Source organism: Streptomyces hyaluromycini (genome assembly GCF_002217755.1).
GTDB classification, from domain to species: Bacteria; Actinomycetota; Actinomycetes; order Streptomycetales; family Streptomycetaceae; genus Streptomyces; species Streptomyces hyaluromycini.
Genome location: NZ_BCFL01000025.1, coordinates 113027 through 169361 on the forward strand (window position 1 = coordinate 113027; position 56335 = coordinate 169361).

Annotated in this window: 47 protein-coding genes and 2 pseudogenes (1 of these 49 only partly in view); 24 read left to right on the forward strand and 25 right to left on the reverse strand. The window is 71.5% G+C overall.

Annotated features, from left to right (window positions below; translation table 11 throughout):
• Nucleotides 1-519: the 5' portion of a phosphoribosyltransferase gene (locus SSP29_RS32985; RefSeq protein ID WP_089104538.1), read on the reverse strand. 123 nt of this gene lie to the left of the window's left edge; the window shows 519 of its 642 coding nt (coding positions 1-519); it begins with the start codon at nt 517-519; its stop codon lies off the left edge, out of view.
• Between the two features lie 231 nt (nt 520-750).
• Nucleotides 751-1389 (reverse strand): TetR/AcrR family transcriptional regulator, encoded by a 639-nt coding sequence (locus SSP29_RS32990; RefSeq protein WP_150135369.1) that lies wholly within the window; start codon nt 1387-1389, stop codon nt 751-753.
• A 186-nt stretch (nt 1390-1575) separates the two neighbouring features.
• Between SSP29_RS32990 and SSP29_RS32995 the strand changes: the two genes are divergently transcribed.
• From SSP29_RS32995 to SSP29_RS33010, 4 genes are all read left to right on the forward strand, one after another.
• On the forward strand, nt 1576-2229 hold the full coding sequence (locus SSP29_RS32995; protein WP_089104539.1) for a nuclear transport factor 2 family protein: 654 nt from the start codon (nt 1576-1578) through the stop codon (nt 2227-2229).
• Between the two features lie 43 nt (nt 2230-2272).
• Nucleotides 2273-3187 carry an aldo/keto reductase gene (locus tag SSP29_RS33000; protein ID WP_089104540.1) on the forward strand — a complete coding sequence of 305 codons (915 nt, stop codon included), beginning with the start codon at nt 2273-2275 and terminating at the stop codon, nt 3185-3187.
• Nucleotides 3188-3273: 86 nt separating this feature from the next.
• Nucleotides 3274-4104 (forward strand): polysaccharide deacetylase family protein, encoded by an 831-nt coding sequence (locus SSP29_RS33005; RefSeq protein ID WP_089104541.1) that lies wholly within the window; start codon nt 3274-3276, stop codon nt 4102-4104.
• A gap of 315 nt (nt 4105-4419) precedes the next feature.
• Entirely contained in the window at nt 4420-6201 is a 1782-nt protein-coding gene (locus tag SSP29_RS33010) for an esterase (RefSeq protein WP_150135371.1), read from the forward strand.
• 294 nt (nt 6202-6495) lie between these two features.
• Here SSP29_RS33010 and SSP29_RS33015 read toward each other — a convergent pair whose 3' ends face one another.
• Together SSP29_RS33015 and SSP29_RS33020 are read right to left on the reverse strand one after the other, a co-directional pair.
• Entirely contained in the window at nt 6496-7734 is a 1239-nt protein-coding gene (locus SSP29_RS33015; RefSeq protein ID WP_089104542.1) for a cytochrome P450, read from the reverse strand.
• Between the two features lie 90 nt (nt 7735-7824).
• Complete coding sequence (locus SSP29_RS33020) at nt 7825-8847, reverse strand: DUF2278 family protein (RefSeq protein WP_089104543.1); 1023 nt, start codon at nt 8845-8847, stop codon at nt 7825-7827.
• Between the two features lie 156 nt (nt 8848-9003).
• Here SSP29_RS33020 and SSP29_RS56855 point away from each other — a divergent pair, with 156 nt between their 5' ends.
• Nucleotides 9004-9444 carry an SRPBCC family protein gene (locus tag SSP29_RS56855; RefSeq protein WP_089104544.1) on the forward strand — a complete coding sequence of 147 codons (441 nt, stop codon included), beginning with the start codon at nt 9004-9006 and terminating at the stop codon, nt 9442-9444.
• 91 nt (nt 9445-9535) lie between these two features.
• On the forward strand, nt 9536-10210 hold the full coding sequence (locus SSP29_RS33030) for a Crp/Fnr family transcriptional regulator (protein WP_089104761.1): 675 nt from the start codon (nt 9536-9538) through the stop codon (nt 10208-10210).
• Between the two features lie 216 nt (nt 10211-10426).
• On the opposite strand, the gene SSP29_RS33035 is transcribed toward SSP29_RS33030, so the two are convergent.
• From SSP29_RS33035 to SSP29_RS33055, 5 genes are all read right to left on the reverse strand, one after another.
• Nucleotides 10427-11584: an XdhC family protein gene (locus SSP29_RS33035; RefSeq protein WP_089104545.1), complete on the reverse strand. Its 1158-nt coding sequence runs from the start codon at nt 11582-11584 to the stop codon at nt 10427-10429.
• Between the two features lie 122 nt (nt 11585-11706).
• The gene (locus tag SSP29_RS33040) at nt 11707-13167 is read right to left on the reverse strand and encodes an NCS2 family permease (protein ID WP_089104546.1); all 1461 of its coding nucleotides are present in this window, start codon (nt 13165-13167) and stop codon (nt 11707-11709) included.
• A gap of 177 nt (nt 13168-13344) precedes the next feature.
• Nucleotides 13345-15741, reverse strand: a complete 2397-nt coding sequence (locus SSP29_RS33045; RefSeq protein ID WP_089104547.1) for a xanthine dehydrogenase family protein molybdopterin-binding subunit — start codon at nt 15739-15741, stop codon at nt 13345-13347.
• A 5-nt stretch (nt 15742-15746) separates the two neighbouring features.
• The gene (locus SSP29_RS33050; protein WP_089104548.1) at nt 15747-16331 is read right to left on the reverse strand and encodes a (2Fe-2S)-binding protein; all 585 of its coding nucleotides are present in this window, start codon (nt 16329-16331) and stop codon (nt 15747-15749) included.
• Entirely contained in the window at nt 16331-17221 is an 891-nt protein-coding gene (locus SSP29_RS33055; RefSeq protein WP_089104549.1) for an FAD binding domain-containing protein, read from the reverse strand. The genes SSP29_RS33050 and SSP29_RS33055 overlap by 1 nt, the downstream gene beginning before the upstream one ends.
• Before the next feature lie 374 nt (nt 17222-17595).
• Between SSP29_RS33055 and SSP29_RS33065 the strand changes: the two genes are divergently transcribed.
• From SSP29_RS33065 to SSP29_RS33075, 3 genes are all read left to right on the forward strand, one after another.
• Nucleotides 17596-19296, forward strand: a complete 1701-nt coding sequence (locus tag SSP29_RS33065) for a PucR family transcriptional regulator (protein ID WP_089104550.1) — start codon at nt 17596-17598, stop codon at nt 19294-19296.
• A gap of 168 nt (nt 19297-19464) precedes the next feature.
• On the forward strand, nt 19465-20232 hold the full coding sequence (locus SSP29_RS33070) for a hypothetical protein (protein ID WP_150135375.1): 768 nt from the start codon (nt 19465-19467) through the stop codon (nt 20230-20232).
• A 74-nt stretch (nt 20233-20306) separates the two neighbouring features.
• A complete protein-coding gene (locus tag SSP29_RS33075; protein ID WP_089104552.1) occupies nt 20307-20807 on the forward strand; it encodes a DUF2231 domain-containing protein in 501 nt (166 codons plus the stop codon).
• A gap of 286 nt (nt 20808-21093) precedes the next feature.
• On the opposite strand, the gene SSP29_RS33080 is transcribed toward SSP29_RS33075, so the two are convergent.
• The gene (locus SSP29_RS33080; protein ID WP_089104553.1) at nt 21094-21861 is read right to left on the reverse strand and encodes a GntR family transcriptional regulator; all 768 of its coding nucleotides are present in this window, start codon (nt 21859-21861) and stop codon (nt 21094-21096) included.
• Between the two features lie 163 nt (nt 21862-22024).
• Between SSP29_RS33080 and SSP29_RS33085 the strand changes: the two genes are divergently transcribed.
• Nucleotides 22025-22849: a (2Fe-2S)-binding protein gene (locus SSP29_RS33085; RefSeq protein ID WP_089104554.1), complete on the forward strand. Its 825-nt coding sequence runs from the start codon at nt 22025-22027 to the stop codon at nt 22847-22849.
• A 328-nt stretch (nt 22850-23177) separates the two neighbouring features.
• On the forward strand, nt 23178-24212 hold the full coding sequence (locus SSP29_RS33090; protein WP_089104555.1) for a DUF2637 domain-containing protein: 1035 nt from the start codon (nt 23178-23180) through the stop codon (nt 24210-24212).
• A 96-nt stretch (nt 24213-24308) separates the two neighbouring features.
• Here the strand turns inward: SSP29_RS33090 and SSP29_RS33095 are convergent, their stop codons facing one another.
• The 3 genes from SSP29_RS33095 to SSP29_RS33105 all read right to left on the reverse strand — a co-directional run bounded on the left by SSP29_RS33095 (nt 24309) and on the right by SSP29_RS33105 (nt 26307).
• A complete protein-coding gene (locus SSP29_RS33095; RefSeq protein WP_089104556.1) occupies nt 24309-24758 on the reverse strand; it encodes an ATP-binding protein in 450 nt (149 codons plus the stop codon).
• A gap of 306 nt (nt 24759-25064) precedes the next feature.
• Complete coding sequence (locus tag SSP29_RS33100; protein ID WP_089104557.1) at nt 25065-25526, reverse strand: hypothetical protein; 462 nt, start codon at nt 25524-25526, stop codon at nt 25065-25067.
• 160 nt (nt 25527-25686) lie between these two features.
• Entirely contained in the window at nt 25687-26307 is a 621-nt protein-coding gene (locus SSP29_RS33105; protein WP_089104558.1) for a hypothetical protein, read from the reverse strand.
• Nucleotides 26308-26485: 178 nt separating this feature from the next.
• Between SSP29_RS33105 and SSP29_RS33110 the strand changes: the two genes are divergently transcribed.
• Nucleotides 26486-27940 (forward strand): helix-turn-helix domain-containing protein, encoded by a 1455-nt coding sequence (locus SSP29_RS33110; RefSeq protein ID WP_089104559.1) that lies wholly within the window; start codon nt 26486-26488, stop codon nt 27938-27940.
• 1 nt (nt 27941) lies between these two features.
• Here SSP29_RS33110 and SSP29_RS33115 read toward each other — a convergent pair whose 3' ends face one another.
• Together SSP29_RS33115 and SSP29_RS33120 are read right to left on the reverse strand one after the other, a co-directional pair.
• Nucleotides 27942-29684: a pyruvate dehydrogenase gene (locus SSP29_RS33115; RefSeq protein WP_089104560.1), complete on the reverse strand. Its 1743-nt coding sequence runs from the start codon at nt 29682-29684 to the stop codon at nt 27942-27944.
• 78 nt (nt 29685-29762) lie between these two features.
• Nucleotides 29763-31304 (reverse strand): protein phosphatase 2C domain-containing protein, encoded by a 1542-nt coding sequence (locus SSP29_RS33120; RefSeq protein WP_089104561.1) that lies wholly within the window; start codon nt 31302-31304, stop codon nt 29763-29765.
• 568 nt (nt 31305-31872) lie between these two features.
• Between SSP29_RS33120 and SSP29_RS33125 the strand changes: the two genes are divergently transcribed.
• A complete protein-coding gene (locus SSP29_RS33125; protein WP_089104562.1) occupies nt 31873-32853 on the forward strand; it encodes a helix-turn-helix transcriptional regulator in 981 nt (326 codons plus the stop codon).
• 44 nt (nt 32854-32897) lie between these two features.
• On the forward strand, nt 32898-33386 hold the full coding sequence (locus SSP29_RS33130) for a DUF456 domain-containing protein (RefSeq protein ID WP_089104563.1): 489 nt from the start codon (nt 32898-32900) through the stop codon (nt 33384-33386).
• A 4-nt stretch (nt 33387-33390) separates the two neighbouring features.
• Here SSP29_RS33130 and SSP29_RS33135 read toward each other — a convergent pair whose 3' ends face one another.
• The 4 genes from SSP29_RS33135 to rsgA form a co-directional block, all read right to left on the reverse strand.
• Nucleotides 33391-34572 (reverse strand): SGNH/GDSL hydrolase family protein, encoded by a 1182-nt coding sequence (locus SSP29_RS33135; protein ID WP_089104564.1) that lies wholly within the window; start codon nt 34570-34572, stop codon nt 33391-33393.
• 334 nt (nt 34573-34906) lie between these two features.
• Nucleotides 34907-35395: a methylated-DNA--[protein]-cysteine S-methyltransferase gene (locus SSP29_RS33140; protein WP_089104565.1), complete on the reverse strand. Its 489-nt coding sequence runs from the start codon at nt 35393-35395 to the stop codon at nt 34907-34909.
• Complete coding sequence (locus SSP29_RS33145) at nt 35395-36816, reverse strand: DNA-3-methyladenine glycosylase 2 family protein (protein WP_174856033.1); 1422 nt, start codon at nt 36814-36816, stop codon at nt 35395-35397. Before SSP29_RS33145 ends, SSP29_RS33140 begins: the two co-directional genes overlap by 1 nt.
• Nucleotides 36817-36929: 113 nt before the next feature.
• On the reverse strand, nt 36930-38045 hold the full coding sequence (gene rsgA / locus SSP29_RS33150; RefSeq protein WP_089104567.1) for a ribosome small subunit-dependent GTPase A: 1116 nt from the start codon (nt 38043-38045) through the stop codon (nt 36930-36932).
• Between the two features lie 782 nt (nt 38046-38827).
• Between rsgA and SSP29_RS33155 the strand changes: the two genes are divergently transcribed.
• Nucleotides 38828-39385 carry a hypothetical protein gene (locus SSP29_RS33155; RefSeq protein ID WP_145968978.1) on the forward strand — a complete coding sequence of 186 codons (558 nt, stop codon included), beginning with the start codon at nt 38828-38830 and terminating at the stop codon, nt 39383-39385.
• Nucleotides 39386-39556: 171 nt separating this feature from the next.
• Here SSP29_RS33155 and SSP29_RS33160 read toward each other — a convergent pair whose 3' ends face one another.
• The gene (locus SSP29_RS33160; protein WP_089104569.1) at nt 39557-42658 is read right to left on the reverse strand and encodes an ATP-binding protein; all 3102 of its coding nucleotides are present in this window, start codon (nt 42656-42658) and stop codon (nt 39557-39559) included.
• 262 nt (nt 42659-42920) lie between these two features.
• On the opposite strand from SSP29_RS33160, the pseudogene SSP29_RS56865 reads away from it, so the two are divergent.
• A pseudogene (locus SSP29_RS56865) lies at nt 42921-43055 on the forward strand (ribosome small subunit-dependent GTPase A); the annotation flags it as partial.
• Here the strand turns inward: SSP29_RS56865 and SSP29_RS60195 are convergent.
• From SSP29_RS60195 to SSP29_RS61350, 4 genes and pseudogenes are all read right to left on the reverse strand, one after another.
• Nucleotides 43006-43332, reverse strand: a pseudogene (locus tag SSP29_RS60195) (ribosome small subunit-dependent GTPase A); the annotation flags it as partial. The pseudogenes SSP29_RS56865 and SSP29_RS60195 sit on opposite strands and share 50 nt — an antisense overlap.
• Nucleotides 43333-43634: 302 nt before the next feature.
• On the reverse strand, nt 43635-44885 hold the full coding sequence (fmdA, locus tag SSP29_RS33170; RefSeq protein ID WP_089104570.1) for a formamidase: 1251 nt from the start codon (nt 44883-44885) through the stop codon (nt 43635-43637).
• Nucleotides 44886-44909: 24 nt separating this feature from the next.
• Nucleotides 44910-45548: an AmiS/UreI family transporter gene (locus SSP29_RS33175; RefSeq protein WP_089104571.1), complete on the reverse strand. Its 639-nt coding sequence runs from the start codon at nt 45546-45548 to the stop codon at nt 44910-44912.
• 187 nt (nt 45549-45735) lie between these two features.
• Nucleotides 45736-46008 (reverse strand): FmdB family zinc ribbon protein, encoded by a 273-nt coding sequence (locus SSP29_RS61350; protein WP_089104572.1) that lies wholly within the window; start codon nt 46006-46008, stop codon nt 45736-45738.
• Nucleotides 46009-46296: 288 nt separating this feature from the next.
• On the opposite strand from SSP29_RS61350, the gene SSP29_RS33185 reads away from it, so the two are divergent.
• The 5 genes from SSP29_RS33185 to SSP29_RS33205 all read left to right on the forward strand — a co-directional run bounded on the left by SSP29_RS33185 (nt 46297) and on the right by SSP29_RS33205 (nt 51936).
• Complete coding sequence (locus tag SSP29_RS33185) at nt 46297-47460, forward strand: NAD-dependent formate dehydrogenase (RefSeq protein ID WP_089104573.1); 1164 nt, start codon at nt 46297-46299, stop codon at nt 47458-47460.
• Nucleotides 47461-47688: 228 nt separating this feature from the next.
• Entirely contained in the window at nt 47689-48111 is a 423-nt protein-coding gene (locus SSP29_RS33190; protein ID WP_089104574.1) for a hypothetical protein, read from the forward strand.
• A 297-nt stretch (nt 48112-48408) separates the two neighbouring features.
• Entirely contained in the window at nt 48409-49728 is a 1320-nt protein-coding gene (locus SSP29_RS33195) for an acyltransferase family protein (protein ID WP_089104575.1), read from the forward strand.
• Nucleotides 49729-49868: 140 nt separating this feature from the next.
• On the forward strand, nt 49869-50072 hold the full coding sequence (locus SSP29_RS56875) for a cold-shock protein (protein WP_023544341.1): 204 nt from the start codon (nt 49869-49871) through the stop codon (nt 50070-50072).
• An 88-nt stretch (nt 50073-50160) separates the two neighbouring features.
• A complete protein-coding gene (locus SSP29_RS33205; protein ID WP_089104576.1) occupies nt 50161-51936 on the forward strand; it encodes a DEAD/DEAH box helicase in 1776 nt (591 codons plus the stop codon).
• A gap of 191 nt (nt 51937-52127) precedes the next feature.
• Here SSP29_RS33205 and SSP29_RS33210 read toward each other — a convergent pair whose 3' ends face one another.
• The gene (locus tag SSP29_RS33210) at nt 52128-53138 is read right to left on the reverse strand and encodes a LacI family DNA-binding transcriptional regulator (RefSeq protein ID WP_150135384.1); all 1011 of its coding nucleotides are present in this window, start codon (nt 53136-53138) and stop codon (nt 52128-52130) included.
• Between the two features lie 201 nt (nt 53139-53339).
• Between SSP29_RS33210 and SSP29_RS33215 the strand changes: the two genes are divergently transcribed.
• From SSP29_RS33215 to SSP29_RS33225, 3 genes are all read left to right on the forward strand, one after another.
• Nucleotides 53340-54134, forward strand: a complete 795-nt coding sequence (locus SSP29_RS33215) for an ATP-binding cassette domain-containing protein (RefSeq protein WP_089104577.1) — start codon at nt 53340-53342, stop codon at nt 54132-54134.
• The gene (locus tag SSP29_RS33220; protein WP_150135385.1) at nt 54131-55165 is read left to right on the forward strand and encodes an ABC transporter permease; all 1035 of its coding nucleotides are present in this window, start codon (nt 54131-54133) and stop codon (nt 55163-55165) included. Before SSP29_RS33215 ends, SSP29_RS33220 begins: the two co-directional genes overlap by 4 nt.
• Before the next feature lie 80 nt (nt 55166-55245).
• The gene (locus SSP29_RS33225) at nt 55246-56250 is read left to right on the forward strand and encodes an ABC transporter substrate-binding protein (RefSeq protein WP_089104578.1); all 1005 of its coding nucleotides are present in this window, start codon (nt 55246-55248) and stop codon (nt 56248-56250) included.
• The last annotated feature ends 85 nt before the right edge of the window (nt 56251-56335 follow it).

Genomic DNA, 56335 nt, shown 5'->3' on the forward strand with positions numbered 1-56335 from the left:
GGCGAGCGCGTCCAGGGAGTCGGGCGCGCCGACCGGGACGGCCAGCACGGTCCGCGCGGGGCCGCGGCCCCGGATGTGACGCAGCGCGGCGCGGGCGGTGGAGCCGGTGGCGAGGCCGTCGTCGACGACGAGCACGGTACGGCCGCGCAGTTCGGGCGGCGGACGGCCCTGCCGGTAGCGGCGCTCGCGGCGGCGCAGTTCCTGCCGCTCCCGCTCGACCACGGGGGCGAGGGCGTCCTCGCTCAGGTCCAGGCGGGCCAGGGTCGCCGGGTCGAGAAGCGGAGGGTCGTCCCCGGCGATCGCACCGACGCCGAACTCCTCGTGGTACGGGGCGCCGATCTTGCGTACGACGAGCACGTCGAGCGGGGCCGGAAGCTCCCGCGCCACCTCCGCGGCCACGGCCACCCCGCCCCGGGGCAGCGCCAGCACGATCGGGTCGGGCAGGGCGCCCTCGTCGCGCAACCTGCCCAGTGCGGCGGCGAGTTCACGGCCGGCGTGCGCGCGGTCCCGGTAGCGCATGGGGCGTCCTCTCCGGCCGGGGTCGGTCCCCCTCCTCCATGGTCACACCAGGTGTGGCGGCGGGTGCCGTCGGAGGTGTGACCGTGCGGTCCGGTCGGCGCCGGTTGCCGGACGAGGTGCACGGCAGGGGGTGAATCCGCCGGAGCGAGCCGAGCCGCGCACGACCGCCGTCCCCTGCCTGGTCTGCTGCCCGATCTGCGGGATTCCGGTGGCCGGTGGCCGGCGGCCCGGTCAGCCGTCGGCCGGGGCGTCCCCGCGGAACGCACCGGTCACCACGGGGACCAGCTGCCGTTCGATCTGCCCGGCGGACAGGGCGGCCAGCTCGGTGCCGATGGGTGCCAGGGCGAGCCAGTTCAGCAGGCCGGCCGCGCAGCGCGTACGGAAGATCAGCTCCTCCTCGCCGACTCCGGGAAGGTTCACGGTCAGCACCCGGAGGGCCTCCCGGCGACTCCGGTCGAACTTGCCGGCCAGCCGGTCCCATCCCTCGGGCGGATCGATGCCGACGCGCGCCACGGTCCGCATCATGGCCAGGTCCTGCCCACCGGCCGCCAGCGCGCGCATCATCGGCCGGGCGAACGCCACCGCCACGTCCTGGAGCGTCGCATCGGAACCAAGCGCGTCGAGTTCCAGGAGCTGCGCGTCCAGATACCGTTCCAGCGCGAGCTCTATCGCCGAGTCGCACAGCGCCTTCAGCGACCCGAAGTGATAACTCACCGCGGCGACGTTGGCTCCGGCGCGATCCGTGATCTCGCGGAGTGTCACGCCCTCCTGGCCTCGCTGCGAGAGCAACTCCAGGGCGGCCGTCTGCAGGCTGTCCCGGGTGCGCTGACCGGCCTCCCGGCGCAGATCCGTCTTTTTCGCCCCTACCACGAAGCGGAGTCAAGCATCCGCTTGACTTCACTGTCAAACAGCCGCCCCGCCACGCAATTCAAACAGCCGCTTGACAGCCCGCACCGCCCGTTCATAAGCTCAAGCGAGCGTTTGATTAACTAAGAGCGCGAGAGAAGCCGCGGCGCCGGATCCCGGATCCCGCGAGCGAACCTGGAGGAAAACGACATGAAGCTGCTCAGCCGGAAGTCGCTCACCATCACGGCCGCGATAGCGGTCCTGGGCGGTCTTTCCATCGCCGCCGCGCCGTCACAGGCCGCGAGCCCCGCCCACCGGAACACGGCGGCCCACAGCAGTACGGCGGCCCACGGGGGCCTCACCGATCAGGACCTGGCGAAGCTGCCGCTCACGGACCGCCATCTGACCCGGCACGAGCGGGAGAACCTCGCCGTCGTCCTGCGCGACTACCACGTGGCGGAGGGCAACAGCCTGGACGTCGACACGTTCGTCAACAGCTTCGCGGAGGACGGCGTCTTCAACGACATGGTCCCCGGCGTGGCCTACCGGGGCGAGGCACTCGGCAACGTGCTGCCCTACATGGCCAACCTCTTCCCCGACGTCCACCGTGAGCTCAAGCGCATCACCGTGAACGGCGACGTGATCAGCATCGAGCTGTCGATCCAGGGCACGTTCGAGGGACCGCTGCAGTCGCCGGCGGGCACCGTCAAGCCGAACGGCGCGAAGGTCGACGTACCGACCGCCGACTTCTGGTACCTGAAGGACGGCAAGGTCGAGCAGTTCAACTGCTTCGTCGGCTACTCGACCATGTACAAGCAGATGGGCGTCGACTTCGACTGGGCCTCGGCCGTCGACAAGCACTGAGCCGCACTTAAGGAGCAGGAAGCCGTCCGGCAAGGAGATTTCGATGACCCATACGCCTGATCACGAGCTGACCACCGGGGTGAAGGTTCCCCTCGTCGGTTTCGGGACCTATCTCATTCCGGACGCTGAGGCCGCGTCCGCCGTCGAGAGCGCCCTGGCCGCGGGGTCCCGGCACATCGACACGGCCGAGGTGTACGAGAACGAGCGCGGCGTCGGCGAAGGACTGCGGCGCGGCATGCGGCAGGAAGGGCTCGAACGCGGCGACGTGTTCGTGACGACCAAGCTGTGGCCGCTGGCAGAGGAACGCAGCAAGACGGGCGAAGAGACCCTGCGGTCCCTCGACGAGAGCCTCGACCGGCTCGGCCTGGAGCAGGTCGACCTGTATCTGGTCCACGCCACGTTCGGGCGTGAGCAGCGTCTGGAACAGTGGCAGGCACTGGTCGAGGCCCACAAGAGCGGCAAGGCACGCGCGATCGGCGTCTCGAACTTCAACGCCGCCCACATCGACGAGCTGATCGAGGCGGGACTTCCCGTTCCGCACGCCGACCAGATCGAACTGCACCCCTGGTCGCAGAAGCCCCGGCTGGTCGCCCACCTGCGTCAGAAGGGCATCACACCCATCGCCTACAGCAGCCTGGTTCCGCTGTCGACCTGGCGCACCGCGCCGGGCCACCTGAGCGGAAAGACGCAGGAGATGCGCACCGAAGGCGAGCGCTCGGATTCCCCCTTCAAGAAGCTGGCGGAAAAGTACGGCGTGACCGAGGCGCAGTTCCTTCTGGGCTGGGGCGTGCAGAACGGCTATCCGGTGCTTCCCAAGACCACCGACCCGGTCCGCATGCGCGAGAACCTGGACGTTTTCTCGTTCCGCATCGATGACGCCGACATGGACCGTGTGCGCGACATGGACCGCGGAGCGGGGATCGCCTGGGGGGAAGTGGACCCCACCACGCACGGCTGACCAGCCCTGGAGCCCCCCGCGCCACCCGGAACCGATCACCAAAAAATTCGTACACACATTCTATACACTGTATGTATAGTCCCGGCATGCCACTTTGGAGCAAGCTTCCGAGCAAGAAGAGGGAAAGCCGGCCCTCCTGGTTCCGGCCCACCGGAACCAGGTCCGGCCGTCTCCGTCTCCCGGCACTCACCGCGGCGGCCGTCTCGCTGGCCCTGACCCTGGCGGGGTGCGCCCAGGTCGACACGACCTCGCCGGCCGACGCGCGCAACCACGCCGCCACGACGAGCCAGGCCCGGTTCGGGACCGTCGACTGCCGCGAGGCCAAGTGCATCGCGCTCACCTTCGACGCGGGGCCCAGCGAGAACTCGGCCCGGCTGCTCGACATCCTCAAGGAGAAGCACGTCCCGGCGACCTTCTTCCTGCTGGGCAAGCGGCACATAGAGAAGTACCCGAAGCTGGTGAAGCGGATGGCGGCGGAGGGGCACGAGGTCGCCAGCCACACCTGGGACCACAAGATCCTCACGCGGATACCGGACCGGCAGATACGCGAGGAGCTCACCCGCACCGACGACGCGATCGAGCACCTCACCGGACGGAAGCCCACGCTGATGCGCCCGCCGCAGGGCCGCACCGACGCGAACGTGCACCGCATCTGCCGGGAGCTGGGCCTGTCCGAGGTGCTGTGGAGCGTGACCGCGAAGGACTACATGACCACCGACTCGGCACTGATCGAGAAGCGGGTCCTGGACCAGGCCTCCCGGGACGGGATCATCCTGCTGCACGACCTCTACAAGGGCACCGTGCCCGCCGTACCCGGCATCATCGACGCCCTCAAGGCGCGCGGGTACGTGTTCGTGACCGTCCCCCAGCTGCTCGCCCCCGGCAAGGCCGAACCGGGGAAGGTGTACCGGCCCTAGGGCCTGTCTGACAATTCCCGTCTGCCTCGCGACGCCATGCACGCACTCTCGCCGCACCGGGCGCAGACCCAAGTACGTCCAGTACGAGGGCCTACGCCCGGCACACCGAGAGCACGCACCTGACGCCGCGAGGCCACCCTCCGGGCGACGACGGGAATGGTCAGACAGGCCCTAGAACCCCCGGCGAGCCTTCTAACAAAATTATCATCGAAATTGTCAACACTCCTGGGCCTCCTTGCCTACAGTCGGGGACTCGTACGAGCCGCACAGCCCGACCTGCCCGCGATGCCGCCAGAGCGGCGCGCAGGTACGGCTGTGACCACGAACCCGCTGCACAAGGAGGTCTACCGGGTGGACGTCAACCGCAGAACCGTAATCCGGGGCGCCGCGGCCATGGCCGCGTTCGGAATCGCCGAGGGCGCGGCAGGCACGGCTTTCGCCGGCACATCGTCGTCGGACAGCTCGTCGAGCACGTCCTCGGCGTACTCGCTGGAGTTCGACTCCACCGCCTGGTCGTACGACGCGACGAACGACGTGTACTACCAGATCGGGAAGGTGTACGTCGCCAGCCCGGCCGCGACGGACTACGAGAACCTGTCGATCTACGTGCCGGGCGCCTATCTGACGGCCACCGCGAACAGCGACGGGACCACGTACACCGCGACGCTCAACCCGAAGGGCACCGTCGGCGCGTACTCGGGACGCACGGCGCCGATCGTGATCCCGGTCAACACCCCCGGGTACGCCGGGCAGAAGCCGGCCACGTCCTACAGCTACAGCAGCGTGTCGCAGTACCTCGCGGCCGGGCACATCTACGTGTGGCCGGGCCTGCGCGGCCGGGACAGCTCGACCGGCACCCGCTCCGACGCGGCCCCCTGGGGCGTGACCGACCTCAAGGCCGCGGTCCGCTTCCTGCGGTACAACCGGGGCGTCCTGCCCGGCAGCACGGACGACATCGTCCTGTTCGGCATGAGCGGCGGCGGCGCCCAGGACACCGTGGCGGGCGCGTCCGGTGACAGCCCCCTGTTCCACCCGTACCTGCGCACGATCGGCGCGGCGATGGAGGACGCCCAGGGCCGGCCCCTCAGCGACGCGGTCGCCGGTGTCATGGCCTGGTGCCCGATCACCAGCCTGCACGAGGCCAACCTGTCCTACGAGTGGAACATGGGCCAGTTCGCCTCGGCCGGCACGCGCGCGTCCGGGACCTGGACCAGCGCCTACTCGGCGGACCTCGCGAAGGCCTGGCCCAAGTACGTCAACCGCCTGGGGCTGCGCGACGAGCAGGGCAGGCGCCTGCGGCTGACCGAGTCCGACAGCGGCACCTACCTGGCCGGCAGCTACTACGACCACCTGGTCGAGGTGATCACCACCTCGCTGAACAACTTCCTGTCCGACAACACCTTCCCGTACACCATCACCACGATGGGCGGCCCGCCCGGATCGGGCCAGACGGGGTCCTCGACCACGTACGAGACGGTCGACGACTACATCGCCTACCTCAACACCGCCAGTACGTGGGTCACTTACGACGCCACGGCCAACACCGTCACGGTCTCCGGCCTCGAAGGCTTCGTCAACAGCCAGAAGACCGCGAGCAAGCCGGTCGGCGCGTTCGACGGGTACTCCCGCGGGCAGACCGAGAACGGCGTCTTCGCGATGGGGCTCGACGCCCCCTCGCACTTCGCGCCGCTCACTCGTGACGTCGTCAAGGCGAACGAGACGACGTACGCCACGTACTCCGACTGGAACTCCGACTACGGCTCCTCGGCGTACGACAGCGACTTCGCCAAGAAGGACAGCGTCGGCAAGGACATGGCCTGGCGGGCCGACGCGTACAACCCGCTGTACTTCCTCTCACCCGCCTTCGACGGCTACCGCCGCTCGCGGCCGGCGCGCCACTGGCGCATCCGCACCGGCATCATGCAGGGTGACACGGCCAACACGACCGAGATCAACATCGCGCTGGCCCTGCAGAACTACGGCATCCGCGACGTCGACTTCGCCACCGTGTGGGCCCAGGGACACACCCAGGCCGAGCGCACCGGCGACTCGACGACGAACTTCCTCAGCTGGGTGGAGTCCGTCACCAAGAAGTGACCACGGTCCGCACAGCCCGGGCGTCCGACCGACGAACCTCGATCGGACGCCCGGCACCGGAGCGGAGGCGCTCCCGGCACCGCCCTCGACTCCGCCTGGACCCGGACCCCGAACAGCTCCTAGGGCCTGTCTGACCATTCCCGTCGTCGCCCGGAGGGCGGCCTCGCGGCGTCAGGTGCGTGCTCTCGGCGTGCCGGGCGTAGGCCCTCGTACTGGACGTACCTGGGTCTGCGCCCGGTGCGGCGAGAGTGCGTGCATGGCGTCGCGAGGCAGACGGGAATTGTCAGACAGGCCCTAGGACACCGCCCAGGTGAGGTGCAGCTCCTCCGGTGAGCGGTGGATCATCGTCGGCCGCATGGTGACCGGACGGCCCTCCGCGAGCCGCAGGTCCGGGAGCCGGCGGGTCAACTCCTCCAGCGTGATGCGGAGTTGTTCGCGGGCAAGCTGGGCGCCCACGCAGGCGTGCGCGCCGAAGCCGAAGGCGAGATGGCGGGCGGGGGCGTCCCGGGTGATGTCGAACGCGTCGGGGCGGGGGTGCCGCGAGGCGTCGCGGTTCGCCGCGCCGAAGGCGACGAACAGCTCGGCCTCGGCGGGGAGTTCGGTGCCGGCGAGGGCGACCGGGCAGGTGGTGACCCGGCGGAAGCCCTGGAGCGCGGTGTCGTAGCGGGCCGCCTCCTCGACGGCCGCCGGGATCAGGTCGGGCCGGGCGCACAGCAGTTCCCACTGGTCCCGGTGGCTCAGCAGGTGCAGGACGGTGGTGCCGATGAGCGCGGTCGTGGTCAGGTGCCCGGCGATCAGCAGGTTCTGGAGGTGGGCGACGGCCTCGTGCCGTTGCGCCAGGGAGAGCTGCCCGTGGCCGGGCTCGGCCACGGAGGCGACGATCTCCGTGGCCAGGTCCTCGCGGGGGTGCGTGTAGCGGTCGCGGGCGCAGCGGTCGAGGACGTGCTGCATGGCGACCACGTCCTCGGCGGCGGCGATCTGCTCGTCCTCCGGCAGCGGCCGGAACAGCAGTTCCTCGGCGCGGTACCCGCCGTGCACGACGAGGGGCACGTCGGCGGGGTCGAGTCCGACGATCCGGCCGATGACCTCGCCGGGCAGCCGCATGGCGTAGGCCGCCATCAGCTCCGCCCGGCCGTCCTTGGCGAAGGCGTCGACGAGGGCGGCGGCGCGTTCACGGGCGTAGGGCACGGCCGCCGCGATCCGGGCGGGCGACAGCGCGCGCAGCAGCGGTGCCCGCAGCCGCTGGTGCCGTTCGCCGTCCGAGACGACCACCACCGGCCCGCCGCCGAAGCCGCCGCCCAGCACCGCGAGCGCGGCGGGCGACGGCATGACGTCCGGCCGTAACGCGTTCACCGACGAGAACTCCTCGGTACGGAGCAGCACTTCCCGTACGTCGGCGTCCCGGGCGACCAGCCAGGCGTCCAGCTCGGGCACGCGGACCAGACCCTCGGCCGCCTGTGCCCGCGCGTAGAGCGGATAGGGCTCGCGCATCAACTCGTCGAGTCTGCCTTGCGGTTCGTGTTCGTGTGCCATGAGAGGCCCCCCGGGACGACGACGGCGGTACGGGTCGCGCTCATGGTGCCGTACCGCCGTGCGGCCGCGACAGGGCCGTGCGCGGCCCGGTCAGAAGACGACCCACCATCCTTCGCGGGTCGCCTGCTGGGCCGTGTACGACACCCCGTCGGCCTTGAGCCCGGCGGCGTCGAGGAGGCTGATCTCGCCGCCGTGGTTGCCGAGTTGGGCGCCGTCGGACAGCGGTACGGCCAGGGCGGCGCCGGCGGCGAGGGGGCCGGCCGGTACCGGGGAGGCCTGGCCGATGCGGTCGAGGAGGCGCCAGCCGGTGAGGTCGACCGGGGCGGACGAGGCGTTGAGGAGGGTGACGGTCTCCGCCTCCGGGGCGGGGCCGACCGGGTTGACCAGCGCGGCGACGATCCGGACCGGCCGGTCGCCGGGGGCGGGGCGGGAGGTGTCGACGCCGGGGAGGGCGTGGCCGGTGGCGTCGTCGGTGTGCCAGGCCTGGCTCTGGAAGGCGAGGAAGATCCCGACCCAGCGCTCCGCGGCCTGGCCGTCGCCCGGGAAGCGGATCAGCAGTCCGCCGTCCTGCCAGACCCCGTCGTCGCTGGTGAAGCGGCCGCTGTTGCCCTGGTTCATATGGATGTCGTGGACGCCGTTGCCGGGCAGGAAGCCGAACACCTTGTCCTTGACGGAGGGTTCGGGGCCGAAGCGCTCGCCGAAGACGTACAGCCGGGCGTCCGGGTCGCCGACCGCCCGCCGTACGTAATGGTCCAGGAGGTCGGCCAGGTCGTTGTCGGGGCCGCTCGCGTCCGCGGGCAGGGTGCGCAGGTGGGCCGGGTCGAACAGGTTGCCGCGCACGAAGTCGAGGTTCGGTCCGCCGGGCCCGGGCGGCAGGGTGTTCCAGCCGCTCGTCAGACCGTCCAGGCGGGCCGTGATCGGGTGCTTCAGGTCGTCGTCGACGAGGTAGAGCAGGTCGGCGGGCTTCTGCTGCGAGAGGACGTTGACCGCGGCCCGGTAGTGGACGCCGGCGTCGTCCGTGAGGTGGATCTGGTAGTGCGGGGTGTCGGCGGCGCCTTCGCGCCGGGTGTCGACAGCCCGCGTGATCAGTACGCCATAGGTCTTCAACGGCATGATGACCAACTCCCCGTGAAGGCAGGCGGTTTGCCCGCCATGGCAGGAATCGTACGGGGCCCGGACCGGCTGTGGCCCGGGTTGGACGATTCTGTACGTCCTGTGAACACTCCGTGTGCGACCCGCGAACGGTGGCCGGTTCCCTACGATCGTGCCGTGGTCAACTTCCTCCTCCAACGCACGGCTCCGCTGCCGATCGACGAGGCGTGGCGCCGGCTCACGGAGTGGTCCCGGCATGCCGACGTGGTCCCGCTGACCCGGATCACCGTGCTCACCGATCCCCCGACCCACGAGGGCACGGTCTTCGTGGCGCGTTCCGGTCTCGGACCGCTGTCCTTCGAGGATCCCATGGAGGTGACCGTCTGGCATCCGCCGGAGGACGGCGGCTCCGGCCGGTGCCGCCTGGTCAAGCACGGCCGGGTGGTGCTCGGCTGGGCCGAACTGGAGGTGCACCCCGGCCCCGGCGGCCGCACCCGGGTGGTCTGGCACGAGGAACTGCGGATCCGGGGGCTGCCGTCGCTCTTCGACCCGCTGGTGCGCCGGATGTCCCGGGCCGTGTTCGGACGGGCGGTCAACTCGCTGCTCCGGCGGCCCTGACCGCGGTGCCGTGCGGACCGCCGGCCCCTTGGCAGAGCCCGGCCGCAGGATGGACAGTGGCCGTCCGGTGCCGAACGGTCACCGTGGTTCGATGCGGCCGGGAGGCTCGAAGGTGGCGTTCTTCTCGCCCGGGGAAGCGAAGCTGTTACGGGAGGCCGGGCATCCGCGCGGGTGGACCCGCGGCGAGGTGCTGATGCGGGAGGGCGAGGAGGCCCACTCCGTCGTCCTGCTCACCGACGGCCTGGTCAAGGTGACGGTCGACTCGGCCAACGGCTACACCAGCCTGCTCGCCCTGCGCGGCCCCGGTGAGCTCCTCGGCGAGTTCTCCTGCATAGACGGCCGGCCCCGGGGCGCGACGGTCACCGCGATGCGCCGCAGCGAGGGCGCGGTGGTCGCCGCGGAGGCCTTCCTGCGGCTCCTGGAGCGCGACCCGGGCCTGTGCCTGTCGGTGCTGCGCAGTGTCGTGGGCCGATTACGGGACTCCGACGGGCTGCGCGCCGAACAGGGCGCCCGCACCACTCGCGCCCGGGTCGCCGGGCTGCTGGTGAAGCTCGCCGTGCAGTACGGCTCGGCCGCCCCGGAGACCCTGCCTGGTGCCGTCGCCGTACAGGTCAACCAGCGTGAACTGGCCGCCGCCACCGGGGCGTCCAGGGAGTCGGTGGTGCGCTGCCTGCGGGCCATGCAGCAGGAGGGCCTGGTGGCCACCCGCCGGGGGCGGACCGTCGTACTCGACCTGGCGGGGCTGCGGCGCTGGGCCGAGGAGTGAACCGGCGCGCCTGCGGCCCGCACGCAACCCGCGTGCAACTCACGTGCAACTCGCGTGCATGAGAACGGAACTCCCGGCGCCGAATGCGTCATTTGACGCTGTACGGCGGCTGTGAAGGCGCTTCCATCGTCCCCTGGCGCCCGGACCGGTACGGCGATCGGGGGAACGGACCGGGCGCTCCGGGGGAGCACACCGGGACGGCCGCCACAGGGGGAGCTAGGCCACCGACCCGATCCGCCGCGCCGGGGCCTGCGAAGACGTCACGTCGTGGTGGATCGGGGTGTGCGCCCCGGTCAGGGAGACCCCGCTGCCGCCCCTGCGGTTCGCGACGATCTCGGCCGCGATCGACAGCGCGGTCTCCTCGGGCGTACGGGCGCCGAGGTCGAGGCCGATGGGCGACCTGAGGCGGGCCAGCTCCAGTTCGGTGACGTCGACCTCGCGCAGGCGCTCGTTTCGGTCCAGGTGGGTGCGGCGGGAGCCCATCGCGCCGACGTAGGCCACCGGGAGGCGCAGGGCGAGCCGGAGCAGCGGGACGTCGAACTTGGCGTCGTGGGTGAGGACGCACAGGACGGTACGGCCGTCGACCTGGGTGCGCTCCAGGTACCGGTGCGGCCACTCGACGACGATCTCGTCGGCCTCCGGGAAGCGGTTCCTGGTCGCGAAGACGGGGCGCGCGTCGCACACCGTGACGTGGTAGCCGAGGAACTTGCCGACCCGGACCAGCGCGGACGCGAAGTCGATCGCACCGAAGACGATCATCCGGGGCGGCGGTACGGACGACTCGACCAGCACCATGAGCGGTGCTCCGCACCGAGAGCCCTGCTCTCCGATCTCCAGGGTGCCGGTGCGGCCCGCGTCCAGGAAGGCGGCCGCCTCGGCGGCGACCGTGCGGTCCAGCTCCGGATGGGCGCCGAAGCCGCCCTCGTGGGAGCCGTCGGCGTCCACCAGGAGGGCGCGGCCCAGGAGCTCCGGCGGCCCGGTGACGATCCGCGCGACCGCCGCCGCGTCCCCGCGCACGGCAGCGGCCAGCGCGGCCGCGGCCACCGGCCGGACGGGGTCGTCCGCCCGCACCGGTGTGACGAGGATGTCGATGACGCCGCCACAGGTCAGACCGACGGCGAAGGCGTCGTCGTCGCTGTACCCGAAGCGCTCCAGGACGGTCTCCCCGTCCTCCAGCGCCTGCCGGCACAGCTCGTACACGGCACCCTCCACACAACCGCCGGAGACCGAGCCCACGGCCGTGCCCTCGGCGTCCACCGCGAGAGCGGCCCCGGGCTGCCGCGGCGCACTGCCACCGACCGCCACCACCGTGGCCACGGCGAAGTCCCGCCCGTCGGCGACCCACCGACTCAGCTCCTCGGCGATGTCCAGCATGTCCGGATCTCCTTAACGAGGTTGGGGCAGGCGCCCCGTAGGGGGCGCGGGGAACTGCGCGACCAGCCACAACGGACCGGCAGCCGACCACCGGCCCATCACGGCTCTCCCAGCGGAGCGTCCTAGTGGACGCCCAGCCAGCTCTCAATGGGATTGAGGGCGAAATAGACCAGGAAGATCCCTGTCAGGCCCCACATGAATGCCCCGATCTCCCGTGCCCTGCCCTGAGCTGCCTTGATGGCGGTGTAGGAGATGACGCCCGCGGCCACGCCGGTGGTGATGGTGTAGGTGAAGGGCATCAGGACGACCGTCAGGAACACCGGAATGGCGGTGGCCCGGTCGGCCCAGTCCACGTGCCGGGCGTTCATCAGCATCATCGCGCCGATGACCACCAGGGCGGCCGAGGCGACCTCCTGCGGCACGATCGCGGTGAGCGGGGTGAAGAACAGGCAGGCCGCGAAGAACAGGCCGGTGACGACGGAGGCGAGACCGGTACGGGCGCCCTCGCCGACCCCCGTGGCCGACTCGATGAACACGGTCTGGCCGGAGCCACCGGCCACTCCCCCGATCGCGCCGCCCGCGCCGTCGATGAACAGCGCCTTGGACAGGCCCGGCATCCGGCCCTTGTCGTCGGCGAGCTTCGCCTCGGTGCCGACGCCGATGATGGTGGCCATCGCGTCGAAGAACCCGGCGAGCACGAGGGTGAAGACGATCATCGCCACCGTCATCGCGCCGACCTTGCCCCAGCCGCCGAACGCGACGTGCCCGAAGAGCGAGAAGTCCGGCATGGAGACCGCGGAGCCGTGCAGTTCGGGCGCGGCGCCGCTGGCCCACTGTTTCGGGTCGATGACCCCGAGGCCGTTCAGTACGGCCGCCACGACCGTGCCGCTGATGATCCCGATCAGGATCGCGCCGGGGACGTTCCGGGCCTGCAGCATGAAGATCAGCAGCAGGGTGCCGGCGAAGAGCAGCACCGGCCAGCCGGCCAGTTCGCCCGCGGGGCCGAGGGTGACCGGGGTGGCCTTGCCCTGGTGCACGAAGCCGGACTTGTAGAAGCCGATCAGGGCGATGAACAGGCCGATGCCCATGGTGATGCCGTGCTTGAGCGCGAGCGGGATCGCGTTCATGATCATCTCGCGTAGGCCGGTGACGACCAGGAGCATGATGACGACGCCGTACATCACGCACATGCCCATCGCCTGGGGCCAGGTCATCTGCGGGGCGACCTGCGAGGACAGCACACCGGAGACGGAGAGGCCGGCGGCGAGCGCGAGGGGCACCTTGCCTGCGAAGCCCATCAGCAGCGTGGTGAAGGCCGCCGCGAACGCCGTCGCGGTGATCAGCGCCTTCTGGCCGAGGGTGTCCCCGGCCGCGTCCTTGCCGGACAGGATCAGGGGGTTGAGCAGGAGGATGTACGCCATCGCCATGAAGGTGGTGACGCCGCCGCGCACTTCACGCGCGACGCTCGATCCTCGCTGGGAAATGTGAAAGTACCGGTCGAGCCAGGACCGTCCGGCCGGGACGCGGGTGCCTTCTCCCGCGTCTTCGGCCGTCGCCCTGGGCTCCAGTGACTGCTGGGTCATGGTGCCGTCTCCCAAGGTTCACAGGGGCCCCCGCAGCCGCCGTTGCGCAGACGCCTCCGGCGGTACGGGATTTGGGAAGTGCATGACCCGGGGGACGGCCCGGAGGTGCACGCTTGTGGGTTCGGCGCCGGGGAGTTGAGCAACTGCCCGGCGCCGGGGTGCCGTTGTCGGGCGGTGTTACGCGTTGCCCGTCAGGTGTTCCGGGCGTACCGGCGTCCTGTTGAGCTCCAGGCCCGTCGCGTTGCGGATCGCCGCGAGGACCGCCGGAGTCGACGACAACGTCGGTGCTTCGCCGACGCCACGCAGCCCGTACGGGGCGTGGTCGTCGGCGAGTTCGAGGACGTCGACCGGGATGGTCGGCGTGTCGAGGATGGTCGGGATCAGGTAGTCCGTGAAGGACGGGTTCCTGACCTTCGCGGTCTTCGGGTCGACGATGATCTCCTCCATCACCGCGATGCCCAGGCCCTGGGTCGTACCGCCCTGGATCTGGCCCACGACGGAGAGCGGGTTGAGCGCCTTGCCGACGTCCTGGGCGCAGGCCAGTTCGATCACCTTGACCAGGCCCAGTTCGGTGTCGACCTCGACGACCGCGCGGTGGGCGGCGAAGCTGTACTGGACGTGGCCGTTGCCCTGCCCGGTGTGCAGGTCGAACGGCACGGTCGCGCGGTGCCGCCACTCCGCCTCGATCTCCACGGCCTCGTCGCCGAGGACGTCGACCAGGTCGGCGAGCACCTCGCCGCCGTCGGTGACGACCTTGCCGCCCTCCAGGAGCAGCTCGGCAGTGGCCCAAGCGGGGTGGTACGTGCCGAACTTGCGGCGGCCCAGGTCCAGGACCTGCTCACGGACCAGCTCGCAGGAGTTCTTCACGGCGCCGCCGGTGACGTACGTCTGCCGGGAGGCCGAGGTCGAACCGGCCGAGCCCACCTGGGTGTTGGCGGGGTGCATGGTCACCTGCGCCACGCCGAGCTCGGTGCGCGCGATCTGCGCGTGGACGGTCACACCGCCCTGCCCGACCTCCGCCATCGCGGTGTGCACGACGGCGACCGGCTCGCCGCCGACGACCTCCATCCGCACGCGCGCGGTCGAGTAGTCGTCGAAGCCCTCGGAGAAGCCGACGTTCTTGATGCCGACCGCGTAGCCGATACCGCGTACGACGCCTTCGCCGTGCGTGGTGTTGGACAGACCGCCGGGCAGCTGCCGTACGTCCGCCCCCTCGCTGCTCTCCCACTGGCGCTCGGGCGGCAGCGGCATCGCGCTGACCCGGCGCAGGAGTTCGGCGACGGGGGCCGGCGAGTCCACCGGCTGGCCGGTCGGCATGATGGTGCCCTGCTCCATGGCGTTCAGCTTCCTGAACTCCACCGGGTCCATGCCCAGTTGCTTCGCCACCTTGTCCATCTGGGCCTCGTAGGCGAAGCACGCCTGGACCGCGCCGAAGCCGCGCATCGCGCCGCAGGGCGGGTTGTTGGTGTAGAGGGCGATGGCCTCGATGTCGACGTCGTCGACGACGTAGGGCCCGATGCCGAGCGAGGAGGCGTTGCCGACGACGGCCGGGGAGGCGGAGGCGTAGGCACCGCCGTCGAGCACGATCCGGCACTTGACGTGCGTCAGCTTGCCTTCGCGCGTTGCCCCGTGCTCGTAGTAGAGGCGCGCCGGGTGGCGGTGGACGTGACCGAAGAAGGACTCGAACCGGTTGTAGACGATCTTCACCGGCTTGCCGGTGCGCAGCGCCAGCAGGCAGGCGTGGATCTGCATCGACAGGTCCTCGCGGCCGCCGAACGCGCCGCCGACGCCGGACAGCGTCATCCGCACCTTGTCCTCGGGCAGGCCGAGCACCGGGGCGATCTGGCGCAGGTCGGAGTGGAGCCACTGGGTGGCGATGTAGAGGTGGACGCCGCCGTCCTCCTCGGGCACCGCGAGGCCGGACTCGGGGCCGAGGAAGGCCTGGTCCTGCATGCCGAAGTAGTACTCGCCCTTGACGATGACGTCGGCCCTCTTGGCGGCCTCGTCGGCGTTGCCGCGGACGATCGGCTGGCGGTGCACGATGTTGGGGTGCGGGACGTGACCGATGTGGTGGTCGTCGCGGTTCTCGTGGACCAGCACGGCACCGGGCGCGGTCGCGGAGGCCTCGTCGGTGATGACGGGCAGCTCGCGGTACTCGACCTTGATCTTCGCGGCCGCGCGGCGGGCGGTCTCCGGGTGGTCGGCGGCGACGATCGCGACCGGCTCGCCGTGGTGGCGTACCTTGCCGTGCGCGAGGACCGGGGTGTCCTGGATCTCCAGGCCGTAGTTCTTCACCTCGGTGGGCAGGTCGTCGTACGTCATGACGGCGTAGACGCCGGGCTGGGCGAGGGCCTCGCCGGTGTCGATCGAGACGATCTCGGCGTGCGCGACCGGCGAGCGGAGGATCTGGCCCCAGAGCATGTCCTCGTGCCACATGTCGGACGAGTACGCGAACTCGCCGGTGACCTTGAGGGTGCCGTCCGGGCGGAGCGTGGACTCGCCGATGCCGCCCCTGGTCTGGGAGCCCTGGGTGACCTTGGTGGGAGTGCCGAGAGGGGCGCTGTTGGTGGGCATGTCGCTCAGACCGCCTCTCCCTGCCGGGCGGCCGCGAGACGGACCGCGTCCATGATCTTCTCGTAGCCGGTGCAGCGGCACAGGTTGCCCGAGAGCGCCTCGCGGATGTCCGCGTCGGTCGGGTTGGGGTTGTGCTCCAGCATCTCGTCGGCGGCGACCAGCAGCCCCGGGGTGCAGAAGCCGCACTGGACGGCGCCGGCGTCGATGAAGGCCTGCTGGATGGGGGAGAGTTCGGTGCCCTCTCCGGTGTGGGAGTCGGAGGGGGGCTTGGGCTGCCAGTTCTTTGAAGTGTCACGCGTGACATGTGACATACCACAGGCATCCGTCCCGCAGGCCCGCTGCCTCGCATACTCCGCCAGCCCCTCCACGGTGACGACCTCCCGGCCCTCCACCTGCCCCGCCGCGACCAGACACGAGCACACGGGCACGCCGTCCAGCCGGACGGTGCACGACCCGCACTCCCCCTGCTCGCAGGCGTTCTTGGAACCGGGCAGGCCCAGGCGCTCCCTCAGCACGTACAGCAGGGACTCGCCTTCCCACACATCGTCGGCTTCCTGCGGACGTCCGTTGACGGTGAAGTTGACGCGCATCAGGCGACACTCCCCTTCTGCAAAGTAGTGCCGCGGTACGACTCCCAGGTCCAGGTGAGCGTCCGGCGGGCCATCACGCCGACCGCGTGGCGGCGGTAGCTCGCGGTGCCCCGGACGTCGTCGATCGGGTTGCAGGCGGCGGCGCACAGGTCCGCGAACTGCTTGGCGACCGACGGGGTGATGATCTTTCCGTTGTCCCAGAAGCCGCCCTCGTCGAGCGCCGCGTTCAGGAAGTCCTCGGCGACCTTGGCGCGCACCGGCGTCGGGGCGGCCGAACCGATCCCCGTACGGACCGTCCGCGTCTCCGGGTGCAGGGCGAGCCCGAAGGCGCACACGGCGATCACCATCGCGTTGCGCGTGCCGACCTTCGAGTACTGCTGCGGGCCGTCGGCCTTCTGCACATGCACCGCGCGGATCAGCTCGTCGGGCGCGAGGGCGTTGCGCTTCACGCCGGTGTAGAAGTCGTCGATGGGGATGAGCCGGGTGCCGCGCACCGACTCGGCCTCGACCTCGGCGCCCGCCGCGAGCAGTGCGGGGTGGGCGTCGCCGGCCGGGGAGGCGGTGCCGAGGTTGCCGCCGACGCCGCCGCGGTTGCGGATCTGCGGGGAGGCGACGGTGTGCGAGGCGAGGGCCAGGCCCGGCAGTTCGGCGCGCAGGTTCTCCATGATCCGGGTGTACGGCACGGAGGCGCCGAGCCGTACGCTCTCCTCGCCGGTCTCCCATTCGTAGAGATCACCGATGCGGTTGAGGTCGAGGAGGTATTCGGGCCGGCGGTGGTCGAAGTTGATCTCGACCATCACATCGGTGCCGCCCGCGATCGGCACTGCGGTGGGGTGCTCGGCCTTCGCGGCGAGCGCCTCCTCCCAGCTGGCGGGGCGAAGGAAGTCCATGACCGGCTCTCTTCTCCGTCTCGTGAGTCTCGTGAGTCGTGCGGATTGAGCCAATCCGTGTGCGGCGGGCCCGGCTCGTTCATGTCCTGTTAACGCGGAATGACGCCAGTACACCGCCCCTTACTCCAGCGGGGTCAGTCACTGAAACCATGAAGGAGTTGGCTGGCCAGCACGGGCATCTTGTAGATTCGTATGAACAGGGGTCATCAGTAACCTCCTGGTTTTCCTGTGGAAACGCAGGAAACGCCCTGGCAGCCATCGGTTGCGGCCCGGCGACCCTTGGTGACGGCCCGCGGACCTTCCCGTCCGGGCGCCTCACCCGTGACCCTTCATGATTCATCGTAGATTTCGAGACACAGAACGGCGGCGACGAGATGCGGCTGCGCGCACTGCTGGACACCGATGCGCTGGGCCTGCGGCTGCTCGGCGGCGAGAACGAGCTGGACCGTACCGTGCGCGGGGTCATGACCACCGACCTGCGCGACCCCAGCCGCTACCTCTCCGGCGGTGAGCTGGTGCTGACGGGCCTGGCCTGGCGCCGGGACGCGGCGGACTCCGAGCCGTTCGTACGACTCCTGGTGCAGGCCGGGGTGGTGGCGCTGGCGGCCGGTGAGGCGGAGCTGGGCGCCGTCCCGGAGGACCTGGTCGTGGCCTGCGCCCGGCACCGCCTCCCGCTCTTCGCGGTCCACGAGTCGGTGGCCTTCGCGACGATCACCGAGCATGTCGTACGGCAGGTCAGCGGCGAGCGGGCCGGGGACCTGGCGGCCGTCGTGGACCGGCACCGGCGGATGATGACCTCGGGCCCGGCGGGCGGCGGCCCGGACGTGGTCCTGGACCTGCTCGGCTCCGACCTCGACCTGCGCGCCTGGGTGCTGTCCCCGGCCGGCCGCCTGATCGCGGGCTCCAAGGTGTCGGGGCCCGCGCTGCCCGCCGACACCTGCGCCGCGCTGGCCGCCGAGCACCTGGCCGCCACCCGCACCGGCCGCCGCGGCCCGCACCGCACCCTGCTCGACGGCACGACCTACTCGCTCTTCCCGATCCGGTCCTGGGGGCACCTCCCAGCGGTAGCTGGGGGAGGCCGCTCCCCGCAGGGCGCCCGGGACGTCCGCGAGACCGTGCTCTCGGACTGGCTGCTCGCGGTCGAGGCGGACGCGGGCGACTGGCCCGAGGAGCGGCTCGACCTGCTCCAGGGCGTCACCCAGCTGATCGCCGTCGAGCGCGACCGCCGTGACGCGGCCCGCACGGTGCGGCGCAGGCTCGCGCAGGAGGTCCTCGAACTGGTCCAGACCGGCGCGGCCCCGGCCGAGATCGCCGCCCGGCTGCGGGTGGCCGCCCCGGTCCTGCTGCCCGGCCTCGGCGCGGCCCCGCACTGGCAGGTGGTCGTCGCCCGCGTCGAGTGGGACGGCGGCGAGGTGGAGGGCGGCCCGGTGGCCCAGTCCCTGCTGGAGGAGATCCTGGTCGACCCGCTGGCGACCGGCCCGGAGCCCTCCGACCGGATAGCGGTGGCCCACACCGGCGACGAGGCGATCGCCCTCGTCCCGCTGCCCGCCGTCGTCGCCGAGCACGACGGCTCCGAGTCCGGCATCCACGCCGACGCCCTCCTGGAGGCCGTACGGGCCCCGCTGGCGGCGGGTCTCGACGACGACGGCCGGGTCACCCTCGGTGTCAGCGCGGCCGTGCACTCCGCGGAGGGGCTGCGCGGCGCCCTGGAGGAGGCCCGGCACGCCCGCCGGGTGGCGGCGGCCCGCCCGGGCCGGGTCTGCGCGGCCGGCCACCAGGAGCTGGCCTCGCACGTCCTTCTCCTCCCCTTCGTCCCCGACGACGTCCGGCGTGCCTTCACCGCCCGGCTGCTGGACCCGCTGCGGGACTACGACCGCCGCCACCGCGCCGAACTGATCCCCACCCTTGAGGCGTTCCTCGACTGCGACGGCTCCTGGACCCGCTGCGCCACCCGTCTCCACCTGCACGTCAACACGCTGCGCTATCGCGTGGGGAGGATCGAGCAGTTGACGGGCCGGGACCTGTCCCGGCTGGAGGACAAGCTCGATTTCTTCTTGGCATTGCGGATGAGCTGAGGTCACGCGGGCGTGCGACCGGCTCGCGCCAAGTGCCGCCGCCGTCCCACGACTTTGTGAAATTATTCACCCACCCTCTTGGCCCCGCGCGGCGATCGGTGCTGGAATGCGGCCACCACTTCACTGCTCGACGGCGCGCTAGGGGAGGGCAACGTGGCGTACTCCGCCATGTCTGGGAACGGAACGACCGCTGGTGACGATCCGCTCCAGACCGCGGTATGGCGGCTGCGCTCGCGGGCCTGCTGGGCCGACGCGGCGGCCCTGCTGCCGTCGGACACCCCGGCGTACTCCCTGCAGCGGGCGGGGCTGATGGTCGAGCGGTGCCTGTACACCGAGCGGGGCTGGGAAGAGGCGGAGGACGCGCTGCGGACGGCGGAGGCGGTGGCCCGGACCGACGAGGAGCGGGGGGCGGCCGCCTGCGAGCGCGGCCAACTCGCCTACGCGGCCACGCTGCACGGCGTCCGCGACCGGGCGGACGAGGCGCGGGCCGCGCTCGGCAGGGCGGCGGCGCTGATCCCTCCGGGGACGTCGGGGCGGGCGCTGCTCGACTTCCGCCGGGGTCTGCTGGCGGAGAACCTCACCCGTTCCCCGCAGGCCGCCCGCGCCGCCTACCGCCGCGCCCACGCCGCCGCCACCGCCCACGCCGATCCGCTCCTCCTCTCCTTCACCTGGCGCCACCTGGCCGGACTGGCGCTGCGGGACGGGGAGTTGGCGGAGGCACGGCACGGGTTCGCGGAGTCGCTGCGGATCAGGGAGGAGCTGGGCTACCTGGTGGGCACGGCCCCGGCCCTCGCCTCCCTGGCCGACACGGAGTCCGAGCCGGAGGCATCACGCCTGCGCGAGGAGGCGGGCCGCCTGTTCCGCCTCCTGGGCGGCGTCCCGACCTGGCTGGCGCGGCAGCTGACACCGCCCGCTCCGGGAGCGGCGACCGCCTGAGGATCGGCTCAGAGGAAACTGAGAGTTTGCTGTGCCAGGCTGGCGCGCCCCGACCCTCTCAGGAGCGCTTCGCCATGAGCACCGTCAACGGGCTGCCGGCCCATGTCCTGCTGGTCCACCTCGTCGTCGTCCTGGTCCCGTTGACGGCACTCGCCCTGGTGGCGGCCGCACTGTGGCCGCGGGTCGCCCGGCGGCTGGGGGTGCTGCTGCCCGCGCTCGCCCTGGTCGCCCTGGTCAGCGTGCCGCTGACGACCCAGGCCGGCGAGTGGCTGGAGCGGCACGTGACCGAGGACACCCTGGTCCGCCGGCACACCGAACTGGGCGACGGGCTGCTGCCGTGGGCCCTGGGTCTGTTCGTACTGGCCGCGGTGGTGTGGTGGGCGACGCGGCGCAGCAGCGAGGAGCAGGCTCCCGGCAAGGACGCCCGCTGGTCGGCCCTCCCGGTGCGGATCGTCGTGGGCGTGCTGTCGGTGGCCGTGGCGGCCGGCGCGGTCGTCGACGTCTACCGCATAGGCGACTCGGGCGCGAAGGCGGCGTGGCACGACGCGTACCAGAAGACGGCCCAAGGCAACTGAGGGGGCTGAGGCCCCGGGGGGGGTGGGGACGCTTACCGGCGCTTGCCGGGTGCCGCCCGCGCCCACCCGTGCCGCCCTGGGGGCACCTCCCAGGCCCTTAAGGCACTGGGGGAGGCACGACTGCCCGCGGCTGGGAGCGATCGCGGGCGCCCGCGGCTGGGGAGAAGCGGCGGCTGTAGCGCCCCTTCAGGGGCGCGGGGAACTGCGCGACAAGCCACGACGCACCCGCACCCGGGCGACGGTCGTGCTCCCAACGGCGAGCCGCCGCCGCAAACACCCTCTCCTGTCAGCCCGCGGCGGCGAAATGCCCGGCCACCAGCCTCCGCACGGAGTCCAGCTCCCCCGAGATCAACGCCTCCAGCAGCGCCGCATGCTCGGCCGCATCTGCCATCAGCTCGGCCCGCGCCCCGCGCAGCGGAACCGCACGGCGGTGCAGGTCCTCGGCGATCTGTACCAGCTGCTCGTTGCCCGCGAGGGCCAGCACCGCCCGGTGGAACGCCCGGTCGGCCTCCGCGTACGTCACCCGGCACCCCGTCGCCGCCGCCCGCACCGACTCCTCGGCGAGCGGCCGCAACGCGGCCCACCGCTCGGCCGGCACGCTGCGCGCCAGCCGCAGCATCACCGGTGCCTCGATCAGCGCCCGCACCTCGGCCAGTTCCGCGAGCTCGCGAGCACCCCGCTCCACGACCCGGAACCCGCGGTTGGGCACGACCTCGACCGCGCCCTCCAGCGCCAGCTGCTGCATCGCCTCGCGCACCGGCGTCGCGGAGACCCCGAACCGCTCCCCCAGCGCCGGCGCCGAGTACACCTCGCCGGGCGCCAGCTCCCCGCCGACCAGCGCCGTACGCAACGCGTCGAGGATCTGCCCGCGCACGGACGCCCGCTGCACGGCGGGCCTCGGCTGCGGGATCGGCCGCTCGCTGTGCGTGTGCTCGCCCCGCGCGGCCGGCGGACCGGCGGGATGACCGGGCGCCTCCCGCGCCGACTCCTCGGACCGCGACTGCGCGGGCACCCTGGCCGTCTCGGCGGGAGCCGCGTGCGCGCGCTGGTCCACGGGTCCTCCTCCGGCTCGTCGGCACTTGGGTCATTAACGGCGGGTTGTTACTTGTCCGTCAAGCACCTTAGGCGCACAAGGCGCTGGTTCAAATTTCCGAACGGATGGGTAAGGTAAGGCTTACTTATCTAACAGTCGGCCCTCACTCGATCGGCGGTAGTCCATGATCTCCCCCGTCTCCGCCTCCTACGCCCGCCTCACCGAGGTCTGCCCGGACCTGGCGGTCACGGAGCTGGGGCCGGGCGACGCGGCACCCCGGGGCGGCGACTGGGTCGGCGCCGCCGAGCTGGCGGCGGGCGGTCCCGGTCTGGACGCCTTCCTGGCCTGGGACGAGGACCAGATCCTGCGCGACGAGGGAAAGCCGGCCCGCCCCGACGTGGTCGCGACCTTCGGCCTGCACCGCTACGGCTGGGCCGCCTGCCTCCTGATCACCCTCCCCTGGTTCCTGGACCGCCGGGTCCCCCGCCTCCCCGCGACCGAGGTGTCGTACGACCGCAGGGCGGGCCGGATGGCCGTGCGCGTCGCCTCCTTCGCCTGCCTCTCGGGCGACCCGGCGGCGGCGCTGCCCGGCGCGGTCGTCGTGGCCGGCGAGGAGGCGCTGCGGGCCGAGGTGCGGGCGGCCGTCGCCGAGCACCTGGAACCGGTCCTCGGCGGCTTCGGGCCGCGGATGCGGCGGCGCGGGCGCGCCCTGTGGGGCATGGCGACCGACGAGGTCGTCGAGGGGCTCTGGTACATCGCCGGACTGCTCGGGGACGAGGCGCGGGCCGTACGCGAACTCGAACAGCTCCTCCCGGGCGCGACCAAGCCGTACGTGGGCTCGGCCGCCTTCCGGGTGCTGTCCGGCCCGTCCGGGGAGCCGCTGCCCACCCGGGACCGCGCGAGCTGCTGCATGTACTACACGCTGCGCCCCGAGGACACCTGCGCCACCTGCCCGCGGACCTGCGACGACGACCGGATCGCCAAACTCGCGGCGGCCACGGCGGCCTGAGCCGCCCTCAGCCCGTCCGCGGCACCCGCCCCGGCACACGGCACCCTTCGGCATCCACTAAGATCACCGGTGGCAGGGGCGCCGCTGCGGGGACAGGGAATTCACAACTTCCTCACTTGCCGCAGGAACTTTCCGAGGAACCACCCGTATGGGTAGTCTTACTCGAACTCAGCTCCCGCCCCTCACGCGGCAGTTCGAGCAGAATGCCGCCCTGGGGCATCCCCTTGCGCTTCCTTGGCGGCCTCTTGCCCCGAAACCCCCTGAGGGCCAGTGGGGTTGGGCCACTATGGCGGGCGATACGCCCTATCCCAATGCAAGGGACCCCTAGATGAGACTGACCGACATATCGCTGAACTGGCTGCTTCCCGGCGCCGTACTGCTCCTGGGCATGCTGGTCGCGGTGGCGGTGCTTGCGCGCTCCAAGCGGTCCGGCGGGGAGCACGCGAAGGACGACTCGTGGGAGCGCAGCGAGGAGCGCCGTCGGCGCAAGGAAGCCGTGTACGGCACCGTTTCCTACGCGCTCCTGTTCGCCTCCGCGTCGGTCGCGGCGGCCCTCTCGTTCCGCGGGCTGGTCGGCTTCGGCCAGCAGAACCTCGGCCTCTCCGACGGCTGGGAGTACCTCGTGCCGTTCGGTCTGGACGGCGCGGCGATGTTCTCCTCCGTCCTCGCGGTGCGCGAGGCGAGCCACGGTGACGCGGCCCTCGGCTCCCGCATACTCGTGTGGACGTTCGCGGGCGCCGCGGCCTGGTTCAACTGGGTGCACGCGCCCAGGGGCGTCGACCACGCGGGCGCTCCCCAGTTCTTCGCCGGCATGTCGCTGTCCGCGGCCGTCCTCTTCGACCGCGCGCTGAAGCAGACCCGCAAGGCCGCCCTGCGTGAGCAGGGTCTGGTGCCGCGCCCGCTGCCGCAGATCCGTATCGTCCGCTGGCTGCGTGCCCCCCGCGAGACCTACAAGGCCTGGTCGCTGATGCTCCTTGAGGGCGTGCGCAGCCTGGACGAGGCGGTCGACGAGGTGCGCGAGGACAAGCGGCAGAAGGAGACGAACCGGCTGCGCCGCCGCGAGCAGGACCGTCTGGAGCGGGCCCAGCTCAAGGCCATAAGCCGGGGCCACCGCGGCTTCGTCGGACGCGGCCGGCAGGACGAGGTGCAGCACCAGGTGGAGCGCGCCTCCCAGCCCACTGCGGAGCCTGCCATATCGGCGCCGGAGCAGCTGCCCGTACGCCAGCGGCCCTCCCTTCAGCCCGTCCGCAAAGGGTCTGACCCGATCACGGTCGACCTGACCGCGGAGGACGACACAATGGCGCTGCCGCGCCTCGACTCCCTGGAGCGCAAGCTCAAGGACCTTGAGCAGCAGTTCGGCTGATCACCTGCTGCCGTACGGCACCTCGGGACGGGGGCGTGACCTTGAAGGTCACGCCCCCGTCCCGTTGGTCCCGTCGGGTATACGGCCCCGGCCCCGCTAGGCGGCCTCCGCGTCCAGTTCGAACCACACCGACTTCCCGACCTCGTGCGCCTGGACACCCCACGCGTCCGCGAGGGAGTCGACCAGCACCAGGCCCCGGCCGTGTGTGCCGTCGCCGGTGCCCGGGGTGCACACCCGCGGCCTGCGGGCCACGAAGTCCCGTACTTCCACGCGTAGTTGGCTCGGTTCCACGACCGCCGTCAGCACCGCCTCGCGGTCGGTGTGGACGAGCGCGTTGGTGACGAGTTCGCTGGTGAGCAGTTCCGCTATCTCGGAGCGGCCGGGACGCCCCCAGTGCCGCAGCAGTTCCCGCAGTTCCCTGCGTGCCTCGGGCACCGCCCGCAGGTCCGACCGCCCCAGCCGGCGCCTGAGCTGCGAGGGGTGCCCCCGCTCCGTCGTGTCGGTCTCTTCCCCCGCCGTCTGCGCCGAGGAGGCCCCGATGGCCACGGGACCGCCCCCTCGTGCCTGACTGTTCATGACCCCCGCCCGCACGCTGTTGCCGGATCCCCTCCTGATCGAACACGTTCACGGGATCCATGCCCGCTCGGGCACGGGCCAGTCATGTCACGTCGATGACGACCGGGTGTTCGGCCAAGTCCCGGGTCCGCTCCGGCCCGTACGTCACCGCCCGGACCGTCCCGTACGCGCCAAGGGTGCAGCGGACCCGGCGTGATTCAGCCCCGCACACAACCCCCCGAGCTGTTTCACGCGGTCCGCGGCACCGGCGAACCTGGCCGAAAGCCGACCTTCCGGCTACTTGCCCCCGAGGCCGGTGGTGCCGATGTGAATGATCTTGTGGGTGGAGCGGGTCATGTCGACGACCAGCTTCGTGGTGGTGTTGCGGCTCCAGGTGAGGGTGACGACGGCCTCCGTGTACTTGGCCGTGCCCTTGTCCGTGACCTTCCACTTGAGCGGGGTGTTCTGGGCCCGCAGCACCCCGTCCGCGTGCTCCCGGTCCTCCCAGGCCGCCAGCTTCTTCAGGTAGGTCGGGTCGATGTAGTAGGCGCGCAGCGCGGTGGACAGGTTCCCGCTGCCGTCCGGGTCGCTCTCGGCGTCGATGTAGGCGCCGTAGAAGTCGGCGATGCGGGTGATGTTGTCGGCCGGGTTGCCGGCGACGCTGCGCGGAGCGCCGGCCGAGGCCTGGGCGGTGACGCCGAGCCCGAGGGCCACGGCGAGGACGCCGGCGGTGAGGACGGCGCGGGTCTTGCTGCTCATGTCTGATTCCCCGTTTTCCGAGTCTTGTGTCTTGCTGTCCTGTGTCTTGCTGTCCTGTGTCTTGCTGTCCTGTGTCTTGCTGTCCTGTGTCTTGCTGTCCTGTGTCAGGGGCCGCCCTCCCCTCCCCCGAGGGAGAGGGCGGCCCCGGTCCTCGCGTGGGTCAGTGGAGCTTGTTCACGGCCGTGGTGGTGGTCTTCTTGAAGGCCTTCACGGGCGCGTCCGCGAAGTCGCCCAGCTGCCCCCAGTCCACGACGGTGACGGTGCGGCCCTCCCGGCCGATGGAGACGAGCCGGATGTCACTGGCGCCCCAGGACGTCACGGTGTGCAGGGCGTAGACATGGGCGCCGTCCCCCACCGGCAGGGTGCCGTGGTCCTGGAACGTGGCCTGCGTCGCCGGATCGTCCATCTCGATCCGGTCCGCGCAGGACACGATGTCCTCGTCGAGCTTCGCGAACCGGCCCTTCGCCACCCTGACGCTGGGCAGCTCGGCACTGATCTGACGGGCACTCGTGTCGAGATCGGTCCGGAACTCCCGGTACCAGGAGTCCTGGCCGCCGCCGAGCGCGACGCCCACGCAGGTGTCCTGCCTGACCTCGTCCGGTATGCCTGCGGTGACTTTGCCGGCCGTCCAGGACGAGCCGGCCCGCGGTGGCAGGTCGGCCGCGGTGAGGAAGCCGGGCGCCTTGGGTGCGGCCGCCGCGGGAGCGGCGAGCGCGGTGCCGGCGACGAGTGCGGCGCCGGCGAGTGCGGTGAGCGCGCCTGCTCGGGTGCGCTTGGGCATGACTGATCCCCCGTGAGTTCGGTGCATGGGTGCGGGATGCCGCCGACGGCGCCGGTTGGTCGGTCCGGCCCTGGTCGGTGCGACACCAAAAGCATCGGCCGTCGCCTCGCCGGACGGCAACGGCCACCGGCCGTTTCGCCGGCCTGGAACCATCCCAGCCCTTCTGACGTGCAGGTATATGAGTGCCTGGGATACGGACGAGCGGGGGAAGGTGCCCGTGCGCGACGACGTCGAGGAGTTCGCGGCGCTGCTGCGGCAGTTGAAGGACCGTACGGACCGGAGTTACGGCTCCCTGGCCCGTCGCCTGAACATGAACACCTCCACCCTGCATCGTTACTGCGCGGGCGAGGCGGTGCCGCTGGACTTCGCTCCGGTGGAACGCCTGGCCGCGTTCTGCGGGGCGGCACCGCAGGAACGGCTCGATCTCCACGAGCGCTGGCTGCGCGCGGTGGCAGCACGCCAGCGACCGCGCGCCACGGAGAACGCGGGGCTCACGGAGACCTCCGGACCTACAGAGACCTCCGGACTCACGGAGACCTCCGGACTCACAGAGGACCCCGGACCCACGGAGACCTCCGGACTCACAAAGGACCCCGGACCCACGGAGGACTCCGAACCCCCAACGGCCTCCGTACCCGCGGAGACGGCGCCGCAGATCCCGCGAGCCGTCGGCGCGGAACCGTTGACAGGATCGGCCCCCGTCGCCCGCCCCTGGTACCGGCGGCGGCACACGCTGGTCACGTCGGCGGTGGTCACCGCCCTGCTGGCGACGCTGGGCACCCTGGCCGCCCTCCCTGACGACCGGCCGGCCGGTGGCAGCGCGGCCCGGGGCACCGGCTCCTCCGCCACGACCGCCGCCGGCGACGCCGAGCGCCACGGCACCGGCGCCACCGGTCCGGCGCCGAACCCCACCTCGGCCACCCCGTCGCCCTCGGCCTCGTCGGACGGCTCCAAGACCTCCTCCCCCGCCGGCCGGAGCACGCCCGGCACCCCGGCCCCCACCGGCGTCCCCCTCACCTGGACGGCCGACTCGCAGCTCTGGGAACTGGGCTGCGACCACGACTACGTCATCGACAAGCAGCCGGCCCAGGTCCCGCCGCCGCCCGCCCCGCAGGACGCCGGCACCTGGGCGGCCACCCAGAGCGCGGTGCACGGCGGCAACACGATCGTGGACGTCTCCGTGCAGGGCCGTTCGTCCACCGCCGTCGTCCTGGAGGCCCTGCGGGTGCGCGTCGTCGGCCGTACGGCTCCCGCGCCCGGCATCGCCTACTCCATGGCCGACGGCTGCGGCGGCGGGCTCACCCCGCGCTACTTCGACGTGAACCTGGACAAGGACCGCCCCATCGCCCGCCCGGTGGCCGGTGAGGGCCCCGACGGGAAGACCGTCTCGACCATGCACCTGCCCTACCGGGTCTCCGCCACGGACCCCGAGGTGCTGCGCGTCAAGACGAGCACCGTCGGCTGCGACTGCCGCTGGTACCTCGAACTCGACTGGTCGTCACAGGGCCGCAGCGGCACGGTCCGGATCGACGACCACGGCCGGCCGTTCCGCACCAGCTCCATCAAGGGCCTGCCGCACTACTGGTACGGCTTCGTGGACGGCGTCCGCCAGTGGGTGCCGACCACCGGCTGACTCACGGCCGCGGCACGTTGCGCAGGTTGGAGCGGGCCATCTGGACCATCCGGCCCACGCCGCCGTCGAGGACCATCTTGGACGCGGAGAGCGCGAAGCCGGTGACCATCTGGGCCTTGATCTTCGGCGGGATGGAGAGCGCGTTGGGGTCGGTGACCACGTCGACCAGGGCCGGGCCCTTGTGGGTGAAGGCGTCCTTGAGCGCACCGGCGAGCTGCCTGGGCTTCTCGACCCGCATGCCGTAGGCGCCGCAGGCCCGGGCGACGGCGGCGAAGTCGGGGTTGGTGTTGGCGGTGCCGTACGCGGGCAGGCCCGCGACCAGCATCTCCAGTTCGACCATGCTGAGCACGGAGTTGTTGAAGAGAACGACCTTCACCGGCAGGTCGTACTGGACGAGGGTGAGGAAGTCGCCCATGAGCATGGCGAATCCGCCGTCCCCGGACATCGACACGACCTGCCGCCGCCGGTCGGTGAACTGGGCGCCGATCGCCATCGGCAGCGCGTTGGCCATCGAGCCGTGCGAGAAGGAACCGATGACCCGGCGGCGGCCGTTGGGCGAGATGTAGCGGGCCGCCCACACGTTGCACATGCCGGTGTCGACGGTGAACACCGCGTCGTCGGCGGCGAGTTCGTCGAGGACCGAGGCCACGTACTCCGGATGGATCGGTACGTGCTTCTCGACCTTCCTCGTGTACGCCTTCACCACCCCCTCCAGCGCGTCCGCGTGCTTCTTGAGCATCCGGTCGAGGAACCGCCGGTTCTCCTTGGCCCGCACCCGCGGCACCAGACAGCGCAGCGTCTCGCGCACGTCGCCCCACACCGCGAGGTCGAGGCGGGAGCGGCGGCCCAGCACCTCGGGGCGGACGTCGACCTGCACGATCTGCACGTCGTCGGGGAGGAAGGCGTTGTACGGGAAGTCGGTGCCGAGCAGGATCAGCAGGTCGCACTCGTGGGTGGCCTCGTAGGCGGCGCCGTAGCCGAGCAGCCCGCTCATGCCGACGTCGTACGGGTTGTCGTACTGGATCCACTCCTTGCCGCGCAGGGCGTGGCCCACCGGGGACTTGATCTTCTCGGCCAGCTCCATGACCTCCGCGTGGGCGCCCGCCGTGCCGCTGCCGCAGAACAGGGTCACCTTGTCCGCCGCGTCGATCATCGCGACCAGCTTGTCGAGTTCGGCGTCGCCGGGGCGGACGGTGGGCCGGGAGGTGACGATGGCCGCCGAGGCGGACTGCTCCGGGGCGGGCTGGTCGGCGATGTCACCGGGCAGGCTCACCACGCTCACTCCGCTGCGGCCGACCGCGTGCTGGATGGCGGTCTGGAGCAGCCGGGGCATCTGCTGCGGGTTGGAGATCAGCTCGCTGTAGTGGCTGCACTCCTGGAAGAGCCGGTCGGGGTGGGTCTCCTGGAAGTAGCCGAGGCCGATCTCGCTGGAGGGGATGTGCGAGGCGAGGGCGAGGACCGGGGCCATCGAGCGGTGGGCGTCGTAGAGGCCGTTGATGAGGTGCAGGTTGCCCGGGCCGCAGGAGCCGGCGCAGGCCGCCAGCGTGCCGGTGATCTGGGCCTCGGCGCCGGCCGCGAAGGCGGCGGTCTCCTCGTGGCGGACGTGGATCCAGTCGATGGCGGAGTTGCGGCGTACGGCGTCCACGACCGGGTTGAGGCTGTCGCCGACGACGCCGTAGAGGCGGCGCACCCCGGCGCGGACGAGGATGTCGACGAACTGTTCGGCGACGTTCTGCTTGGCCATGGCGGTCGGGCACCCTTCGGCTCCGCGGATCTCCGGCTCCCCCCGCAATGCCCTTCCATGTATCCACAGAGGTCGCGTTCACGCCTCCCAGACGACCGCCGCCGTACGGTCGTCGGCGTACCCCTTGACCCGTACCTGGGCGTCCGCGAGGAACGCGGCGAGGCCCGGCGGGGTGCGGCCGGACCAGCGCCGGGCCAGGTAGGCGCAGAGTGCGGGCTCGCCGCGCAGCGGGTCGGCGAGGCCGCCCGTGCACATCACGAGCGCATCACCCGGGCGGGCTACCGAGGCCCGGAACAGGAACGGGTCGCGGGGTGGCTCGGGGGCCGGTTCGTAGGGGCTCGGCGGGGTCGGGATGCCGAGGTCCATGGTGAGCCGGTCGCCCTGCGGGGTCTCGGAGGGCAGCGAGCCGAAGCCGAGCACGGGTTCACCGGGGGTGTCGGCGTCGACGCGCGGTTCGATGTCCTGCCACTCGCCGCCCCGGAGCCGGAACAGCCCGCCCTCGCCGACCCCGAAGAAGACGCGGGTACGGCACTGGGGGTGGGCGGGGATGAGGAGGCAGCGCAGGCTGGCCGCGTACTCCTCGGGGACGACGCCCTGTTCGGCGGCGCTGGCGCGGAGCTTGCCGAGGCTGCGGTCGGTCAGCCGGTGCAGGCCGGACTTGAGGTCGCCGCGCCGGGCGGCCTGGATGTCCTCGGTGAGCCGCTGGTGGCTGCGGCCCACGGCCCGGGCGATCCACTCGCACAGCTCCGCGGCGGCCCGGTGCGCGCCGGGGGTGGCCCGGGCGCCGGTGGCCATGGCGACGAGGACCAGGGCCTGCTCGCCGGTCCCGAACCGGGCGGTGAGCAGGGCGTCGCGGCGCGGTTCGCCCCGGTACCGGGCGGAGTCGCCGCGCTGGGAGACGGCCCGCAGGGTGCAGGCGCCGTACCGGGCGCCGTCCAGGACGGTGTCGGCGACCAGGTCGTCGAGTTCGTCGGGGTCGGCGGGGGGCAGGGCGGTGGGCTCGGCGTCGTAGGTGGGCGGTCCGGAGCCGACGTAGTCCACGGAGGAGGCCGAGGCAGCGGCCGGGACGGCCACGGCGGCCGAGGCCTCCCGGCTTTCCGGGGCCTCCCAGCCTTCCGGGAGCCCCCAGCTTCCCGAGGCCTCCCAGCCTTCCGGGGGCTCCTGGACTTCCGGGGCTTCTGGAACTCCCGGGGTTTCTGGAACTCCCGGGGTTTCTGGAACTCCCGGGGTTTCCAGGGCTCTAGGGCTGTCCGGGGCGGCACGCGGTGGCAGCGTGGTCAGGTCGAGGCGGGTCGCGGGGTGGGCATCGGCCGGGGCGTCGTCGTCCGCCTCCAGCAGTTCCTGGTCCTCCTCGTCCCAAGGCCAGCGCTTCGAAGCGGCCCAGGTGTCCTCGGCGGGGGCGACGGCCGCCCGCTGTGCAGGCACGGTCGGCGGTGCCTGCTCGTCGCCCGGTTCCGCGGTGACGCCCCGCCGTCCCCCCACCGTCTTCTTCGCCGAGGCGAAGCGGTCGTCCAGGGAATCGGGTGCGGCCGTGGGTCCGGTGTCCTCGGTGGAGTCGTCGTACAACTGCCCCCACCAGTCGTCCTCATGACGGGTGGGCCTACCCCCTGGCTGGCTCATGCCCCTAATTGTCCACCGCAAAGGCCAGATGAAAACGGGGCATCCGGAAAATCCCGCACCCGCCCCCGTCTCGAACGGCGTGTCGAGGGACATCCTGAACACCCGTACGAGGAAAGGGACTCGACGACACGCGCGGGACCGGCGGCACGGACGACGCGGGCGCGGCGGACGACAGGGGCGGGGCGCGGCTGACGGGAGTGACGAGGGTGACTGAGTTGTCGGAGTTTTCGGGGATGACACGTGTGAGTCGCCGGGTGGTCCCACCCCCCACGGGAGAACCACCCGGCGACACCGGAGTGACCGGCCCCAGATCCCCTACGCGTACGCGCGTCATGGGGCCGGTCACCGTTCGCACGGCCGGACGCCACGGCGCCGACCGGAAGGCCAGATTGTGACGGGTCTTCCTGGCGGCCAGCTGTGAATGACGGATCGGGTTCCCGTGCGAAGGTGCTGCGGTGACGTGATCTTGGCAGAGTGGCGCGCGGTACGGCGATGATGTGCCACGGCGGGTTTGCGCCGTGGCCGGTTCCCGCCAGGCCACCGGGGATCGAGGGAGGAAGGCGGGTCGATGCTGGCAGCGCTGGGGCTGGACGAACGGGACGAGTCGGCGTACCGGGCGCTGGTGTCCGCGGGCGCCGCCGACGTGCCCGGCCTGGCACGGCGTCTGACGCTGGCGGAACCGGACACCGAGCGCGCGCTGCGCCGGCTGGAGCGGCACGGGCTGGCCGCCCGGTCCTCGGGCCGGCCGGGCCGCTGGGTGGCGTCGCCGCCCGGGGTCGCGCTGGGCGCGCTGCTCACCCAGCAGCGGCACGAACTGGAGAAGGCGGAGCTGGCGGCGGCGCTGCTCGCGGAGGAGTACCGGGCGGCGGCCGCCGAGCCCGCGGTGCACGACCTGGTGGAGGTGGTGACCGGTGCCCCGGCCGTCGCCCGGCGGTTCCTCCAGCTCCAGCTGGGCGCCCTGGACGAGGTGTGCGCGCTGGTCACGGAGAAGCCGATGGCTGTCACCGGGGCGGAGAACGACGCGGAGGAACAGGCCGCGCACCGGGGCGTGCGCTACCGGGTGGTGATGGAGCGGCCGGCGCTCGACCTGCCGGACGCGGTCACGGAGCTGACGGCGGCGCTGGGCCGGGACGAGCAGGTGCGGGTGGCGGAGCGGGTGCCGACGAAGCTGGTCGTCGCCGACCGGGCGCTGGCGCTGGTCCCCCTCACCTCCCGCGCCTCGGAACCCGCCGCCCTCGTGGTGCACGCCAGCGGCCTGCTGGAACTGCTCTGCGGCCTGTTCGAGTCGGTGTGGCGGGAGGCGCTGCCGCTCCGCCTCGGCGCGACCGGGGTGCGCGAGGAGGAGCCGGACGGCCCCGACGCCACCGACCTGGAGGTGCTCTCGCTGCTGCTGGCCGGCCTGACCGACGCGAGCGTGGCCAAGCAGCTCGATCTGGGGCTGCGGACCGTGCAGCGCCGGGTGAAGCGGCTGATGGAGCTGGCCGGGGTGTCGACCCGGCTGCAGCTGGGCTGGCACGCCTACGAGCGGGGCTGGGCGACCCGGAACTGACCTGCTGGCCTGCGCATCCGGCGGTCGTCCGGCACTCTGGGCAGATGGGAGCTGGGGAACTCCTGCTGGTCGGCCTGGTGCTGGTGCTCGGCCTGTGCGGGGTACTGGTGCCCGGGGTGCCGGGGACGGGTCTGGTGTGGGCCGCGGTGCTGTGGTGGGCGCTGTACGACCCGCGCCCGGTGGCGTGGACGGTCCTGGTCGGGGCGACCGTGGTGCTGCTGTCGGCGCTGGTGGTCCGCTGGGTCCTGCCCCCGCGCCGGCTCCGGGCGAGCGGCGCCACCCCCCGCATGCGCGTGTACGCCGGCACCGGCGCCGTCCTCGGCTTCGTCCTGCTCCCCGTCGTCGGCGCGATTCCCGGTTTCATGGCCGGGATCTACCTGCACGAACGCCTCCGTCTCGGCCGGCGCGCCGAGGCGCGGGCCGCCCTGCGCACCACGATGAACGCGGGCGGCTCCAGCGTGCTGGCCGAGCTGCTGGCGTGCCTGCTGGTCACTGCCGGCTGGCTGACCGCGGTGATCTGGACCGCCGGCTGAGGCCTCAGAGCAGGTCGACGAGCGGGACGGCATCGGCCAGGGCGCGCGCGCCGGCGTCGTTGAAGTGCAGGTGGTCGCCGGGGTCGTAGGCGGGCCGGATGCGGCCGGGCTGCTGCGGATCCCGTACGACGGCGTCGAAGTCGACGTACGCGTCGAAGACGTGCCGGGCGCGGATCAGCGCGTTCACCCGCTGGCGTACGGCCTCCCGGGCCTCGGTGTACCCGCTGTACCCGGCGTACGGCGTGAGGGTGGCGCCGATCACCCGGATCCCCCGCTCGTGGGCGCGGGCCACGAGGGTGCGGTAGGCCCGCACGAAGTCACCGGGGTCGGTGGCCTCCGGGGTGCCCTTGATGTCGTTGATGCCTTCGAGGAGGACCAGGGTCCGGACACCGCTCCGGTCGAGCGCGTCGGCGTCCAGGCGCCTCAGGGCCCCCGGTCCTCCGGTGCTGTCGAGCATGAGCCGGTTGCCGGAGATCCCGGCGTTGAGGACGCCGATCCGGAAGGGCCGCAGGCGGTCCGCGAGGCGGTCGGGCCAGCGGTGGTCGGCGTCCATGCTGGTGCCGTTGCCGTCGGTGAGGGAGTCGCCGAAGGCGACCACACTGCCGAGGGTCACGGCCCGTACGTCGACGCCGGTGACGTAGTACCAGTGGCCGGTGGTGCGGGTGTAGGCGCCGCCGTCCTCGTCGTCGGCCCGCCCGGCGCCGTGCCCGGCCACGTAGCTGGTCCGGAGCGCGACCCGGTGGAAGGTGGCGGGCCCGGAGTCGCCGGGGGTCTCGATGCTGACCAGCAGATCGGCGGCGGCCGGGACGGCGAGCGGCACCGGGTCGCTGACCAGGTCCTGCCCGACGGGTACCACGGCGGTGCCGGTGCCCGCGAAGGTGGCGGCGCGCATCGACCCGGGTACGGCGTCCGGGCCGTCGCCCTGCCGGAGGGCGACGGTGACGGCCCCGAGCCGGAGCGGGGCGCTGCCCAGCCGGTTGCTGACCCGCACGCGGACCGCGCTGCCGCCGACGCTCAGGTGAACGACGTTGCGGAACGCGGCGCCGGGTACCGCCGGGTCGGTACCGGAGGGGGCGGCCTCCCAGCTCCCGGCCCACAGCGAGGGCCAGGCGTCGGCCCCGGCCCGCCCGCTCACCCCCACCACCAGCAACAACGCCACCGCGAGCACCCGCCCGACCCTGCCCATCCACACCCGCCCTTCCGAAGGCCCACTGGACGGGAAGGTGACATACGAGGGGTGGCCTGAACAGCAACTCGACTGCGGGACCACCCGGGTGGCGGAGCGCGGGAGGGGGCGGCGGAGGGGTGGTGACGGTGGGGGGTGGCTGCGGGTGGGTGGGGGCTGAGCGCGCAGTTCCCCGCGCCCCTGAAGGGGCGCTACAGCCGCCGCTTCTTCCCAGCCGCGGAGTCGTGCCTCCCCCAGTGCCTTAAGGGCCTGGGAGGTGCCCCCAGGGCGGCACGGGTGGGCGCGGGCGGCACCCGGCCAGCGCCGGTAAGCGTCCCCACCCCCCGCCCCAGCCCTAACCCACCGCTCCTTCCAACGTCAGCAGCCACACCTTCCGCTCAAGTCCCCCCGCATACCCGGTCATCGTCCCGTCCGCGCCGATCACCCGATGACAAGGCCGCACGATCAGCAGCGGGTTCGCGCCGATCGCCCCGCCGACCGCCCGAACCGCCATCCGGGACGCCCCGATCCGCGCGGCGATCTCCCCGTACGTCGTCGTCGCCCCGTACGGAACACCGTCGAGCGCACCCCACACCCGCTCCCGGAACTCGGTACCGCGTGTGCTCAACTCCAGCCGGAACTCCTTGAGTTCACCGGCGAAGTAGGCGCCGAGCTGATCCTCGGCGGCCCTGAAGGGACCGGGGTCGGACAGCCACCCCGCCGCGACGTTCCGGCCGCCCTTCTGCCCGGGCACGGACAGCGAGGTCAGCGCCCCGTCACCGTCGGCGGTCAGGAGCAGCTCCCCCACGGGCGAAGCGACCCGCTGCCAGTACGTGACACCCATCAGTTCCTCGACTCTCCTTCCACCAGCAGATGCCGGACGGCGTACGACCGCCAGGGCCGCCACTCGTCCGGTACGTCAATCCCGGGCAGGCCGGGCAGGCCGGGCAGCCCGGGCAGGGCGACGTCGGGGTCGGCGAGGGCCCGGACGCGGATGGTGGCGAGGACCGCCGGGTCCATCCCGGGCAGCGCCCGCAGCGCCGCCTCCGCATCGTCCCGGTCAGCGCCCGGATCCAGCCGTACCGTCCCGTCGTCGAGCCCCGCGGCCAGCGCACCGAGGCTGCCGTCGGACTCCGCGCCCGCGAGCACCGCGGGCTCGGGGAAGAGGTGGGTGAGGCCGCCGGACGGCGCGTCCAGCGCCTTGCCGTACCGCCGCACCAGCCGCTCGGCGGCTTCGCTGCCGACGAGCGCCCGTACGGCGGCCTCGGCCGGGTCGGCGGCGCCGGGTGACCGCAGCCCCGGCCGGGCGGCGACCAGCGGAGCGAGCCGCGGGTCCGCGGCGAGCCGCTCGTCGACAGCGTACGGATCGGCGTCGAGGTCGAACAGCCGGCGCAGCCGCTGTACGGCGGTGGTCAGGTCACGCGGGTCGGTGAGGCGCAGCCGGGCGTCGAGCCAGCCGCCGGGATGGGCGCCGAGGCCCGTGGCGGTCGTACCGGCCCGCTCCTCGACGGCGACGACGGCGTGGCCGTACGGGAGCCGCAGGGTACGGCGGTAGGTGCGCGCGCCGGGGGTGCCGGTGACCTCCTCCACGCCGGGCACGGATTCCCGCTCCAGCAGGTCGAAGACGGGGCCGGCCTGGTACGGGCCGCGGTGGGCGAGCCGCAGCGGGATCCCGGTGGCGGGGGAACCGCGCCGTGCGCCCCGGCCGCCGGGCGCGGCCTCGCGCAGCCCGCTCGGGGTGGTGGCGTACACGGCGCGGACGGTGTCGTTGAACTGCCGCACACTGGCGAATCCGCTCGCGAACGCGATCTCCGTGATGGGCAGCTCGGTGGTCTGCAGCAGCGTGCGCGCGGTGTGCGCCCGCTGGGCCCGGGCGAGGGCGACGGGGCCGGCGCCGAGCTCGGCGGTGAGCTGCCGCTGCACCTGGCGTGCGCTGTAGCCGAGCCGGTCGGCGAGCCCGCCGACGCCCTCCCGGTCCACGACGCCGTCGCCGATCAGCCGCACGGCCCGGCCGACGACGTCGGCGCGGACGTTCCACTCGGCGGACCCCGGTACGGCGTCCGGGCGGCATCGCCGGCAGGCCCGGAAGCCGAAGCCCTGGGCGGCGGCCGCGGTGGGGAAGAAGCGGACGTTGCGCCGCTTCGGGGTGACGGCGGGGCAGCTGGGGCGGCAGTAGATGCCGGTGGTCTCGACGGCGAAGAAGAACGCGCCGTCGAAGCGGGCATCGCGGCTGCGGACCGCCTCGTACCTGGTGTCTTCGTCCATCACGGTTCAAGTGTGGGCGATGGCGAAGGGCGGGGCTGGCGGGAATCGGACACGGCGCTGGAGCGCCCCGTAAGCGGAGCGCTCCGTAAGGGGCGCGGGGGCGTATTTGCCTCCTACCGCCACCGCCCCCTCTTCGCCTCCATCGCCGCCTTGCCCTCCGCGCCCCTCTTCTTCCAGTCCTTCTTGATCTCGGACCGGAGCCGGGCGTCGGTCTTCGCGGTGATCCACTGGTTCTCCCGCATCAGCTTGCGGTAGCTCTCCAGCCGACGTACGGGCAGTTCCCCGGCCTCCACCGCGGAGCGCACCGCGCAGCCCGGCTCGCTCTCGTGTCCGCAGTCGGAGAACCGGCACTCCTCCGCCAGTTCCTCGATCTCGGAGAAGACCTGCCCGACCCCGGTCTCGGCGTCGAACAGCCCCACCCCCCGCAGTCCCGGCGTGTCGATCAGCACGCCGCCGCCCGGGAGTGCGAGGAGATTGCGGGTGGTGGTGGTGTGCCGGCCCTTGCCGTCGACGTCCCGGGCGGCCTGGACGTCCATCACCTCCGCCCCGAGGAGCGCGTTGGCGAGGGTGGACTTGCCGGCGCCGGACTGGCCGAGCAGTACCGACGTACCGGAGCCGACGAGGGCGACCAGCGCGTCCAGGCCGTCGCCCGCGTGCGCGCTGACCGTGAGGACGGGCACGCCCGGGGCCGTCGTCTCGACGTCCTGGACGAGGTGCGCGAGGGTCACCGGGTCCGGGACCAGGTCGGCCTTGGTGAGGACCACGACCGGCTGTGCCCCGGACTCCCAGGCCAGCGCCAGGAACCGCTCGATCCGCCCGAGGTCGAGTTCGACGGCGAGGGACACCGCGACGATCGCGTGGTCGACGTTGGCGGCGAGGATCTGCCCCTCGGACCGCTTGGAGGAGGTGGAACGCACGAAGGCCGTGCGCCGAGGCAGCAACGTCCGCACATACCGCGGATCGTCACCTTCGGGGTCGACGGCGACCCAGTCCCCCGTACACACGACCTTCATCGGGTCACGAGGCACGACGAACTCGGTATCGGCACGGACGACGCCTGCCGGAGTGACGACATCGCACAGACCGCGGTCGACCCGTACGACACGGCCGGGCAGGAGACCCCGCTCGGCGTGCGGAGCGAACTCGGCCTCCCAGTCCGCGTCCCAGCCGTACGGCGCGAGGGGGTGCGAGGAGAACGAGGACGAACCCGGGAGAGTGGAGAAAGACAAGGGGTGACCCTTCACAAGGGCGGCCCCGGCACCGCGCTCACGGGCGCGGGAGAGAAAGAGGTCAGCCGGAGGCCACGGGAGTGGACTTGACGAATTTCCGGATGCGGGCAGCGCCCATCACAGAGACAGCCATCGGTCACACCTCCCGGACAAGCCAAGTCACCCGCGGCACCTCAAGGGTTGCCGCTCGAACACCACTGACCCTAGGAGGTGCACGGGCCGCGACGCCACCGAATTTCGACGCAACCATGGCGAGCGCAGACGGGCAGCTCGATGGGATCCGCTGTGCGACCGAGGCGGCCGTACGAGTCGACGTCCCTGCCCCGCGCTCCTGGTTTGTTCCGGTGGATCTTCCGGTAGTCCGTCCCGTTCTTCTTCCTGGTGTCCCTGTCCGCGTCGATGTTTTGCTGTACGCGGTCAAGCAGTCACCCCTCCTCATCGAGTACAGGAAGGCGCCACCCGTGAGCGACCTCAGCTCCCGAACGGTCTTCATCACCCCGGACGGCGTCCGGCACGGCCGGGTCGGTGTCCGCGAGGGCTTCGCCCGGCTGTTCGCCGACCTCCCGTCCGCTACGCGCTGATCCCGAAGAGCTGAGAAGACCGGACTCACGAGAGGGCGCTTCGTGAGTTCGGCTGCCGCCCATGCCGGGAGGCGTTGATGCGAACGGGTGGCCTGCCCCATGACCGGACCAGTAACCCTTCGGCCCATCCGCCTCTATCGATATGTCAGCACCGTGGGGTGTTGGCATACACGTCCCGAAACGACCGTGAAGGAGTTCCGCGTGTCATCCCTACGTGCCGTCTCCCGCTCTACCCGGGTGCTTCGTTACCCGGTAGCCGCCCTGAGCGCGGCCTTCCTCGTCGCTGTGCCCACCGCGCACGCCGACGCGAACCCAGTACCGCCCGGCCTGTCCGGCTACTTCCTGATCGCGAACGCCGGCCAGCAGATGGTGCTGTGCGCCGACGCGAATGACACCGTCGCGACCGTCCATCAGCTCACGCTCAATATCGACCCCTACTGCATGTGGCAGCAGAGCGGGGACGACGGCGATATGTACATGTACAACGAGGCGAAAGGCATGGTCCTGGGCCTCAATCACAGCGGATCGGTCTACAACAACGAGAACGTCGACCTGATGCCGTACGACTCGACGAATGGCTACGAGCAATGGGTTTTGGGGGACGGCACCGGCTGGGGCTATCCGATGCTCCCCTACAAGGACCAGAGCTACAACCTGAACGCTCACGACGGCTCCGGCAAGTACGTCACCGTCACCGGCCGAACGGACCCGACCAGGCAGGACCAGAGCTGGTCCAAGGTCGACGTCCTGAAGCAGTGAATTCGTGAGCGTTTCTGTCGGTGCCCGATGGTGAGGGCACCGGCGGAAACCGCCGGTCCGCAGCCGGTGGTCTGCTGGTGTGGCGGGGAGGGGGAGCCGCACCCGGTGTCCGCCCTCGGGCCACGGCAGGGCCCGGGCCTCTCGCACCCGGAGGTCCGGGCCCTGCGGCACCTACCGGGCGTGGCCGGCTCCGGCCAGGCGCACCAGTTCCGCCCTGCTGGTCACCCCCAGCTTGCGGCCCACTCGCTCCACCAGGCCGGTCACATCCTGCGGAGTCAGCAGCAGGGCCTGGGCGACCTGACGGTCGCTGTGACCATCGCCGACCAGCTCCACCACCCGGTGCTCGGTCGGCGACAGGCTCGGGGCCAGGGCCGGCGCGGCTTTCGGGCGCACCCCCAGCTCGGCCAGCGCCTGGCGTACCCGGCCGGCCAGGAGGACACTGCCGCAGGTCCCGGCGAGGTCCAGCGCCTGGGTGAGAACCCGGCGGGCCTGGTCTGCCTCGCCCCTGCGCGACAGCGCGGCGCCCAGCTCGTACCGGGCCCGGGCCAGTTCCAGGCGGGCCGGAGACCGCTCCAGCACGGCGACGGCCTCGCGAAGGAGGGCCTCCCCCTCGGGGCCGCCCATGACGACCCCCAGGCAACGCGACGCCAGGCCGATCACTCGCTCGGTGCCCCAGCGGTGGGCCAACTCCAGTTCCTCGGTGGCCAGCTGGAGCGCGTCGGTCCGCTGTCCGAGCGCCAGGTGCAGCAGCGCCGCCTGCGACCGCCAGGGCGCCCCGGTCAGGTTCGCGACCTGCGTCCGCTTCTCCTGAGCACCGTACTCCAGCAGGACCGTGAGGGCAGCGGCCGAATTGCCCCGCGCGGCGTACACCCGGCTGCGTGCGAGGAGCATCTGCCCCTGCCACAGCCAGCCGGCCCGATCAGTGTCGGCGTCCGGCACCAGCACCCGCGCCGCCGCAGCCGGGTCGCACCGCTCGATCAGCGATTCGCCCACCTGGGTCATCAGCGCCAGCCGTGCCCGATGCTCCAGGCCCTCGCCGGTCGTGGCGGCGGGATGTCCGAAGTCCGGGGTGAGCGCGAGCTGTTGACCCCGGCGCGCGCGGACTCTGAGCTGCCAGATCATCGCCGTCGACACCATGAGGAACACACCCCACCGCGCACCATTGTCGGCGATCTGGCCGAACCGCGCGGCTGCGTCGTCGAGCCGGTCAGTGGTCATGTAGGCCATCCCGGCCAGGCTCACGAGCAGCTGCGACTGGTCCATGGCCGCCAACCCGCCGCGCAGGGCCCGGTCGAGGAGGCTGTTGGTGACGGCGGCGTCGGCATCCCCGGCGACGGCCGAGGCGGCCAGGGCGGCCAGGACCGCGCACTCGCCCGGGGTGTCACCGGCCAGCTTGTGACCCCACAGCCGGCCGGCGAGTTGCCGGGCCGCGGGGAGGGTGGACAGCTGGTCATAACCGATCAGGAGCATCTGGGCCTGCAGAAACCAGGACACCTCACGGGCCGTCCCGGTGCCGTCCTCGGCCTGCCGCAGGTCCTCCACCGCGCGGGTGAGCACCTCGACGGCGTCAGCGTGCTCATGCCCGAGGAACAGCGCGTTGGCGAGCAGGTAGGCCGCCTGGGCGCGGGAGTACGGGTCCGTCAACACGGCCGAGGCCTGCGTCAGATGATGCCGCGCGGCGCCGACGTCGAGCTGTAACTCGTCCTCGCCCAGCTCCAGCAGCAGCGAACCGCGTTCTTTGCCGGACATCGGCTCCCGCAGGGCCCGGCGCAGATAGCCCGCGGTGATCTCCGGGGCGCCTCGGCCGCGCGTGGCCCGCGCCGCCTGCCGCAGGGCGTCGATTCGCCAGGCCTCACCACTCGGTTCCGCCAGCAGCAGGTGGGCGGCCACCAGATCGCCGGCCGCCCCCTCGCGCCGCAGCAGTTCGGCCGCCCGCGCGTGTCCGGCGGCCAGCTCCACCGGTCCGACGACGGTCTCGGCGATCGCGGCGCGGACCAGGGGATGATCGAACCGCGCCACCTCACCAGGTGCCAGCACACCGATCCGCCGCAACCGGCGGCCGTGCTCCCGGGCCTGCGCCTCGCCCAACTCCGCCAGTTCGGCCGCGAGATGCCAGTCGGCCCCGTCCCCCAGCACCGCCAGGGCCTCGACCAGACGCCGGGTCGGCTCCGGCTGGCCCGTCAGCCGCTTGACCACGGTGTCCGCCAGGATCCGGCCGCGGAACTCCTCGACCAGATGTGCCTGGCCGTCGGCAGGTCTGACAGCGTTGTCGGCCAGGGTCCGCAGCAACTCGCGCAGCAGCAGGGGGTTGCCCTGGGACGCCTTGGCGCAGGCGGCGGCGAACCGCGGTTCGGCGTCCTGGCCCAGACTCGCCCGCACCAGCCGGACCACACTGTCGGCGCCCAGCGCCGGCAGCCCGACCGGCAGGCAGTCCGGCTGGGCGGCGATCCGCTCCAGCAGCGGCTCGGCCCGGGTCCCGCTGTCCGGCCGTGCCGCCAGCACCAGCAGCAACGGCAGACCGCGCAGACGCCGCGTCAGGTACTCCAGCCACCGTACGGACGGGCCGTCCGCCCAGTGCACGTCGTCGACCACCAGAGCGACCGGCCCGTCATCCGTGACATGCACCATCAGCCAGTACAGGCTGTGCAGCAGGCCCTGCGACGCCTCGGACGACAGCCCTCCGCCCTCGCCGGCTCCAGCCGGCCGAAGGGCGTGCGACGCCGGCTCCGCCGGGCCCGACAACAGCCGCTCCCGCCCGGCACGACCGGCCCGGGCCAGCAGCGGCTCGGCCAGCTGCCGTAGTACCGAGAAGGCGAAGTCCTGCTCCAGCTCTCCCCCGCTGCCCCGCACCACCCTGATCCCCCGCGACTGCTCAGCCGCTGCCCAGGCGTTCACCAGGGAGGTCTTCCCCATCCCCGCGCTCGCCCGCACCAGCACCACCGCGCCCCGGCCGGCCCGGGCCTCACCTGCCGCGCGCTCGAGTGCCGCCAGTTGACTGTGGCGATCGAGCAGACCTGATCCCGTCGCACCGTCATCGGCCACAGGACCGCCCTGCCGACCGGAACGGCCGACGGCGAGCAGCGCGGCTGCGTCGGCGTCGGCCAGCCCCAGCGCCGACACCAGCAGTTCCACCGTGCGCCGCTGCGGCCGCTTCCGGCGGCCCCGCTCCAGATCCCTGATCGACCTGGCCGCCAGCCCGGCGGCCTCGGCGAGCTCCTCCTGCGTCAGCCCCGCTGTCCGGCGTAACTCCCGCAACATCTCACCGAACGTCATCACACGCCAATCCCCACGGTCAGCCAGGGACGACGACCACCGAGCAAAGGTGAGGGTGTGCCATCGCGCCACTACTGATCATCAGTAACGGGTCAGGACCCTACCGGGGGGAACACGCGGCCTGCCAGTACGACTCTCGGGGCGTTCAGACTCGGGTGGTCCTCGATGAATTCCCGTTCCTCGTAGGCCAGTTGGACTCACGTCACGCTGGAAGACCTCCCGTTCGCGCGACCTGGCAGTCCGCCTGCTTCCCCAATGCCCCGTGCGGACGCTGCTGCCCCGGCGCACGGCCTTCGTGCGCTCCACCTCCTCCAAGCGGTCCGAGGGGCAGATCCTCGCCGCCAACGTCGACCACGCGATCGTCGCGGTGTCCCTCGCCGTCGAACTCGACCTCGGCGAGGATCGTCACCTTCGGGGTCGACGGTGACCCAGTCTCCCGTACACACGACCTTCATCGGGTCACCGGGCACGACGAACTCGGTGTCGGCACGGACGACGCCTGCCGGAGTGACGACATCACACTGGCCACGGTCGACCCGCAGAACACGGCCGGGTACCAGCCCCAGTTCGGCGTGCGGAGTGAATTCAGCGGTCCAGCCTTCATCCCACCCATAGGAAGCGAGGGCGTGCCGGCCATCGGAAGTGGGAGAGGTGTTGAGCGAATTGTGGAACAAGGGGAACCCTTCGAAGGGTGGCCCCGGCGGCGCGCTCGGCGCGCGGAGGATGTGTCGGGTGTCAGCCGGAGACCACCGGGGTGGAAACGATGATGAACTCCTGAATGCGGGCAGCGCCCTTCACCGTGACAGTCATCAATGTCCTCACCTCCTGCTCCCTCAACGAACCGATGCTGTTCCCTCGGGAACGGAACACGACCGTGCCCCGGGAACGAGGAAACCGTAGCCCCGCCCCGGGGCACTGCGCCAGCGACTGACCCGGCCGCGGCCCGCCGTCGGCCGGGACCGCAGCCGGGGTCAGGTCAGGCGGTGGCCAGCGCGCACTGGCCTCGGTCGGCCTTCATCGGCCCGGCGGCGCTGGGACGGACCTCGAAGTCGAACATGGCGGTGGGTACGTACAAGGAGCAGCAGGCGTTGGGGATGTCGACGATGCCGCTGATACGTCCCTCTATGGGGGAGGAGCCGAGCAGCAGGTAGGCCTGCTCTCCGCTGTAACCGAACCTCTTGAAGTACTCGACGGCGTTGAGGCAGGCCCGGCGGTAGGCCAGCGTCGCGTCCAGGTAGTAGTTCGTGTCCGTGTCGTGGTCGACGGAGACCCCGATGAAGGTGAGGAACTCCGTGTACCTCGGCTCGACGTTGCCCGGAATGAACACCGGGTTGGTGGAGATGCCGTACGTCTCCATGCCGCCCTTGATCAGGTCGACGTGGAAGTCGATGAAGCCGCCCATCTCGATGGCGCCGCAGAAGGTGATCTCTCCGTCGCCCTGGCTGAAGTGCAGGTCGCCTCCGGAGAGTTTGGCGTCCTTGACGTGCACGGGGAAGAAGACCCGCGAACCACGCGTGAAGTTCTTGATGTCCTGGTTGCCTCCGTTCTCGCGGGCCGGCACCGTGCGGGCGCCTTCCGCGGCGATGCGCTTGGCGAGGTCTCCGGTGGCCGTGCCCGCCAGTGCGTTGGTGGTGTCCGGGGGTACGGCGAGCGGCGGGACCCGGTTGGGGTCCGTGTCGATCAGCGCCTGCTCGCGGGCGTTCCAGCGGGCGAGCATCTCCGCGGACGGGGCGGTTCCGAACAGCCCGGGGTGGGTGATTCCGGTGAAGCGGATCCCGGGAAGGTGACGGGAGACGGCCTGCTGTCCGTGGAAATCCCATATCGCTTTGTAGGCGTCCGGGAAGTAGTCGGTCAGGAAGCCGCCGCCGTTGGCCTTGGCGAAGATGCCGGTGTAGCCCCAGCCCTGTCCTGCCGCGCCCCCGGTCTGCTGCGGCACGGGGCCGAGGTCGAGGATGTCGACGACGAGCAGGTCGCCGGGTTCGGCGCCCTCCACGCCTATCGGGCCGCTGAGCATGTGAGGGATGGTCAGGTCGATGTCGCGTACGTCGTTGGCGGTGTCGTTGTTGCCGACCTGGCAGTCGGTCCAGTCGCGGCACTCCATGCGGAACTCCGCGCCCGGCTTCACCATGGCGACGGTGGGGACGTCCGGGTGCCACCTGTTGTGTCCGGGAACATCCTGGTCACGCATCGACTTGCTCTGGTCCACGCTGAAGAGAATTTCAGGCATGAGAACTCCTCGTTTCTGATCCGGTCACGTTGGTGCGCCGGCGCCTCCTACCCGCGGGGCGGCTGAGGTCGGTCGGGGCGTTCTATGGGTGCGCGGCCACAGCCCCGCGAACACCACGACGCCGAAGACCGCCAGTGCGATGGCGATCTCGGTGGGGTGCTTCCAGTAGCCGGAGAGCAGCAGTCCGGCGGGAATCACACCGGTGACCCAGCCTTCGATCGCCGTGACCCAACCGGTATAGATCTTGAGGTCGTCCTTCTTGAGACCGAGCAGCAGGAAGAACAGGAACCACAGGTAGGCCCAGTAGAGCCAGATGACCCCGAAGGGATAATCCTTGAGGAGCCGGAAATTGGCGTACGAGTACCCCAGGGCGACAACTGCCACGAACAGCGAGTAGTAGCCGACGCCGGTGCTGTCGAGACCGGCGAGCAGGCCGATACCCACATAGAGGTAGGTGAAGCCGAAGAGGTAGATGCCGGATGCCGCCAGGATCTTCATGGGGTCATCGTTGGCGGTGAAGATGAGGTAAGTCGGCGTCAGCACCTGCAGCGCACCGACGAAAATGTTGAACACCGCTCCTGATCGGGCATCGACCTTCCCGAGCAGCAGCAATCCGTTCATGAACAGCACCGCACCGACGAAGAGCAGTCCCACGTTTCCCACGGGGACGCACCTCCTAAGTCCGCGTGGGGAGTGGAATCGCGTTGCGTCAGAGCCGCTGATGACCTGCCGAGGACCCGGCTCCCGGCCCGCGTTGCGTGATCCCGCTTTCCGCACACCGCTGCGGGAACGACGTCGTGTTCCGATGCCGAAACCCGCATGAGACGTTCCGCCTTGTCCACCACCGCCCTCAGGGACGCGGCAGCCGCGAGAATGCGGGGTGCGGCGGCACCCTTCTGCGTGGCGGCAATGGGGAGACCACTGCCGGGGCTTCACGCGCCTGCTCCTCCTGGAGACGGAGGGCGGCGACCGCGTGCGAGGTCAGCGTGAGGCCGGGCGAGGAGTACACACGTCTCGCAGCGCCTGCGCAAACAGGGCAGCAATAGGCCGCGGGCGCCGTCCCGATCGCCAGCTTCACATCGAAAGACCCGCATCGGCTGCAGAGATATTCGTAGGTTGCCATCAGCAGCCTCCGGATGCCGGTGGACGCCGGCACGCCCGGGTGCGTGCGATGCGCACACCACAGCGCAATTCCTACCTTCAAGGAGACGTCTCGTAAATCCCGATGTCAAGTACCGGACGACGGGACGCAGACATTCCCCATGACTCGAAATCAGCGGGCGCGCCCGCCGGCATGGGGATTGCAGCGCCGACGCCCACTCGACTAAAATTCAAGATCATCGGTGTTCGACCGGCTTGCCGGTGCCCTACCCGTTCACCGGAGCAGTGGCCCCACCGATGGAGGACGGCCATGGCAAAAATCCTTGCGGTGCTCTATCCGGACCCCGTGGGCGGTTATCCCCCCGACTACGCCCGCGACGAGATTCCCACCATCAGCGGCTATCCGGGCGGTCAGACCGCGCCGACCCCGCAGGCCATCGATTTCACCCCGGGACACCTCCTCGGCTGCGTCTCAGGAGAACTGGGACTGCGCCGGTTCCTTGAGGACCGGGGTCACACCCTCGTCGTCACGAGCGACAAGGAAGGGGCGGACTCCGCCCTGGACCGCGAGCTACCCGACGCCGACGTGGTCGTCTCGCAGCCGTTCTGGCCCGCCTATCTGACCCCCGAACGCATCGCCGCCGCTCCCCGGCTCAGGCTCGCGATCACTGCGGGGATCGGGTCGGACCACGTCGACCTGCCGAGCGCCATCGCCCACGGCATGACCGTGGCCGAGGTGACGTTCAGCAACAGCATCAGCGTGTCGGAACACGCTGTGATGCAGATTCTCACCCTGGTGCACAACTACATACCGGCTCATGAGTGGGTGACCGCCAAGAAGGGCTGGAACATCGCCGACAGCGTCTCGCGCGCCTACGACCTTGAGGGCATGGACGTCGGCGTCCTCGGCTCCGGCCGAATCGGCAAGGCGGTACTGCGCCGCCTCAAGCCGTTCGACGTCACGCTGCACTACTGCGACGTGCACCGGCTGCCCAAGGAGGTCGAGGAGGAACTGGAGCTGACCTGGCATCCCGACGCCCGTTCACTGGCCTCCGCCGTCGATGTGCTCTCGATCCACACTCCGCTGCATCCACAGACGCAGAACCTCTTCGACGACGAGCTGATCGGGGCCATGAAGAGCGGTTCGTACATCGTCAACACCGCACGGGCGCTCATCGTCAACCGGGACGCCGTCGTGCGGGCCCTCGACAGCGGCCAACTGGCCGGTTACGCCGGCGACGTCTGGTACCCGCAGCCGCCACCGCCCGACCACCCCTGGCGCACCATGCCCCACGAGGCCATGACGCCGCACGTGTCCGGGTCGACCCTCTCGGCGCAGGCACGCTACGCGGCCGGTGCGCGGGAGATCCTGGAGTGCTGGCTCGACGGTCGCCCCATCCGCCCGGAGTACCTGATCGTCGAAGGCGGAAGGCTCGCCGGGACGGGAGCGAGCTCCTACACGGTCGCCGGATGACCGACACGGGCGGGTGGGTGGCGCCCGACGGACAAGAAATCAGCTGCAGTTTAAATAGAAGATCCACCACCCCGGCTGTGAGCCGATTCACCCACGATTTACTGGACGGGCACGGGCGGGACCTTTAGCGTCCGTGAATAGATTGTTTTCATTGTGTAGAGATACCGGCGCCGCGCGTAATCTCTCGTAAGAAAACCAGGCGAACGCCGGGAAGATGGATCAGTGAGCATGGACGCAGTATGGGTCCGGGGCGTAACCGGCATTCAGATGCACCACGTGACCGACCTTCAGGATGCCGGCAGGTTTTTGGGCAATGCAGCGATGGCGCTGCGGGCCGCGCACGTAAGGACCGGCGCCGACCGGTACTCCGGCATCGCCGCCGAACTCAGGGCTCTGGTGGAGCGAGTGCGTGAGCTGGAGGACGAGGCGCGGTCGAGCATGCACGCACTGCACTCCGCCGACCCCGAGCGGTTCATCCGCTGCCGGGACGGCCACGAGCCGTGGCCCGGCGAGATCCCCGCAGGATTCATCCCGCGCCACACCTGCAAGGACGAGTGCCTCTACCACGACCGCGAGGTCCTCGACGCCATCATGCAGTGCACGTGCGGCCGACCGCCCTGCCGGGCCTGCGAGATCGGCGGGAAGCTCTGACGAGCCCCTGGGCTCCCGTGGCCGAGCCGGATCGAAACACCATCTGACCACGTACGGTCACGCATTCCACCCGCGGTGATCTCGCGGTGATCCGGATCGACCGTCGTTCGCCGGAATGCCGACGCCGGCGACGCTCCCGTGTGGCCCGGGACGGGGGGCGCCGCCGGCGGTGTGCCGCCGGTGCGTGCTCTCGCGCTCGGCCGCCGTGGCCTGCGCGCGATGTCGTACCGGGCACGGAATGGTTGCGGCACGGCCTTCCCGCCACGACGGCCCCGGGGCTGCGGGAGCATGACGGCCATGAGCAGAGACCGCTACGTCGACTTCCTGCGCGCGTGGGCGATCGTGCTGGTGGTGCTCGGCCACTGGCTGATCACCGCCCTGGTCCGGGAGCCCGGCGGACAGATCACCGCCCCGGAGCTGCTGGCGGTCGTTCCCTGGACCCAGTGGCTGACCCTCGCGTTCCAGATCATGCCGCTGTTCTTCCTGGCCGGGGGCCATGCCGCGGGCGGTTCCTGGTCCCGCGCCCGAGCGGCCGGGGGTACGCCCGCGGGATGGCTGGGGCGGCGGGCGCTGCGGCTGCTTCTTCCGGTGGCCGTCTACAGCGGTGCGGTGTTTCTCGCCGTCGGTGTCTGTTCGGCGGCCGGTGTGGACCCGGACACGCTGGCGCTGGTGGGCTGGGCGATGGCGATGCAGTTCTGGTTCCTTCCGGTGTATCTGCTGCTCAGCGCCCTGACGCCGGCGCTGTACGCGGCGCACCGGCGCTGGGGGCCGCGCGTCCCGCTCGCGATGGGGACGGTCGCCGTGGCGGCCGACGCGCTCGTGGTGACGGTGCACGCTCCCTATGTGGGGCTGCTCGACTACGTGCTCGTGTGGGGTGTCGCCTACCAGTTGGGGTTCTGCTGGCGGGACGGTCTGCTGACCGGCCGTCGGCTCGTGCCGCTCGCGATGGCGGCGGGCGGCGGGCTGGCGTTCGCCGCGCTGGTGGCCCTCGGGCCGTTCCCGGTCAGTCTGATCCTGGTGACCGGGCAGAGCCCCAGCAACACCGATCCGCCGTCGGCCGCGATGCTGGCGTGGGTGGTCGCGCAGGTCGGCCTGAGCCTCCTCGCCGCGCCGCCGCTGCGGCGGCTGCTGGACCGCGAGCGGCTGTGGCGCGTGGTTCGCCCCGTGGGCGCGGCCAGCATGACTCTGTATCTGTGGCACATGCTGCCGGTGCTGGCCGTCGCCGCCGCGTTCTACCTGACCGGCCTCGCGCCCGAGCCGACGCTCGGGTCCGTGGCGTGGTGGGGGCTGCGCGTGCCGTGGCTGCTGGTGCTGGGCGCGGTGCTGGTCTGCGTCGTGTCCGCGCTGAGGCCGCTGGAACGCGGGCTGGGTGTGCTGTACGCGCGGACCGTGCCGGACGCCGGCCTGCGCCGTGCCTGGCCGCTGTGGCTCGGGCTGGCCATGAACGTCGCCGCTCTGGGCCGCCTGGCCGTGCAGGGCTTCGCGCCGGACGGCCGGCTCCCCGTGCTGCCCGCGGCGGGCGTGCTGCTGGGTACGGCGCTAGTGATGCTTCCGCGGTGGTCGGCGGCAGGCCGGCTCGGACAGCCCGAGGCCACTCGGACCGCGGACCGGGTGTGAGGCTGTGCTAGCCTTGTCATGTTGCAGTTGTGGTACCCATGAACCTATGTGCACCTGACGGGAAATGTCTCTCCTGCAGGTGCATTAGTTGTTTTACCGGCATCTCCGGATGGGGCCTCTGCCTACAGAAGGAGAAGGTCATGGCACAGGGAACCGTGAAGTGGTTCAACGCCGAAAAGGGTTTCGGCTTCATCCAGCAGGACGGCGGCGGCCCGGACGTCTTCGCCCACTACTCGAACATCGCGACCCAGGGCTTCCGTGAGCTCCAGGAGGGCCAGCGGGTCTCCTTCGACGTCACGCAGGGCCAGAAGGGCCCGCAGGCGGAGAACATCGTCCCCGCCTGATCGCCGGACGCGTATTCCACTCACCGGGGTCCGTACCGTCAAGGTGCGGACCCCGGTTTGTGCTGTTCCCAGGAAGGCAGAGCACCGCATGCCCCGCAGGCCCCAGAAGCCGAACCGGCGAACCTCGCCGCCCCGGCAGTCCCCGTCGTCCGCGTCGTCACCGCGTGAGTTCCGGGTGCCGGAGAGCACGACACCCGCACTTCCCGCCGTCGAGGACTTCGCCGCTCTGGACATGCCCGCGGCGCTGCTGAAGACCCTGACCGCGCAGGGTGTGACCACCCCGTTCCCGATCCAGGCCGCCACGCTGCCCAACTCGCTGGCAGGCCGTGACCTGCTGGGACGGGGACGCACCGGCTCCGGCAAGACCCTCGCGTTCGGGCTGGCGCTCCTGGCCCGCACGGCCGGACTGCGCGCGGCGCCCAGAGCGCCCCTCGCTCTCGTGCTGGTGCCCACCCGGGAACTCGCCCAGCAGGTGACGGACGCGCTGACCCCCTACGCGACGGCGGTGAACCTCCGGCTGGCCACCGTGGTCGGCGGGCTGTCGATCACCAAGCAGGCCGCCACCCTCCGGCGCGGCGCCGAGGTGGTCGTGGCGAGTCCCGGCAGACTCAACGACCTGGTGGAACGCGGGGACTGCGTACTCGGCGACGTGCGCATCACGGTGCTGGACGAGGCCGACCAGATGACCGACATGGGCTTCCTGCCGCAGATCACCAAGCTGCTGCAGCAGGTACGGCCCGACGGACAGCACCTGCTCTTCTCGGCCACCCTCGACGGCAACATCGACCGCCTGGTGCAGCGGTTTCTGACCGATCCCGTGGTGCACTCCGTGGACCCGTCCGCAGGGGCGGTCACCACCATGGAGCACCACGTGCTGCACGTCCAGGACGAGACCGACAAGAAGGCCGTCACCACGCGCATCGCGGCCCGTGACGGCCGGGTCATCCTCTTCCTCGACACCAAGAGGTCCGCCGACCGGCTCGCCAAGCGGCTCCTGGCCGTCGGTGTGCGCGCGGCGGCACTGCACGGCGGCCGCTCCCAGCCGCAGCGCAACCGCACCCTGGAGCAGTTCAAGAACGGCCAGGTCACCGCCCTCGTGGCGACGAACGTCGCGGCCCGGGGCATACACATCGACGACCTCGACCTCGTCGTGAACGTCGATCCCCCCACCGACCACAAGGACTACCTCCACCGGGGCGGCCGCACGGCCCGTGCCGGCGGCTCCGGCAGCGTGGTCACGCTGGTCCTGCCCGAGCAGAAGCGGGACATCACCCGGCTCATGTCGGACGCGGGCATCCGCCCCCGATCGGCCCGCATCACGTCGAGCGACGCGGAGCTGGCCACCATCACCGGGGCCCGCGAGCCCTCCGGTGAGCCCGTCGTCATCGAGGTGGCCCAGCCCCAGCCGGCCCCGTCGAAGGCGTCCCGCCCGGACCGGAAGGCCGGTGCCGAAGGCGGCGGGCGGTCCGGCCGGCGACGCCGGGGCGGCGGCGGCTCCGGAGCGGCGACAGGCGCTGCCACCGGGACGGGTGGCCGGGGTTCGGGCCGCAGGGCCGCCACCGGGGCGGCAGCGGCCGAGGGCACGTCCGCGACCGGCGGGCGCGGCTCCGCCCTCCGCAAGGGAACCGCCGGGGCCACGGGCGCGCCGAGCGGCCGTGACTCCGGCCGCCGGACCGCCTCCGGTACGACCACCGGCACCGCGTCCGGCCGTGGTTCCGACCGCCGAGCCGCGTCCGGTACGACCGCCGGCACCGCGTCCGGCAAGGATGACTGGGGCTCCCGTCGGCGCACGCCGTCCGGCGGGGCCGCCGGCAGCGCCACCAGCTCCGGCCGCCGAGGAGGCCGCCGCCCCACGGCCACCTGAGCGCTCCGCTGGAAGTGCCGCGACACGCCGCCTGCCGACCGCGGCGCCGTCGTGGCTGGTCGCGCAGTTCCCCGCGCCCCTTCAGGGCGCGATGCGCGCCCCGTCAGGGGCGCGGGGAACTGCGCGACCAGCCCCCACCGGCCCGCACCCGGAATCCGGCCCCACCCGGCCCCACCCGGCGCCACGCGCCGCTACGCGGCGAACGGCCCCGGGATCTCCCCCGACCCGCGCCGGATCAGCCGCGTCGGCATGACCACCGTGCGCGGCGGTGAGACGTCCCCGTGGATCCGGGCGAAGAGCAGGTGTGCCGCGCTGGTCGCGAGGGCCACCGGGTCCTGGGCGATCACCGTGACGGGCGGCGTCAGCCGGGCGGCGAGCGCGAAGTCGTCGAAGGCGACGAAGGCGAGGTCGCCGGGGGCCGCGGTCAGGGCGCCGAAGGCGAGCAGTTCGTTGCCGGCGAGAAGCGCCGTCGGGGGGTCGTGCAGTGCCAGCATCCCGGTGACGGCCGCGGCCGCCTCCGGCCCGGTGCGCACACCGTCCCTGACCAGCGCCGGGTCGGCGGCGATGCCCGCGGACTCCAGCGCCGCCAGATAGCCCCGCCGCCGTTCGCCGAACGTCCAGATCCTCGGCGTGTCGCCGATGTAGCCGATCCTGCGGTGCCCGTGTGCCACCACGTGGGCCACCGCCTCCCGCACCGCCCCGAAGTTGTCGACCACCACGGCGTCCACGTCCAGGCCGGGGGCCGCCCGGTCCACGCAGACGATTTTCGTGCCCTGCGCCTGGGCGGGGCGCAGGAAGCGGTGGCTGCCGGCGGCCGGGGTGAGGATCAGGCCGTCGACGCGGCGGGCGGTGAACGCGGCGATCACCTCGCGTTCGCGGCGCAGGTCGGCGCGGCTGGACCCGATGAGCATGATGCTGCCGCGCTGCCGGGCGACGTCCTCGGCGGCGGAGGCGACCGCGGCCATGAAGGGATCGGTCACGTCGTCGACCAACAGGCCGATGATCTGGCTCAGTTCATGGGTGCGGCGCAACTGGCGTGCCACGTCGTCGCGTTGGTAGCCGAGCTTGCGGACCGCGGCCTCCACCCGCGCGGCGGTCCCCGGGGCGACGGCCGAATCGCCGTTGACGACCCGGGACACCGTCATCGTGCTCACGCCCGCTTCCGCGGCAACGTCCTTCATGGTCGGCCGGGTGGCTGCCACGCCACGTCCTCCAGCTGCGTCACGTTTGAGCGTCGACTCGTTAACGTTACCAACTCGCACGCGTATCAACGGCCCTGCGAACAACGGGAGATGAGGGCGCGACCAGGGCCCTCGGCGACCGGCTGCACCACCCTTGACACCCCGCTGTGAGGGCCCCAAGAATCAGCCAAGCTGTTAACGATACCAACCAGAAGGCACAACATGGCCTCTGCAAGGGAACCACTGCTCACCGCACATGGAGTGGTCAAACGTTTCGGCCACGTCCAGGCGCTCTCGGGCGCCGATTTCACGGCATACCCCGGCGAGGTCGTCGCCCTCATCGGTGACAACGGCGCCGGCAAGTCCACTCTGGTGAACGTCCTGTCGGGCGTGCTCGCCCCCGACTCCGGTGAAGTCCGCCTGGACGGTGCGCCGGTGCGGTTCTCCGGTCCGATGGACGCGCAGCGGCGCGGCGTGGAGACGGTGTACCAGGACCTGTCGCTCGCGCCCGACCTCGACGCGGCGGCCAACCTCTACCTCGGCCGGGAGATCGTGCGCGGGGGCCTGCTCGGTCGCCTCGGCGTCCTCGACCGGCCCGCGATGCGCCGGGAGGCGGTCCGGGCCTTCGCCGAACTCGGCGTTCAGCTCAAGGACGTGACGGCCGCTGTGACAACGTTGTCCGGCGGGCAGCGGCAGTCCGTCGCGGTGGCCCGTGCCGTCGCCTTCGCCCACAAGGTCATCTTCATGGACGAGCCGACCGCCGCGCTGGGCGTCGTCCAGCGCGCCCGGGTCCTGGAGACCGTCCGCAGGGTCGCCGACCGGGGCATCTGCGTGGTGCTGATCAGCCACAACATGCCCGAGGTGCTGTCGGTCGCGGACCGGGTGGAGGTGCTGCGGCTGGGCCGGCGCGTCGCGTCGTACACCGCCGCCGACACGACGATCGAGGAGCTGGTCGGGGCCATGACCGGCTCGCTGGACGGGCCGAACGGCACCGGGGAAGCGGAGGGCGCACGATGACGGCGCAGAGCGAGAAGGCCCCGGCGGCCGTGGGCGGCCGGGCCGCGGTGCCGGACTGGGTGCGCCGTGCGGCAACCCTCAACGAACTGTGGACCTTTGTCATCCTGGTGGCGCTGGTCCTGTTCTTCACCATCGCGGCGCCGGGCAAGTTCTTCACCACGTACGACATCACCCAGATCGCCGTGAACGCGGCCATCTACCTGGTGCTCGGCGTCGGCATGACCTTCGTGATCATCACGGCGGGCATCGATCTGTCGATCGGCTCGGTGCTGGTGCTGGCCGCGGTGGCGGCGGGTGAGTACAACATCCATCACGGCGGGGCGACTTCGGGCTGGGGCACGGTGGCGTTCTGTGTCGTCATCGCGCTGGCGGTGGGCACGGCGTGGGGCGCGTTGCAGGGTGCAGTGGTGGCGACCGGCAAGGTGCCGCCGCTGATCGTGACGCTGGGCGGGCTCGGCGCGGCGCTGGGCATCGCCGAACTCGCCACCGGCGGCCAGGACCCGGCCGGGGCGGCCTCCACGCATCTGCAGAACAGCCTCGGTTTCGGCAAGGTGCTCGGTATCCCCTGGATGGTGATCCTGGCGGCCGTGGTGACCGCGGTCTTCGGCGCGGTGCTGGCCGGTACCCGGTTCGGCGAGCACACCCTCGCGATCGGTTCGAACCCCACTGCCGTACGGCGGGCGGGTATTCCGGTGGGCCGGCAACTGGTCAAGGTCTACGGCCTGATGGGGCTGCTGGCCGGGCTCGGCGCGGTGATGTGGCTGTCCTCGTACGGCACGACGTCGATCGCCGGGCACTCCACCGACAACCTCAAGGTGATCACCGCGGTGGTTCTCGGCGGTACCAGCCTGTTCGGCGGGCGGGGTTCGGTGCTGGGCACGGTGATCGGTGTGTTCATCCCGGCGGTGCTGACCACCGGGCTGATCGTGATCGGCGTCCAGCAGTACTGGCAGGACGTGGCGGTGGGCGTGGTGCTGGTCGTGGCCGTCTACATCGACCAGCTGCGCAGGAAGACCAGGGAACGCGCATGACCGGACGGCTCGTGACGGGACGGCTCGTGACGGGATCGCCCGTGACTACTGAATCGCTCGTGACTAGGGAGGACTCCGTGATGAGGAGCATTCGCAGCAGGCGCCGGTTGCTGGTCGCGGTGGGCACGGTTCTGGCCCTCGGCGCGGGGGCCTCGGCGTGCGGTTCGTCGGACGACGGTGGCGGCTCGGGGGGTTCGGGCAGCGCCAAGGGCAAGAAGGTCCGGCTGATCACCGGGGTGAAGAGCGACCCCTTCTACATCACCATGACCTGTGCCGCGCAGGAGGAGGCCAAGGCCAAGGGGATGGACTTCACGGCCGACGGTTCCGCGCAGTGGGACGTGTCCGTGCAGCGGCCGCTGCTCGACTCGACGGCTGCGTCCCGGCCCGACGGGCTGCTGATCTCGCCGGTCGACACCAGCGCGCTGACGCCCTCGCTCAAGCAGATCCAGTCGGCCGGCACCAAGGTGGCGCTGGTGGACACGACGGTGACCGACACCTCGATCGGCATCACCCGTATCTCGTCGGACAACGAGAAGGGTGGCCGGGTCGCCGCCGACGCGCTGGCCAAGCTGATGAACGAGAAGGGCTCGGTCATCGTCATCAGCGTCAAGCCCGGCGTGTCGACGACCGACGCGCGGATCAAGGGCTTCACCGAGGAGATGGCGAAGTACCCGAACATCAAGGTGCTGCCCACGCTCTACGACAACGACCTGCCGGCCACCGCGGCCTCCCAGATCCAGTCGACACTCGCCGCCCACCCGGACCTCGGCGGGGTGTTCGCGGGCAACACCAACACCGGTCAGGGCATCGCCACCGGGCTGAAGCAGGCCGGCAAGGAGGGTGCGGTGAAGGTGGCGGCGTTCGACGCCGAGCCGGACGAGATCGCCTCGCTGAAGTCGGGCACCCTCCAGGTGCTGGTCGCCCAGGACCCGGCGGCGATCGGCCGGCAGGCGGTGGACCAGCTCGCCAACGCCTTCGAGGGCAAGTCGGTCAGCAAGTCGATCGGCACCAACATGGTGGCGATCACCAAGGACAACATGAACGACCCGTCGGTCACCAAGTACTTCTACCAGTCGCAGTGCTGAACGCAGTTCCGGAAGACGGAATCTGACGAGCGATCAGAGACTGGTCCGACGTACAGTCAGCGGCCGGGCGGACCCACCCTCCTGG

Excerpts from the sequence above, each read along its gene's own strand:
- SSP29_RS33190 (WP_089104574.1), top strand. The coding sequence starts at position 47,689 with ATGGACGCAGTATGGGTCCGGGGCGTAACCGGCATTCAGATGCACCAC.
- SSP29_RS33195 (WP_089104575.1), top strand. The coding sequence starts at position 48,409 with ATGAGCAGAGACCGCTACGTCGACTTCCTGCGCGCGTGGGCGATCGTG.
- SSP29_RS32995 (WP_089104539.1), top strand. The coding sequence starts at position 1,576 with ATGAAGCTGCTCAGCCGGAAGTCGCTCACCATCACGGCCGCGATAGCG.
- SSP29_RS56875 (WP_023544341.1), top strand. The coding sequence starts at position 49,869 with ATGGCACAGGGAACCGTGAAGTGGTTCAACGCCGAAAAGGGTTTCGGC.
- SSP29_RS61350 (WP_089104572.1), bottom strand. The coding sequence starts at position 46,008 with ATGGCAACCTACGAATATCTCTGCAGCCGATGCGGGTCTTTCGATGTG.
- SSP29_RS33115 (WP_089104560.1), bottom strand. The coding sequence starts at position 29,684 with ATGGCCAAGCAGAACGTCGCCGAACAGTTCGTCGACATCCTCGTCCGC.
- SSP29_RS33225 (WP_089104578.1), top strand. The coding sequence starts at position 55,246 with ATGAGGAGCATTCGCAGCAGGCGCCGGTTGCTGGTCGCGGTGGGCACG.
- SSP29_RS33215 (WP_089104577.1), top strand. The coding sequence starts at position 53,340 with ATGGCCTCTGCAAGGGAACCACTGCTCACCGCACATGGAGTGGTCAAA.
- SSP29_RS33035 (WP_089104545.1), bottom strand. The coding sequence starts at position 11,584 with ATGCTGGACATCGCCGAGGAGCTGAGTCGGTGGGTCGCCGACGGGCGG.
- SSP29_RS33075 (WP_089104552.1), top strand. The coding sequence starts at position 20,307 with ATGAGCACCGTCAACGGGCTGCCGGCCCATGTCCTGCTGGTCCACCTC.
- SSP29_RS33130 (WP_089104563.1), top strand. The coding sequence starts at position 32,898 with ATGGGAGCTGGGGAACTCCTGCTGGTCGGCCTGGTGCTGGTGCTCGGC.
- SSP29_RS33070 (WP_150135375.1), top strand. The coding sequence starts at position 19,465 with ATGTCTGGGAACGGAACGACCGCTGGTGACGATCCGCTCCAGACCGCG.
- SSP29_RS33030 (WP_089104761.1), top strand. The coding sequence starts at position 9,536 with ATGCGGCCGGGAGGCTCGAAGGTGGCGTTCTTCTCGCCCGGGGAAGCG.
- SSP29_RS33120 (WP_089104561.1), bottom strand. The coding sequence starts at position 31,304 with ATGAGCCAGCCAGGGGGTAGGCCCACCCGTCATGAGGACGACTGGTGG.
- SSP29_RS33090 (WP_089104555.1), top strand. The coding sequence starts at position 23,178 with ATGAGACTGACCGACATATCGCTGAACTGGCTGCTTCCCGGCGCCGTA.
- SSP29_RS33000 (WP_089104540.1), top strand. The coding sequence starts at position 2,273 with ATGACCCATACGCCTGATCACGAGCTGACCACCGGGGTGAAGGTTCCC.
- SSP29_RS33160 (WP_089104569.1), bottom strand. The coding sequence starts at position 42,658 with ATGACGTTCGGTGAGATGTTGCGGGAGTTACGCCGGACAGCGGGGCTG.
- SSP29_RS33125 (WP_089104562.1), top strand. The coding sequence starts at position 31,873 with ATGCTGGCAGCGCTGGGGCTGGACGAACGGGACGAGTCGGCGTACCGG.
- SSP29_RS33050 (WP_089104548.1), bottom strand. The coding sequence starts at position 16,331 with ATGCGCGTCAACTTCACCGTCAACGGACGTCCGCAGGAAGCCGACGAT.
- SSP29_RS33005 (WP_089104541.1), top strand. The coding sequence starts at position 3,274 with ATGCCACTTTGGAGCAAGCTTCCGAGCAAGAAGAGGGAAAGCCGGCCC.
- SSP29_RS33105 (WP_089104558.1), bottom strand. The coding sequence starts at position 26,307 with ATGCCCAAGCGCACCCGAGCAGGCGCGCTCACCGCACTCGCCGGCGCC.
- SSP29_RS33020 (WP_089104543.1), bottom strand. The coding sequence starts at position 8,847 with ATGCCGTTGAAGACCTATGGCGTACTGATCACGCGGGCTGTCGACACC.
- SSP29_RS33085 (WP_089104554.1), top strand. The coding sequence starts at position 22,025 with ATGATCTCCCCCGTCTCCGCCTCCTACGCCCGCCTCACCGAGGTCTGC.
- SSP29_RS33055 (WP_089104549.1), bottom strand. The coding sequence starts at position 17,221 with ATGGACTTCCTTCGCCCCGCCAGCTGGGAGGAGGCGCTCGCCGCGAAG.
- SSP29_RS33135 (WP_089104564.1), bottom strand. The coding sequence starts at position 34,572 with ATGGGCAGGGTCGGGCGGGTGCTCGCGGTGGCGTTGTTGCTGGTGGTG.
- SSP29_RS33065 (WP_089104550.1), top strand. The coding sequence starts at position 17,596 with ATGCGGCTGCGCGCACTGCTGGACACCGATGCGCTGGGCCTGCGGCTG.
- SSP29_RS33015 (WP_089104542.1), bottom strand. The coding sequence starts at position 7,734 with ATGGCACACGAACACGAACCGCAAGGCAGACTCGACGAGTTGATGCGC.
- SSP29_RS33140 (WP_089104565.1), bottom strand. The coding sequence starts at position 35,395 with ATGGGTGTCACGTACTGGCAGCGGGTCGCTTCGCCCGTGGGGGAGCTG.
- SSP29_RS33220 (WP_150135385.1), top strand. The coding sequence starts at position 54,131 with ATGACGGCGCAGAGCGAGAAGGCCCCGGCGGCCGTGGGCGGCCGGGCC.
- SSP29_RS33040 (WP_089104546.1), bottom strand. The coding sequence starts at position 13,167 with ATGACCCAGCAGTCACTGGAGCCCAGGGCGACGGCCGAAGACGCGGGA.
- SSP29_RS33205 (WP_089104576.1), top strand. The coding sequence starts at position 50,161 with ATGCCCCGCAGGCCCCAGAAGCCGAACCGGCGAACCTCGCCGCCCCGG.
- SSP29_RS33110 (WP_089104559.1), top strand. The coding sequence starts at position 26,486 with ATGAGTGCCTGGGATACGGACGAGCGGGGGAAGGTGCCCGTGCGCGAC.
- SSP29_RS33145 (WP_174856033.1), bottom strand. The coding sequence starts at position 36,816 with ATGGACGAAGACACCAGGTACGAGGCGGTCCGCAGCCGCGATGCCCGC.
- SSP29_RS33185 (WP_089104573.1), top strand. The coding sequence starts at position 46,297 with ATGGCAAAAATCCTTGCGGTGCTCTATCCGGACCCCGTGGGCGGTTAT.
- SSP29_RS33045 (WP_089104547.1), bottom strand. The coding sequence starts at position 15,741 with ATGCCCACCAACAGCGCCCCTCTCGGCACTCCCACCAAGGTCACCCAG.
- fmdA (WP_089104570.1), bottom strand. The coding sequence starts at position 44,885 with ATGCCTGAAATTCTCTTCAGCGTGGACCAGAGCAAGTCGATGCGTGAC.
- SSP29_RS33100 (WP_089104557.1), bottom strand. The coding sequence starts at position 25,526 with ATGAGCAGCAAGACCCGCGCCGTCCTCACCGCCGGCGTCCTCGCCGTG.